48 protein-coding genes, 1 tRNA gene, 2 pseudogenes and 1 riboswitch are annotated in these 53,448 nt (G+C 69.2%); of the genes and pseudogenes, 29 read left to right on the forward strand and 22 right to left on the reverse strand.

What is annotated here, in order from left to right; translation table 11 throughout:
• Window positions 1-37: 37 nt before the first annotated feature.
• Window positions 38-1,231 carry a Vgb family protein gene (locus CXP56_RS05545; RefSeq protein WP_156899293.1) on the reverse strand — a complete coding sequence of 398 codons (1,194 nt, stop codon included), beginning with the start codon at window positions 1,229-1,231 and terminating at the stop codon, window positions 38-40.
• Window positions 1,232-1,414: 183 nt separating this feature from the next.
• Between CXP56_RS05545 and CXP56_RS05550 the strand changes: the two genes are divergently transcribed.
• From CXP56_RS05550 to CXP56_RS05560, 3 genes and pseudogenes are all read left to right on the forward strand, one after another.
• The gene (locus CXP56_RS05550) at window positions 1,415-2,176 is read left to right on the forward strand and encodes a Clp protease N-terminal domain-containing protein (protein ID WP_051310332.1); all 762 of its coding nucleotides are present in this window, start codon (window positions 1,415-1,417) and stop codon (window positions 2,174-2,176) included.
• A gap of 141 nt (window positions 2,177-2,317) precedes the next feature.
• Window positions 2,318-3,403 (forward strand): annotated as a pseudogene (locus CXP56_RS05555) (aminotransferase class V-fold PLP-dependent enzyme); the annotation flags it as partial.
• Between the two features lie 62 nt (window positions 3,404-3,465).
• Window positions 3,466-3,528, forward strand: a riboswitch (guanidine-III (ykkC-III) riboswitch).
• A gap of 10 nt (window positions 3,529-3,538) precedes the next feature.
• On the forward strand, window positions 3,539-3,853 hold the full coding sequence (locus CXP56_RS05560) for a DMT family transporter (RefSeq protein ID WP_028848381.1): 315 nt from the start codon (window positions 3,539-3,541) through the stop codon (window positions 3,851-3,853).
• A 4-nt stretch (window positions 3,854-3,857) separates the two neighbouring features.
• On the opposite strand, the gene CXP56_RS05565 is transcribed toward CXP56_RS05560, so the two are convergent.
• Window positions 3,858-5,033, reverse strand: a complete 1,176-nt coding sequence (locus tag CXP56_RS05565) for a TetR/AcrR family transcriptional regulator (RefSeq protein WP_286900198.1) — start codon at window positions 5,031-5,033, stop codon at window positions 3,858-3,860.
• A 208-nt stretch (window positions 5,034-5,241) separates the two neighbouring features.
• On the opposite strand from CXP56_RS05565, the gene CXP56_RS05570 reads away from it, so the two are divergent.
• The 3 genes from CXP56_RS05570 (at window position 5,242) to CXP56_RS05580 (ending at window position 9,687) form a co-directional block, all read left to right on the forward strand.
• Window positions 5,242-6,180, forward strand: a complete 939-nt coding sequence (locus CXP56_RS05570) for an NAD(P)H-dependent flavin oxidoreductase (protein WP_028848382.1) — start codon at window positions 5,242-5,244, stop codon at window positions 6,178-6,180.
• A gap of 35 nt (window positions 6,181-6,215) precedes the next feature.
• Entirely contained in the window at window positions 6,216-7,787 is a 1,572-nt protein-coding gene (locus CXP56_RS05575) for an acyl-CoA synthetase (protein ID WP_286900202.1), read from the forward strand.
• Between the two features lie 79 nt (window positions 7,788-7,866).
• Entirely contained in the window at window positions 7,867-9,687 is a 1,821-nt protein-coding gene (locus CXP56_RS05580; protein WP_286900203.1) for a CocE/NonD family hydrolase, read from the forward strand.
• A gap of 785 nt (window positions 9,688-10,472) precedes the next feature.
• Here CXP56_RS05580 and CXP56_RS05585 read toward each other — a convergent pair.
• Together CXP56_RS05585 and CXP56_RS05590 are read right to left on the reverse strand one after the other, a co-directional pair.
• Window positions 10,473-10,895 carry an SsgA family sporulation/cell division regulator gene (locus CXP56_RS05585; protein WP_286900205.1) on the reverse strand — a complete coding sequence of 141 codons (423 nt, stop codon included), beginning with the start codon at window positions 10,893-10,895 and terminating at the stop codon, window positions 10,473-10,475.
• A 347-nt stretch (window positions 10,896-11,242) separates the two neighbouring features.
• The gene (locus CXP56_RS05590) at window positions 11,243-12,397 is read right to left on the reverse strand and encodes a methyltransferase domain-containing protein (RefSeq protein WP_156899295.1); all 1,155 of its coding nucleotides are present in this window, start codon (window positions 12,395-12,397) and stop codon (window positions 11,243-11,245) included.
• A gap of 398 nt (window positions 12,398-12,795) precedes the next feature.
• Between CXP56_RS05590 and CXP56_RS05595 the strand changes: the two genes are divergently transcribed.
• Both CXP56_RS05595 and CXP56_RS05600 read left to right on the forward strand, forming a co-directional pair.
• Window positions 12,796-12,885, forward strand: a tRNA-Ser gene (locus CXP56_RS05595).
• Window positions 12,886-13,503, forward strand: coding sequence for a GNAT family N-acetyltransferase (locus CXP56_RS05600; protein ID WP_286900208.1), 618 nt, complete (start codon window positions 12,886-12,888; stop codon window positions 13,501-13,503).
• A 142-nt stretch (window positions 13,504-13,645) separates the two neighbouring features.
• Here the strand turns inward: CXP56_RS05600 and CXP56_RS05605 are convergent, their stop codons facing one another.
• The 4 genes from CXP56_RS05605 to ilvD form a co-directional block, all read right to left on the reverse strand.
• Window positions 13,646-14,224, reverse strand: a complete 579-nt coding sequence (locus CXP56_RS05605) for a snapalysin family zinc-dependent metalloprotease (RefSeq protein ID WP_028848385.1) — start codon at window positions 14,222-14,224, stop codon at window positions 13,646-13,648.
• 227 nt (window positions 14,225-14,451) lie between these two features.
• A complete protein-coding gene (locus CXP56_RS05610; protein WP_156899297.1) occupies window positions 14,452-14,619 on the reverse strand; it encodes a hypothetical protein in 168 nt (55 codons plus the stop codon).
• 41 nt (window positions 14,620-14,660) lie between these two features.
• Window positions 14,661-16,514, reverse strand: coding sequence for a DUF8508 domain-containing protein (locus CXP56_RS05615; RefSeq protein WP_286900210.1), 1,854 nt, complete (start codon window positions 16,512-16,514; stop codon window positions 14,661-14,663).
• A gap of 320 nt (window positions 16,515-16,834) precedes the next feature.
• A complete protein-coding gene (gene ilvD / locus CXP56_RS05620) occupies window positions 16,835-18,529 on the reverse strand; it encodes a dihydroxy-acid dehydratase (RefSeq protein WP_028848387.1) in 1,695 nt (564 codons plus the stop codon).
• A gap of 210 nt (window positions 18,530-18,739) precedes the next feature.
• On the opposite strand from ilvD, the pseudogene CXP56_RS05625 reads away from it, so the two are divergent.
• Window positions 18,740-19,237, forward strand: a pseudogene (locus CXP56_RS05625) (GNAT family N-acetyltransferase); the annotation flags it as partial.
• Between the two features lie 51 nt (window positions 19,238-19,288).
• Here the strand turns inward: CXP56_RS05625 and CXP56_RS05630 are convergent.
• Both CXP56_RS05630 and mftR read right to left on the reverse strand, forming a co-directional pair.
• Window positions 19,289-20,008 carry a siderophore-interacting protein gene (locus CXP56_RS05630; protein WP_286900212.1) on the reverse strand — a complete coding sequence of 240 codons (720 nt, stop codon included), beginning with the start codon at window positions 20,006-20,008 and terminating at the stop codon, window positions 19,289-19,291.
• A 41-nt stretch (window positions 20,009-20,049) separates the two neighbouring features.
• Window positions 20,050-20,679: a mycofactocin system transcriptional regulator MftR gene (gene mftR / locus CXP56_RS05635; RefSeq protein ID WP_286900215.1), complete on the reverse strand. Its 630-nt coding sequence runs from the start codon at window positions 20,677-20,679 to the stop codon at window positions 20,050-20,052.
• 65 nt (window positions 20,680-20,744) lie between these two features.
• Here mftR and CXP56_RS05640 point away from each other — a divergent pair, with 65 nt between their 5' ends.
• Both CXP56_RS05640 and mftE read left to right on the forward strand, forming a co-directional pair.
• Entirely contained in the window at window positions 20,745-21,548 is an 804-nt protein-coding gene (locus tag CXP56_RS05640) for a mycofactocin-coupled SDR family oxidoreductase (RefSeq protein ID WP_286900217.1), read from the forward strand.
• On the forward strand, window positions 21,545-22,225 hold the full coding sequence (gene mftE / locus CXP56_RS05645) for a mycofactocin biosynthesis peptidyl-dipeptidase MftE (RefSeq protein ID WP_028848390.1): 681 nt from the start codon (window positions 21,545-21,547) through the stop codon (window positions 22,223-22,225). Before CXP56_RS05640 ends, mftE begins: the two co-directional genes overlap by 4 nt.
• A 162-nt stretch (window positions 22,226-22,387) precedes the next feature.
• Here the strand turns inward: mftE and mftF are convergent, their stop codons facing one another.
• The 8 genes from mftF to CXP56_RS05685 all read right to left on the reverse strand — a co-directional run bounded on the left by mftF (window position 22,388) and on the right by CXP56_RS05685 (window position 30,605).
• Window positions 22,388-23,740 (reverse strand): mycofactocin biosynthesis glycosyltransferase MftF, encoded by a 1,353-nt coding sequence (gene mftF / locus CXP56_RS05650; RefSeq protein ID WP_051310338.1) that lies wholly within the window; start codon window positions 23,738-23,740, stop codon window positions 22,388-22,390.
• Window positions 23,740-24,912, reverse strand: coding sequence for a pre-mycofactocin synthase MftD (mftD, locus tag CXP56_RS05655; protein ID WP_028848391.1), 1,173 nt, complete (start codon window positions 24,910-24,912; stop codon window positions 23,740-23,742). The genes mftF and mftD overlap by 1 nt, the downstream gene beginning before the upstream one ends.
• Window positions 24,912-26,129: a mycofactocin radical SAM maturase gene (gene mftC / locus CXP56_RS05660; protein ID WP_028848392.1), complete on the reverse strand. Its 1,218-nt coding sequence runs from the start codon at window positions 26,127-26,129 to the stop codon at window positions 24,912-24,914. Before mftC ends, mftD begins: the two co-directional genes overlap by 1 nt.
• On the reverse strand, window positions 26,126-26,419 hold the full coding sequence (gene mftB / locus CXP56_RS05665) for a mycofactocin biosynthesis chaperone MftB (protein WP_028848393.1): 294 nt from the start codon (window positions 26,417-26,419) through the stop codon (window positions 26,126-26,128). Before mftB ends, mftC begins: the two co-directional genes overlap by 4 nt.
• Window positions 26,409-26,543, reverse strand: a complete 135-nt coding sequence (mftA, locus tag CXP56_RS05670; RefSeq protein WP_084609313.1) for a mycofactocin precursor MftA — start codon at window positions 26,541-26,543, stop codon at window positions 26,409-26,411. The genes mftB and mftA overlap by 11 nt, the downstream gene beginning before the upstream one ends.
• 716 nt (window positions 26,544-27,259) lie before the next feature.
• On the reverse strand, window positions 27,260-27,583 hold the full coding sequence (gene fdxA, locus CXP56_RS05675) for a ferredoxin (RefSeq protein WP_028848395.1): 324 nt from the start codon (window positions 27,581-27,583) through the stop codon (window positions 27,260-27,262).
• Window positions 27,580-28,674, reverse strand: coding sequence for a 2-oxoacid:ferredoxin oxidoreductase subunit beta (locus CXP56_RS05680; protein ID WP_028848396.1), 1,095 nt, complete (start codon window positions 28,672-28,674; stop codon window positions 27,580-27,582). Before CXP56_RS05680 ends, fdxA begins: the two co-directional genes overlap by 4 nt.
• Window positions 28,671-30,605, reverse strand: a complete 1,935-nt coding sequence (locus CXP56_RS05685; protein WP_028848397.1) for a 2-oxoacid:acceptor oxidoreductase subunit alpha — start codon at window positions 30,603-30,605, stop codon at window positions 28,671-28,673. Before CXP56_RS05685 ends, CXP56_RS05680 begins: the two co-directional genes overlap by 4 nt.
• A 117-nt stretch (window positions 30,606-30,722) precedes the next feature.
• On the opposite strand from CXP56_RS05685, the gene CXP56_RS05690 reads away from it, so the two are divergent.
• The 3 genes from CXP56_RS05690 to CXP56_RS05700 all read left to right on the forward strand — a co-directional run bounded on the left by CXP56_RS05690 (window position 30,723) and on the right by CXP56_RS05700 (window position 34,270).
• Entirely contained in the window at window positions 30,723-32,300 is a 1,578-nt protein-coding gene (locus CXP56_RS05690; RefSeq protein ID WP_211227615.1) for an aldehyde dehydrogenase family protein, read from the forward strand.
• 36 nt (window positions 32,301-32,336) lie between these two features.
• Window positions 32,337-33,164 (forward strand): SDR family oxidoreductase, encoded by an 828-nt coding sequence (locus tag CXP56_RS05695; protein WP_028848399.1) that lies wholly within the window; start codon window positions 32,337-32,339, stop codon window positions 33,162-33,164.
• A gap of 62 nt (window positions 33,165-33,226) precedes the next feature.
• Window positions 33,227-34,270 carry an LLM class flavin-dependent oxidoreductase gene (locus tag CXP56_RS05700; protein ID WP_286900226.1) on the forward strand — a complete coding sequence of 348 codons (1,044 nt, stop codon included), beginning with the start codon at window positions 33,227-33,229 and terminating at the stop codon, window positions 34,268-34,270.
• A 75-nt stretch (window positions 34,271-34,345) separates the two neighbouring features.
• Here CXP56_RS05700 and CXP56_RS05705 read toward each other — a convergent pair whose 3' ends face one another.
• The 4 genes from CXP56_RS05705 to CXP56_RS05720 form a co-directional block, all read right to left on the reverse strand.
• The gene (locus CXP56_RS05705; RefSeq protein ID WP_028848401.1) at window positions 34,346-34,810 is read right to left on the reverse strand and encodes a MaoC family dehydratase; all 465 of its coding nucleotides are present in this window, start codon (window positions 34,808-34,810) and stop codon (window positions 34,346-34,348) included.
• A gap of 71 nt (window positions 34,811-34,881) precedes the next feature.
• Window positions 34,882-36,147: an MFS transporter gene (locus CXP56_RS05710; protein ID WP_156899299.1), complete on the reverse strand. Its 1,266-nt coding sequence runs from the start codon at window positions 36,145-36,147 to the stop codon at window positions 34,882-34,884.
• 5 nt (window positions 36,148-36,152) lie between these two features.
• A complete protein-coding gene (locus CXP56_RS05715) occupies window positions 36,153-37,325 on the reverse strand; it encodes an NAD(P)/FAD-dependent oxidoreductase (RefSeq protein ID WP_051310339.1) in 1,173 nt (390 codons plus the stop codon).
• Complete coding sequence (locus tag CXP56_RS05720; protein WP_028848403.1) at window positions 37,322-38,596, reverse strand: cytochrome P450; 1,275 nt, start codon at window positions 38,594-38,596, stop codon at window positions 37,322-37,324. The genes CXP56_RS05715 and CXP56_RS05720 overlap by 4 nt, the downstream gene beginning before the upstream one ends.
• Before the next feature lie 161 nt (window positions 38,597-38,757).
• Here CXP56_RS05720 and CXP56_RS05725 point away from each other — a divergent pair, with 161 nt between their 5' ends.
• From CXP56_RS05725 to CXP56_RS05795, 15 genes are all read left to right on the forward strand, one after another.
• A complete protein-coding gene (locus CXP56_RS05725; RefSeq protein WP_084609314.1) occupies window positions 38,758-38,955 on the forward strand; it encodes a ferredoxin in 198 nt (65 codons plus the stop codon).
• A gap of 129 nt (window positions 38,956-39,084) precedes the next feature.
• On the forward strand, window positions 39,085-40,260 hold the full coding sequence (locus CXP56_RS05730) for an MFS transporter (protein WP_028848404.1): 1,176 nt from the start codon (window positions 39,085-39,087) through the stop codon (window positions 40,258-40,260).
• Window positions 40,261-40,322: 62 nt separating this feature from the next.
• On the forward strand, window positions 40,323-41,483 hold the full coding sequence (locus tag CXP56_RS05735) for an acyl-CoA dehydrogenase family protein (RefSeq protein WP_028848405.1): 1,161 nt from the start codon (window positions 40,323-40,325) through the stop codon (window positions 41,481-41,483).
• 9 nt (window positions 41,484-41,492) lie between these two features.
• Window positions 41,493-42,005, forward strand: coding sequence for a nuclear transport factor 2 family protein (locus CXP56_RS05740; protein ID WP_286900233.1), 513 nt, complete (start codon window positions 41,493-41,495; stop codon window positions 42,003-42,005).
• Window positions 42,002-42,568: a nuclear transport factor 2 family protein gene (locus CXP56_RS05745; protein WP_028848407.1), complete on the forward strand. Its 567-nt coding sequence runs from the start codon at window positions 42,002-42,004 to the stop codon at window positions 42,566-42,568. Before CXP56_RS05740 ends, CXP56_RS05745 begins: the two co-directional genes overlap by 4 nt.
• A gap of 401 nt (window positions 42,569-42,969) precedes the next feature.
• Complete coding sequence (locus CXP56_RS05750) at window positions 42,970-44,721, forward strand: flavin-containing monooxygenase (RefSeq protein ID WP_038045449.1); 1,752 nt, start codon at window positions 42,970-42,972, stop codon at window positions 44,719-44,721.
• Between the two features lie 16 nt (window positions 44,722-44,737).
• A complete protein-coding gene (locus CXP56_RS05755) occupies window positions 44,738-45,589 on the forward strand; it encodes a mycofactocin-coupled SDR family oxidoreductase (RefSeq protein WP_038045451.1) in 852 nt (283 codons plus the stop codon).
• A gap of 175 nt (window positions 45,590-45,764) precedes the next feature.
• Window positions 45,765-46,169, forward strand: a complete 405-nt coding sequence (locus CXP56_RS05760; RefSeq protein ID WP_028848410.1) for a nuclear transport factor 2 family protein — start codon at window positions 45,765-45,767, stop codon at window positions 46,167-46,169.
• 46 nt (window positions 46,170-46,215) lie between these two features.
• Complete coding sequence (locus CXP56_RS05765) at window positions 46,216-47,769, forward strand: AMP-binding protein (RefSeq protein ID WP_028848411.1); 1,554 nt, start codon at window positions 46,216-46,218, stop codon at window positions 47,767-47,769.
• A complete protein-coding gene (locus CXP56_RS05770) occupies window positions 47,762-48,196 on the forward strand; it encodes a hypothetical protein (RefSeq protein WP_286900239.1) in 435 nt (144 codons plus the stop codon). The genes CXP56_RS05765 and CXP56_RS05770 overlap by 8 nt, the downstream gene beginning before the upstream one ends.
• Window positions 48,193-48,627, forward strand: coding sequence for a MaoC family dehydratase (locus tag CXP56_RS05775; protein WP_245566699.1), 435 nt, complete (start codon window positions 48,193-48,195; stop codon window positions 48,625-48,627). Before CXP56_RS05770 ends, CXP56_RS05775 begins: the two co-directional genes overlap by 4 nt.
• Window positions 48,628-48,632: 5 nt before the next feature.
• Window positions 48,633-49,079 (forward strand): acyl-CoA thioesterase, encoded by a 447-nt coding sequence (locus CXP56_RS05780; protein ID WP_051310440.1) that lies wholly within the window; start codon window positions 48,633-48,635, stop codon window positions 49,077-49,079.
• A gap of 4 nt (window positions 49,080-49,083) precedes the next feature.
• Window positions 49,084-49,590: a nuclear transport factor 2 family protein gene (locus CXP56_RS05785; RefSeq protein ID WP_051310340.1), complete on the forward strand. Its 507-nt coding sequence runs from the start codon at window positions 49,084-49,086 to the stop codon at window positions 49,588-49,590.
• 887 nt (window positions 49,591-50,477) lie between these two features.
• On the forward strand, window positions 50,478-52,214 hold the full coding sequence (locus CXP56_RS05790; protein WP_084609316.1) for an FAD-dependent oxidoreductase: 1,737 nt from the start codon (window positions 50,478-50,480) through the stop codon (window positions 52,212-52,214).
• Between the two features lie 55 nt (window positions 52,215-52,269).
• Entirely contained in the window at window positions 52,270-53,433 is a 1,164-nt protein-coding gene (locus CXP56_RS05795) for an ABC transporter substrate-binding protein (RefSeq protein WP_038045453.1), read from the forward strand.
• The last annotated feature ends 15 nt before the right edge of the window (window positions 53,434-53,448 follow it).

Here is a 53,448-nt window from a genome sequence, read left to right on the forward strand (position 1 = left end):
GGGGGGGGGCGGGCCCGGCGGTTCGGGGGACAGGTGACTACTGCGCTTCCGACGGGGCGGGCACGTCGATTCGTCCGATCTTCTGGGAGACGAGCTCGCCGAACCACAGCGTGCCGTCCTTGCCCGGGTTGATGTCGCACGGGTAGGAGACCGGGCTCGGCGTCGGCCACATGGTGGCTTCCCCGGTCCTCGGGTCGAACTTCAGCACCTGGTTGCCCAGCAGGGCCGGGCTGGCGAAGGCGACCATCGCGTAGATGTTGCCGTCACGGCCCTCGACGACCGGGCCGAGCATCGGCAGCGGGTTGCCGATGCTGCCGATCTCCAGGTTCTTCATCACGCTGGTGAGCAGCCCGTCCGGCCCGAGCAGCGGGTACTCCTTGACCTTGCCGGTCTCCGGGAACACCTGGGCCAAGTTCATGCCGAGGCCCTGGCCGACCCAGATCGTGCCGTCGCGAGCGGTGCGGATGCCGGTCGGCCAGGACAGCGGGGTCGGCATCGTGTACTGCTTGATCTCCTTGGTGTCCACGTCGATGGTGCCGATCTTGTTCATCTGCGGCATGTTGAACACCACGGTGCGGCCGGGACCCGGCTTGATGATGCCGAACAACGAATGCACCTGGCCGCCGATCTCGCCGGGAACCTTGTACCGGGAGAAGGTCTCGGTCTCCGGGTCGAAACGGCCGATCGAGTTCAGCCCGCCCGCGGTGAACCACACGGCGCCGTCCGGGCCGATGGCCACGTCGTTGGACAGCACGGTGCCGACGTTCACCGGAGTCTTGCCGATGGTGGTGCTGAACGCGTTGTTCCACGGCAACGGGAACTGCTTGTACGTGCCCGTGTCGGTGCTGAACCTGATCAAGCTGTTGTTGGTGACGCCGGGCATCCAGTAGTTGCCCTTGTCGTCGATGTCCATCCCGCCGGGCACGGACAGCGGCTGCGGTGTCGGGAACGACTCGTACTCCCCGGTGGCGAGGTCGTACGACGTGATTTCGCTGCTGAGGTACTGCTCGATCCACAACTTGCCGTTGTGGTACTCCACCTCGCACACGCCACCGATCGGCAGGCTGGCGGGCACCGGGCCATACTCCACGATGGGGTTGTCGCCGGCCTGGGGTGCGGCTTCGGCGGCGGGCATGGCCGCCGCGGTGATCGCGCCGACCGCGGCCAGCGCCAGCACGCTCCGACGTGGCTTGGTCAGCAGGCGCTGCTTCGATCTCGTCCTCGAGCTCACAGCGGTTCCTCTCTGCGGTCCTTCCGGTGGCTGGTGCCACACTGGATTGGACCGGAACTCTAATACTAGATATTCGAATGAAGTGATATCGCGGACTGGAGTAATACCCGATCGGGCGAGGCGTGGGGCGAGAGGGTCAACCTGGAGTTGACGGCTGAATGTTCGTCAACTTACGGTTGACGAATGTCGGAAGGATTCCATGGACAACGACCGCACTCCGCGCAAGCGGGTGCCCCGATCGAACTCGACGACCTCGTCGAGCACATCGCGAACGAGCACGACGATCCGCTCGACCGGCTCGCTGCCGCTACCAGGATCTCGAAGGACCTGGAGGATCTCGGCGAACGCGTGGTCACGCACTTCCTGATCGAGGCCCGGCGCGCCGGGGCGTCGTGGCTGCGAATCGGCAAGGCCTTCGGAGTCTCCAAGCAGGCCGTGCAGAAGCGCTTCAAGGCGAAGCTGGCCTTGCAGGAAGCCAAGGCCGATCCGGAAGAGGAGTTCGAGGCGTTCACCCAGCGTGCCTGCAACGTGGTGGCCGCGAGCCGGAAGGCGGCGCGTCAGGCCGGTCATCGCGAGGTCGGCCTCCTGCACCTGGTCCTCGGCATGCTCGCCGAGCCCAAGGGACTGGCCGCGCAGTCCATCACCACCCAGGGCTTCGCGCTCGAGGCGGCCCGGCAGGCCGTGCAAGCCGCGTTGCCTGCGCCCCAGGCCGCCCAGCCACCGGAGCCGGTCCCGTTCTCCGAGCCGGTGCGAAAGATCCTGAAGCAGGCCGTGGAGCTGGCCGCGCCGGAAGCCGGCCTCGGCTATGTCGGGACCGAACACATCATGCTGGCGATGATCGAGCACGCGGCGGGTCAGCGCGTGCTGGTCGAGCTGGGCATCGACCCGCAGGCCGCGAAGACGTTCATCATCGACTACCACAACACCCCGGCGACGCCGAGCTGAGCGGCGGCCGGGCGTTGGAGGTCACAGGGTCCGAATCCGGCGAGCCGTGCCGTGGCGAGCGCTCAGGGTGGCCGGGAGGCGGCCGGGCGGCATGGGGCATTCGTCACCGGACCTCGGCGTCGCGGGGCCTATCGTGGCCGTGTGGCGATCTCACCGGAGTATCTGAACCAGTTCACCGAGCCCGTCGGATATTTGGACCACGCCAGGGTCGGGCCGCTGTCGAAGGCCGTCCGGACCACGGCGGCCAGCTTGCTGGAAGAGCTGGCCAAGCCGGGGCCCGGGACCGTGACCACCCTGCTGAACCGCGAGGCGTCGCGCGCGAAGCAAGCCGTGGCGCGAGCCTGCCGCACCGACGCCGACCACGTCGTGCTGGAGCCCAACACGAGCACCGCGCTGTTCCAGACGGCCTTCAACCTCGCGCGCGGCGAAGTGCTGGTCTCGACCGGTGAGTTCCCGGCGAATCTGTATCCGTGGGTGCGGGCGGAGCAGCTGGGGCTGGCCCGGGTGCGCTGGATGCCGCCCGGACCCGTCACACCGGAGCGGGTCCGGGCGGCCATCACGCCCGAGACGTCGGTGGTGTCGGTGAGCGCGGTCAGCTTCCGCACCGGTTACCGAGCGGATCTGGCGGCTCTGCGTGACGTGGTGGGCGACCGGCTGCTGGTGGTCGACGCCATCCAGGGTTTCGGGGTCGTCGACGAGCCGTGGGAGGTGGCGGACGTCCTGGTCAGCGGCGGGCAGAAGTGGCTGCGGGCCGGTCACGGCACCGGGTTCGCGGTGTTGTCCGACCGAGCGCTGGAGCGGATGCAGCCGGTGTTGTCCGGCTGGACCGGCGCGCGTGACGCCGACGTGTTCGACGACCGGGTGCACGAGCCGCTGCCGACGGCGCAGGCGTGGTCGTTGACCTACCTCAGCCCGGTGTCCGCGGGGATGCTGGCGACCGCTCTGGAGCTGGTCGAGCTCGCCGGGGTAGGCGCCATCGCGGCCCGAATCGAGGAGCGCTTGCGGGAGTTCGACAGTGTGCTCGAGGGCGCGGGAGCGCGCATCGTGTCGGAGCGAGAACGGCGCGCCGGGATCCTGGTGTTCGAGGTGCCTGGCCGTCCGGCACCGAAAGTCGCCGACGCGTTGGCGGCCGAGGGCATCACGGTGTCGGTACGTGGACCCCACGTCCGGTTGTCCGCGCACGCTTCGACCTCACCGGAGGCGGTGAAGATGGTCGAAGCGGCACTGAGCCGCGCCCGCTGAGATCGGGCCACCGCGTTCGGTGCGCCGTGGTCGTCGCTACCGTTGACGTACGGCCACGTCGTGGCCGCCGGACGAGGGAGCCGTACCCGGAGAGCGACAAGACGGCCGGTAGGAGCAGTCGTGGCGTGGTTGGTCCTCGTGCTGTCCGGCGCGCTGGAGTCCGTCTGGGCGGTCGCACTCGGCAAGTCCGCCGGGTTCAGCCGCTTGTGGCCGTCGGTGATCTTCGTCGTCGCACTGGCCGCCAGCATGGCGGGGCTCGCCTACGCGATGCGGTCGATCCCGACCGGAACGGCCTACGCCGTCTGGGTCTCCATCGGGGCGGCGCTGACCGTGATCTTCGGGATGATCACCGGGGACGAAAGCATCAGCTGGCTGCGGATCCTGCTGCTGTGCGGCCTGATCGGCTGCGTCGTCGGGCTCAAGCTCACCCACTGAACGTTCACGACCGCAGCATGACGGCGAGGGCCAGTTCCGGCAGCGCTCGGTCGATGTTCGACAGACCCCGCAGGTGGCTGGTGCGCGACACGTCGTTGACCGTGGTCAGTCCGCCGTGCACGAAGAACCGTGCCTCCGTCTCCGTCAGATCGGACCTGACCTGTTGCAGCAGCCGCACCCACTCGGCAACGTAGTCGCGCTGCAACCGGCGGATCTCGTGTCGCTGCTCGTCGGGGAGGTTCATCACCTCGGTCACCAGGGCGCCGAACAGCTCGTGGTGGCTGAGCGCGAGGTCCACGTAGGAACGCATCGCCAGGCGCATCGCCTCCTCGGCGTCGCCCGCCTGGGCGAGCGCGTGCGACATGCCGAGCTGCAACGTGCTCGCACCCCGGACGAGCGCGGCGACCAGCAGGTCCGACTTGACCGCGAAGTGGTTGTAGACGCTCGCGCTGGCGATCCCGACCGCGGCGCCGATGTCCTCGATGCTGACGTCGTGATAGCCGCGCTCGTGGAACAACCGGATGGCGGCGGCGAGCAGGGACTCCCGGCGGGAACCCGCCGCCAGTCCCGGCGCGGCCGGTGGCGCCGTGCCGACGTGTTCGTCCAGATCTGCCGCCGGGGTGTGGTCGACGACGGTGGTGGCCATGCGGTGCAGCAGCAGGCGGATTCGTTCCGGCTTGGCCGCCGTGGTGTGGTAGGAGAAGCTGGTCAGGACCGCCAGGGTGGCCCAGGCGAGCAGTTCGGCGGCCTGGGCGGACAGCTCCGGCCGGTCCTGCCGCAGCAGGGCGACCAGTCGCCGGATGACCGCGAAGCAGCGTTCGCGGATGGCGGCCCGTTGCTCGTCGCCGACGTGGCGGGATTCCCGTGTCCACAGCACGCCTGCGGGCCGTCGTTCCGTCCCGCTGCGGGCCAGCCGGGCGACGGCGTCCTCGATCGACTCGGCCTCGCCGACGTCGGCGGTGGCACGGTCGAAGACGTCGATGATCGCCGCCGCCAGCAGATCCTGCTTGCTGCGGAAGTGGCGATACAACGCCCCGGCCGTGATGCCCACGGCTGACGCTATCTGTGCTGTGCCGGCCCGGTGGAAGCCTTCCCGGTAGAAGACGTCGGCCGCGGCGGCGACGATCTGCGCCTTCCGGTTCCGGGGCCGCCGGCGGACGCCTTGGTGAGCCCTCGTCACATCTCGCCCCCTCCGACTTCAGCCGCCCGCGGCGTCCGGCGCGGCTGTCGACGTCGACGAGTCTGCCAGATCGACCGGAGATCACCCGAATGGTCGATCTGTTGTCCACGTCATACGACTCGTGATTTACTTATGACTCATCCTAGCACGTAAAAGTGATCGACTCGCTCCATTGAAGACGACCGACAAGTAGCTTGAGGAGTCGGGAATGGCGTTGCCGGCGGTGTTGCGGTCGGGGCTCGAGGTGCCGGTGATCGCCGCGCCCATGACCCGGGTGTCGGGTCCGGAACTGGTCGTCGCGGCCTGTCGAGCCGGCGTCATCGGTGCGTTCCCCACCCACAACGCGCGCGACGCCGACGAGCTGGACGCCTGGTTGCACCGGATCCGGCACGACGTGGCCGAGGGGTCGGGTGCCGCGGCTGCGTTCGCCGCCAACCTCGTGGTGCACCGCAGCAACCATCGCCTGGACGAAGACATGGCGTGCCTGATCCGCCACCGAGTGCCGGTGGTCATCACCAGCGTCGGCTCCCCGGTCCCGGTCGTGGGCCCGCTGCACGACGCCGGTTGCCTGGTGCTCGCCGACGTGGCGACCATGCGGCACGTCGAACGCGCGCTTGCGGCCGGTGTGGACGGACTGGTGCTGCTGACGGCCGGGGCGGGTGGACAGACGGGGTGGTTGAACCCGCTGGCGTTCGTGCGGGCGGTCCGGCGCGAGTTCGCCGGCCCGGTGGTGCTGGCCGGTGGGGTGACCGACGGTGCCACCGTGTTCGCGGCCGAGGTGCTGGGGGCGGACCTGTGTTACATGGGGACCGCCTTCATCGCGACCACCGAGAGCCGGGCGAGCGACGCGTATCGCAATGCCGTGGTCGCGGCAGGCATGGACGACGTCGTGCAGACCACGGCCGCCACCGGCCTGCCGGCCAACCTGCTGCGCTCGTGGTGGGAGCGCCACACGGACCATCTCGGCCGCAGCGACGGGGCGTCCGGCACCTTCACCTTTTCCTCCCTGCTCGGCGACCGCGAACCGTGGGCCGCCGGTCACAGCGTGGCCGGGGTCGACCGGGTGCGCCCGGTCGCCGCACTGGTGGAGAGCGTTCGCAAGGAATATCAGTCGGCCAGAGCCGCCGCGTTCGGCACGATGCCGTGACGCAGGCGGCTCCTCAACGGTGAGGAGTGGTTGTCGTGTCGACATGGGGCAACTTGACCCGGGTGTTCGATCGAGCGTGCGCGTACTACCCGGACCGGACGGCGGTCGTCGAAGGCGACCGGCGCATCACCTACCGGGAAATGAGGGACTGGACCAACCGCATCGCTCACGGACTCGCCGCGCTCGGGGTGGCGCACGGGGAACGGGTGGGCATGCTGCTGCCCAACTCGCTCGAGCTCGTCCCGACGCTGTTCGGCATCTGGCGCCGAGGGGCGACGTTGGTGCAGATGCCGGCTCGCTCCGGAATCGACGACTGGCGCTATTTCCTGCGCGAGTCGCACGCGTCCACGCTGATCTACCACGCCCAGTTCGACTACGCCATCAGCAAGATCAGGGCGGACCTACCCGAGTTGAAGCACCTCGTCCGGCTCGGTTCCCCGGAAGGCGACTCTGCCGTCGAGGCAGCCGACTACGACGACGTTTTCAGCAACCAGCCGACGGACGACTTCTCGGCCATGATCACCCCGGACGACATCGCGTACGTGGCATTCACGTCGGGCACGACCGGGGTGCCGAAAGGAATCATCCAATCGCACCGTTCCTGGTCGCATTACGTCATCACCGCCGGGTTGGAGATCGGCGACACCCGGCCGGGTGAAGTGTTCGCGCACGTCGCTCCGCTGACGCATTTCACTCAGATATTCCTGGTGCCCACGTTCATGCGCGGCGGCACGAACGTCGTCCTACCCGGTTTCGACATCGAGAAGTTCCTCACCACGATCCAGCAGGAAAAGGTCACGGCCACTGCGGTGGTGCCCACGATCCTGTACATGCTGCTGGACTACCCGCGGCTCGGCGACTTCGACCTGAGCTCGTTGCGAACTGTCGTCTACGCCGGCTCGCCCATGGCGCCCGAGCGGCTGCAGCAGGCGCTGGAGGTGTTCGGACCGATCTTCGTGCAGACCTACGCAGGCAGCGAACCGGGGTTCACCACGTGCCTGCGCAAGGAGGAGCACCGGGTCGACAGCGACGAGTGGATCAAGCGGCTCAGCTCCGCGGGCCGGCCGATGTTCCACGTGGACGTGTCGATCCAGGACGAACACGACAACATCCTGCCGCCGGGGGAGATCGGTGAGATCTGCGCGCGGCAGGAAGGCCAGATGGTCAGCTACCTGGACCCGGAGAAGAACGCGGAGGCGATGCGCGGTGGTTGGGTCCACTCCGGCGACATCGGCTACGTCGACGAGGACGGCTACGTCTACATCGTCGACCGCAAGAAGGACATGATCGTCACGGGTGGCATGAACGTCTTCCCCCGGCAGATCGAGGACATCCTGCAGGAGCACCCGGCGGTGGCTCAGTGCGCGGTGATCGGGGTGCCGCACGAGCAGTGGGGCGAAGCGGTCACCGCGTTCGTGGTCCGGCGCGACGGGGCCACGGTGACTGCTGACGAACTCGTCGCGATGGTGAAAGAACGCAAGGGCGGCGCCTGGGCGCCGAAGACCGTGAACTTCGTCGACCAGCTTCCACTCAACGCCTCCGGGAAGGTCGACAAGAAGAAATTGCGCGAGCCGTACTGGGTCGGCCGGACCAGGCAGGTTTCCTGACCGGTAAACCATTCTTTCGGTTCGATTGGCTCGTCATTTCATTTACCCACGGGGGGTATTTGTGTCCATTTTTCGTCGTATGAAACGGTTGGCAACGGCGGTTGCCATCGCCGTTCTCGCATGTGCCGGCACGGTGGCCGCGGTCCATCCTGCGGAAGCCGGTGTGGCGACCGAGGAATACGCCGGCGTCGCTCAATTCGAAACGGTGATCACCGACCGGGAGGGTGACAAACTCAAGGCCTACATCCTGCGGCCGGCGGACGCCCACGGAAAACCGGTCGACGGCAAGTTCCCGGTGATCATGCACTACACGTACTTCCCGGCGATCACCTGGGAACGCACCACCGCCCCGGTCATGCAGCCATTGTGGACGGTGCTCGGGTTCAACCTGGCCGAACGGTTCGACGAGTTCGTTCGCCGCGGTTACGTCGTGGCCCACGTGAGCATGCCCGGTGCTGGCGGTTCGCAGGGGCACTTCACCTGGGACAAGAAGCGGCTCGGCCGATCCGGATACGACGCCGTGGAATGGCTGGCCAAGCAGCCCTGGTCGACCGGGAAGGTCGGCATGTTCGGCGGTTCCGGCAACGGGATCGCCCAGCTGTGGACCGCGGCGGAGAAGCCGCCGCACCTGACCACGATCATCCCGGCGGTCGCGTTCCAGGACTTCTACCGCGACACGATGTACCGGGGAGGTATGCCGGCCGCCGGGGAGGCCGCCCTGATCGCCGGGCTCGCCGCAGGGATCTGGGCGTGGCAGGGCAACGGGATCCCCGACGACGTCGACGAGGCGAACTACCTGCTGGAGACCATGCTCAAGCGGGTCACCGAGCTCAAGGCGCCGCCGCCGTTCCTGCTCGAGTGGTACAGCCACCCCACCAAGGACTCCTACTGGGACAACTTCGTCTACGAGGTGAAGGACATCACCATCCCGGTGTGGTCGTGGGGCAACTGGGACGACCACTTCGTCCTGGGCAACGTGCGCCTGTTCCAGGAGGTCGGCTCGAAGCACAAGATGCTGACGCTGGGCGCCAACGGGCACAGCACCCAGCCCGGCTTCGACCCGATTCACCAGGCACTGCGCTGGTACGACTACTGGCTGAAGGGCAAGCGCGACAACGGCATCGCCGAGGAGATGGCCAACGCGCCGGTCCGCTACTACGTCCGCGGTGCCAACGAATGGCGGACCGCCACCAGCTGGCCGCCGTCCGACGTGGACGTCAAGCGGCTCTACGCCGACGGCGGTGCGCCGCTGAAGCCGGCCACCGGGCGCCTGTCGGAACGGCCGCCGCAAGGCAACGGCGGGTCGGACAGCTACCTCTACACACCGGTGAGCAGCCGGCTCGGTGCGCAGAACGGGTTCCTCAACCAGCGGGTGCCGCTGCTGATGCCACGCAAGCCGATCACCGACGACACGTCCACGCTGCTGGCGTTCAACAATCCGACCGGTCAGATCGATCAGCGGTTGAACGCGGCCGACTCGGTCACCTACGTGGGTCCGGTTCTGGATCGGGACGTCGAGGTCACGGGCGAACCCAAGGTGACCCTGCGGGCGTCCAGCACGGCCACCGACACCGACTGGGTGGTGCGCTTGGTGGACGTCTACCCGGACGGGTCGGTGGTTCCGCAGCCGGGGTACTGGAACCTCGTCGAGACCGGCTGGTTGAAGGGCACGCACCGCAACGGACACCGCAATCCGGTTCCGATTCCCCCGGGCAAGACGGTGACGTATGAGATCGACGTCTGGCCGACGTCCTATCTGTTCAAGAAGGGGCACCGGATCGGCCTGCAGATCGCGTCCGCGGATCCGCGCACACTGCCGAACCTGACCCCCGCGCTCAACACCGTGCATCGCTCCGGCGCGTCGCCCACGTTCGTGGAGGTGCCGGTGCGGCCGCACTAGCCGGAGCGGTTGCCCGCCCTTCGACGGGTGGCGGTGCCGGCAAGGCGTTCGGTGCCCAGGGGTGCGGAAGGTCGCCCAGCCGGGGCCGGGTCGTCGGTGCGCGTCGACCCGGCCACCGGGCGGGTCGTGGTGCGGTCCGGTACGCCGGGCCACCCGCACTCGGGCGCCGAGCGCCTCGATCCGGACGACCGCCGACGCCGTCGGTCCGACGCGTCGACGGTGTCGGCGGTCGTGGTCCTGTTGCTAACGGCCGTGGTGTTGCGGGCCGGGGTGTCCGGGTGGTGTGTACGCCCGTCGACGGCGCCCGGGTCGGCATCACCTGCGGGGCGGGCAGGGCTTTCGTGGTCTGCCGTGGTGTTGCGGGCCGGAGTGTCCGGGTGGTGGTGCACGCTCGTCGTCTGCCGCGGCACCACGAACCGGGGCGACCGGCGTGCCCTTTGTCGGTGATGCCGAACGGGTGGCCCCACCGGTCGCCGTGCCGGTCGTTCCGCCGGGCGCCCGACTGGACGTCCATCGGCCGCGGCTCGGGAGCCGCTGATGGAGCCGAGCGCTGCCGACGTGGCGCACCCGGCTCGCCTGATGCTCGGGTTCGCCGGTGAGGCGGTGCCCCGTGGTGCCGTGAGCAAGGGTCAGCCCGGGCCTTGGCTGAGGGAGCGAACCAGGCCCGGGCTGGGGTCGAAGGATCATCACGAGCCTCGCGGAGCACGCGCGCGGGAGGGAGCGCTGTCGGGGGAAGTCGGTGGTGGAGGCTGCGGTCGTTGGGGCTGGGGCGTTCAGCCGGCTACCTAGCGCTGCGGCGTCCAGTCGGCCGAGGCCGACGAGGCGAAGATCTTGGCGAGAACGGCGTCCAGGTCGAGGTAGTCCGTCTCGGCGCCACGCGGGACCAAGGCGGTGCTACCGGCGGCGAAGGCCGCGACCTCGCTGCGGGGGAAGCGGATCTGCGCCCGGCCGTCGGGCGAGCTGATGTGGACGCACAGCTTGTCGTCCTCGCTGTGGATGTGGACGTCGCCTTTGCCGGACGGGACACCGTCCAAGGCGTCCAGCAGCAAGTCCCGCGCGAAGCACCACGTCTGGGTGGGGAACACCATCCACAGTGCGTACGGGTCTTCCGGGCTGTACCGGAACTGGACGTCCATGGGCCGCGGCGTGGACCCGTTGACCGTGACCTGCGCGTCGAGGGTTTTGCGGATGTCGTGCTCGAAGATCATTGGTGGCTCCGGACGAAGTCGTTGTCGGCGGCAGGGGTGCCGCACAAGACAAAGTTCGCGGATCGTTGTCAAGAAATCAGGCGTGCTGGCCCTTCGACTTCGCGTGCCATCCCGCTTGATGTGCGCGGGACTTCCCTCGGCCGCATGAGGGGATCCCCACCGGCGGAGGGTTTGCCCGGGTGCTCGGTACGGGTGTCGGAAGATCCTCCGTCGCAAGACTTTCCCCAGCTCAGCGGCCGTCGGTTGGGCGGACGGGAGTAGCTGATCGATCGGCGGGCTCGCCGGTAGGGATGTCCCCCGACGACCGATCGTTGGCCGTCGGCAGGCAGTGGAGGGCCGTGCTCGGGTCAGCTGTCGTCACGCTGGATCATGGGCGCCGTATGACGCGGCGCTGACGAACTCGGCAGCACCCATTGCTGCGGCGAAGCGGGGTCGTCGAGCCAGATCTTGTGAGTGCCGTCCGGTTCGACGGTGATGCCGTATCGCTCCGCGGCGGGGCGTCCTTTTCCTTCCCACCACCGGTAGGCATCGTCGACCTCGTCCCACAAGCGTCGCGGTCCGAACTGCTGCACACGCCACGGATGATGGTCGCGAAGCATCGTGACCCGCGCCCACGACCGTGTGCGGACATCGTGGAGCTCGATGTGCCGGCGGTTTGTGGAGACGTCTTCGACGGTGTAGTAGCAGTGGGGCACCCGCAGCCCGATAGTGAACGCTGCGTGCGTGAACTCCACCATCTCGAACAGCTCACGTGCCGTCCGTTCGGTCGACGACACGTGGGCGGAGGCCAGCTCTTCTTCGCTCGGGTCCACGAAATCGCGGCGTTGGCTGCGCACCCGCATGAAGGTCAGGTTGCGACCGCATCGGCCAACGGCTGACCCGTCGTCGCGCGTCGTCAGTCGGGTCAGGGCGTCGTCGCCGAAGTCGGTTCCCCATGGCGTGACGATGACGCCGCCCGGTCGTGTTTGCTGGATCCACATACGCGGGATCCGCGCCACGGAGGCGGTGCTGATGATGCGGTCGTACGGTGTCCCAGGCGAATAGCCGAGGGTTCCGTCGCCGACGATCACCTGCACCCGGTGGCCCGTTCTTCCGAGAGCTTGACAAGCGTGGTCAGCTACCGCAGGGTCGATCTCAATCGACGTGACTTTCCCGCGCTCGCCCACGCGTTCGGCCAAGAGCGCGGCGTTCCATCCGGTCCCGGTGCCGATCTCCAGCACGCGGTGGCCGGGGCGAACATCCAGCGCCTCAAGCATGGCGGCGACGATGGACGGCTGGCTGCACGAACTCGTCGGCCGCAATCCGACCTGCTCGGCTGTGGTCGCGCCGTCGTCCACCTGCGTGACGATGGGCACGTCGGAGTCGACCAGCGCTCGCCACTCAGACTCTGACTTTTCGCGCGCGATCGCAACGAATCCGTCGCTGCGGGGATCATCCACCCACACGAGCGACGGGACAAAAGCGTCACGCGGAACCGTAAGAACGTCGCGCCAGTCGCGCATCAGTCCCACCTACTTGTCGTTGGTGGACTCGTCGCCATTCTCATGCTTGTTCTGGTCGCATTTGTCGCCCCAATTCTCCCAGCGATCAGGCTGCGGGACACCGTGACCGTCACGGTCTTTGTCGTGTTTTCCCAACGACTTGTCTCCCCTCCAGTCGTCGAACACCGCGGGACGACCGTGTCGGCACCGCGGTCAGGTGGATCACCGGCGATGTGGCTTCGGCACTGAGTGAGACGCCGTCCGTAAGGAAACCAGCGGCCTGACGGCAGCCAGGTGTGAGTGCGAGGGCGGGTAGCCCGAGGGTGACGAGAGGAAGCAGTGCGGCCAGTCGGGACGGCCATCGTGCCGCCTCGGCCCCGGTGCGTCCCCAGATCCGCTGGTCAGGTACCCTCGTGCGCGGAGGATTGGCCGAGCGGCCTAAGGCGCACGATTGGAAATCGTGTTGGGTGTAACAGCCCTCACGGGTTCGAATCCCGTATCCTCCGCCAGTGGCCAGCACGAACGCCGGACAGCCCGGACGCGGGCGGTCCGGCGTTCGGCTTTCCGGGCTTGGCGCGACGCCAGCAGTCGTCGTTCGTCCCCGCAGGGACGATGACATCGGTCCGCTCGCAGACATCCTCGTCCGCGTACATGAACGGGATGGGTATCCGGTCGAAGGCGTCGATGATCCGATCGCGTGGTTGCGCGCCCCGAACGAGCTGGGCAGCTGGACGGCCGAGTGGGATGGTGTGCCGGTCGGGCACGTGATGCTCCTGCGCGCCATGGCGTCCGACGATGTGGTGCGATCGTGGCGCGGACGAACCGGTCGGGACATTTCCCGGCTGGCCATCCTGGCGCGGCTGTTCGTGGACCCGGCCGCCCGCAGGCTCGGTGCGGGCAGGCGGCTGGTGACTGACGCGCTGAGCCATGCGTCCGGGCTCGGTTGTTCCGTGGCGCTGGACGTCATGATGAAGGACCAAGCCGCAATCCGGCTCTACGAGAGTCTTGGTGCACAGCACTTGGGCGGCGTCTGCCACCACTACGGCGAGGGGCAGGCCGAGCCCGCTGCCGTCTACGCATGGCTGGACGGCGTACCGGGGAACCGGGCGCAGGCACGCCGCCCATGACGAAATGGCCCGTGCGTGCAGGGGCCGTCGGGGCGACACCCGATCTGCGGTCACCGGCGCCGCAAACGGCCCCTGCGTGCAGAGGCCGCCGGGGCGGGCTGTGTTCCCTGGCAGGCTGGGCTGGTAGCTCGACCGCGCAGGGTCAGCGGTCGACCAGGATCTTGCCCTTGTCGGCGTACCGGCGCTGCGCCGCGGAGGCGTAGTTCTCCTCGACCAGGGCGATCTCCTCGGCGTTCGGCACGGCGTTGGTGCAGTCGACACCGGCCGTGCTTCCGGACATCAGGCTCGAGCACGGGCCCGGCTTCATGTCCGGTAGGCCGAGGCTGTGGCCGAATTCGTGCGCTGCGATGCGGACGACGTGGTGCCCCTGGTCGACGGCTTCCTTGCCCATCCAGACCGTCAGGTGCTCGCCGGGCATCGCCGGGCCCAACTCGGCGCGCGGCCAGCCCGGGTCGGCAACGAACGTGACTTCCGCGTCGTCGCCCGGGTCCGCCTCGTCGATCTGCACGTTCTCCAGGTGTTCGTTCCAGATCGCGATGGCCCGGGTGATGGCGTCGTAGTACTCGGGGGCCCGGCTGGCGTCGTAGGTGATGGTGATCGGCGCGCGGGGGGTTGGCGCCTGGCCGGCCGGCGCGGCGGTGGCCGTGGGCGCGGTGGCCAGCAGCGGCAGGATCATGGCTGCCGCGGCGACGAGCGTGCGTATCGATGTGCGAGCGACCATGCCTTCCTCGCTTTCCCGGTGAGACGACTAGGCACGACAACCGACGGCAACCATCTCCTCCGGGGTAGCACCCGCACGATGCCGCCGACCACGTTCTTTCGTCGGGCAGTCCGCCCTGGCCGGTACGCATTGCGACATCAACCGCTCACGCGGGCAGCAACCGACTTCCGCCGGAAACGACGAAGCCGGAGCCCGCATGGTGCGAGCCCCGGCTTCGTCGTGACGCTCTACTCGTCGTCCGGCAGCGCGTGGTCGGCCTTTCCGGGGTTCGGGTCCCGGCTCAGGTCGATCAGCGGGTGGCGCTCCGCGCCTTCGGGCAGCGCGTGGTCCGCCACCCCGGGCGTGGGGTCACGGGTCAGATCGATGTGCTCGCGCCCGGTCGGCTTGTCGCTCATGAGCTCCCTCCAGTTCCGTCGACCACGGCAACCCTAGCCGCCTACTTCCTCCCGCCCGGCTTGAGGCGCACCACCGCCGGGTCGTGGTCGCTGGTCTGGTCGTGGAACTCGGCGTTGATGTGCACGATGTCGAACGCCACCGACTTGAACCCGCGCGAGGTCAGGATGTGGTCCAGCACCTGCGACTTGCCGTCGAAGACGTACGTGTAGCGCTCCTCCGGCGGCAGGATCTCCACCAGGTCGGTGAGGGCCCGGTCCTTGGTGAGCACCCGCAGGGTCGGCGAGAACGAGAAGTCGTTCAGATCGCCGGCGACCACGATGCTGGCGAACGGGTCACGCCGCTGGATCTCGTCCACGAATGCCCGCACCGCCTTCGCCTGCTCGATGCGCTGCTCTTCGGACACCCGCGCAGGTGGCTGGAAGCGTCCGTGCACCGGCTGGTCGCCGCCCTTGGAGGCGAAGTGATTGGCCACCACGAACACGGTCTTGCCCCGGAACCGGAACTCCCCGGCCAGCGGCTTGCGGCTGTCGGTGAACGCGGGGTTGTTCGGGTCGATCCGGCCGGGCGAGATCGACAGCCGTGGCTTCTTCCCGCCGACCACCCGCACCGGCGTGGTGGCGTCACCGCCGGGCCGGTCGACGAACGTGACCCGCTTCGGGTTGAACAGGAACGCCACCCGGATGTTGCCGCCGGGCTCACCGCCGTCGGCCAGGTCCACCGGATCGATCTGCCGCCATGCGTACCGCGGGCCGCCTGCCGCCACGATGGCGTCGACGAACTTGTTCAACGTCTGGTCCGCGGCGACGACTCCGTCACCGACCCCCTGGGGACCGTTGTTGTCCTGGACTTCTTCCAGCGTCACGATGTCCGGCTCGGCCAGGTTCTCCACGATCCCCTTCGCCAGCGCGTCGAACTTGGCCTGGTCGTCGGACGGATCCAGGTTCTCCACGTTGTAGCTGGCCACCGCCAGCTCGTTGGGTCGCTGTTTGCGGGTGACTTCCCGCTGCAGGCCGCCCGGCTCGACCTCGCCCAGCTCGGTCGCCATCAGCGTGTAGCCGCCGAACTGGTCGTACTCGATCACCCCCGAGGTCTCCCCGGCGAGTGTGTCGCCGGTGTCGGCCTCGGGGAACGGCCGCTCGGCGAACGGGATCAGCGACTCGATCTTCAGCACCCCGGTCGGGTCGGCGTCGTAGCCGGTGTACCGGACCCCGCCGCGGGCGCTCCGGTACTTGTCGGGTTCGGTGGTGACGAACAACTCGTTGTACGCCGTGGTCGGCCCGACGATCGGCACGTCGAACACAGCGACCCGCATGCCCTCCCGGCTCTCCCAGAAGTCCAGGGCGTAGCGGTCGGGTCGCAGTGCGAACGGCTCGATCGAACCGCCCGGCTTCGCGGTCAGCGTGGCGGGCACGGTGCCCGGGGTGATCTTCTCCGCCTCCGGCAGGTCGTTGCCGGACGACGTGACCGTCCAGCTGGCGTCGACCAACTCGGTGGTCGACTGGAACGGCGAATCGCTCGGGTTCGTGGGATAGAACTCCTTCACTGTGCCGGACACCGTCACCGCGTCGCCGACTCGCACGTTCGGCGTGGCACTGCCGGTGAACACGAACAAGCCCTCGGACGTGCGGGGGTCGCCGTCGCCCGTGGGGTCCTGGAACCAGAATCCGCGTGCCGACCCGAACGAACGGATCGCGGTGACGATGCCGCTGACGCCGGTGACCTGTTTGCCGTCGAAGGGCGAAACCCGGGTGATGCCCTGGATCTCCGCGATCGTGGCCTGGGTCGGCTGGGTAGCCGCCGTCGCGGGTACGGCCACCCCGATCGCGGTCAGGGCGACGAGCGAGGCGGCGGACAGCGCCACGATCCGTGCGCGCCTACGTCCGGTGAGAGTCACGGTGATCCCCTGTTCGTCATGCCGATGTGACGGCGTGATCGTCCCCCAAAAGGTTGATCAAGGGAAGACCGTGACGCCCTCGCGCGGGGGATCGGCCAGCACGCAGCGGCCCACCCGGATCGGCGCGCAGGCGGCTGGCTGCCCGGGATTGGCTCGCAGGTGGCCGGTTATCCGGGGATTGGCTCGCGGGTGGCTGGCTGCCCGGGGCCAGCTCCCGGTGGCTGGTTATCCGGGATCAGTCCGCAGGCCGTCGGCCGCCCGGGGTCAGCCCGCACACCGCCGACCCACGGCGGGTCCCGCGAAGGATCGACTCCCGATGGTCAGCCGCAGACGGCGCCGTCGGCGGCCGAGCCGACCAGCTTGGCGTACTTGGCCAGCACGCCGGAGGTGTAGCGCGGCTTGCGCGGCTGCCAGTTCGCCTTGCGGCGGGCCAGCTCCTCCTCGTCCACCAGCACGTCCAGCGTGCGGGCGTCGAGGTCCAGCCGGATCCGGTCGCCGTCCTGCACCAGCGCGATCGGGCCGCCGTGCGCGGCTTCCGGGGCGACGTGGCCGATGCACGGGCCGTGCGTGGCGCCGGAGAACCGGCCGTCGGTGATCAACAGCACGTCCGCGCCCAGGCCGGCGCCCTTGATGGCCGCGGTGACCGCAAGCATCTCGCGCATGCCGGGCCCGCCCGCCGGGCCCTCGTAGCGGATGACCACCGCGTCGCCCGGCTTGATCTGGCCGGCTTCCAACGCGGGCATCACGTCGGCTTCGTCGTCGAACACGCGCGCGGTGCCTTCCATGACCCGCGCGGGCAGCGACGCGCTCTTCACGACCGCGCCCTCCGGGGCGAGCGAGCCGCGCAGGATGGTCAGGCCGCCCGTGCTGGCCAGCGGCTTCGACATGGCCGCGATGATCTTGCCGTCCGGGTCCGGCGGGTCGATGTCGGCCAGGTTCTCGGCCATCGTCTTGCCGGTCACGGTCAGCGTGTCGCCGTGCAGCAGGCCGGCGTCCAGCAGCGCCTTCATCACCACCGGCAGGCCGCCGATCTTGTCGATGTCGCTCATCACGTACCGGCCGAACGGCTTGACGTCGGCCAGCAACGGGGTGCGCTCACCGATCCGGTTGAAGTCGTCGATGGACAGGTCGACCTCGGCCTCGCGGGCGATGGCGAGCAGGTGCAGCACGGCGTTGGTCGACCCGCCGAGCGCGGTGACCACGGTGATGGCGTTCTCGAACGCCTCGCGGGTCAGGATCTGCCGCGCGGTGATGCCCTTGCGGAGCATGCCCACGACCGCTTCACCGCTGCGCTTGGCGTATTCGTCGCGGCGCCGGTCCACCGCGGGCGGCGCCGCGCTGCCGGGCAGCGACATGCCCAGCGCCTCGGCCGCGGAAGCCATGGTGTTGGCGGTGAACATGCCACCGCAGGCGCCCTCGCCCGGGCAGGCGTGGCGCTCGATCTCGTCGAGCTCTTCCCGGGTGATCCGGCCGAGCGCGCACGCGCCGACGCCTTCGAAGGCGTCCTGGATGGTGATGTCGTTGCCGTTGAGGTTGCCGGGCAGGATCGATCCCGCGTACAGGAACACCGAAGCCAGGTCGAGCCGCGCGGCGGCCATCAGCATGCCGGGCAGCGACTTGTCGCAGCCGGCCAGCAGCACCGAGCCGTCCAGCCGTTCCGCGTGCATCACGCACTCCACCGAGTCGGCGATGATCTCCCGGCTGACCAGCGACGAGCGCATGCCCTCGTGGCCCATCGAGATGCCGTCGGAAACCGAGATGGTGCCGAACTCCAGCGGGAAGCCGCCCGCCGCGCGCACGCCTTCCTTGGCGCCCTTGGCGAGCCGCTGCAGGGACAGGTTGCACGGGGTGATCTCGTTCCACGAGGACGCGATGCCGATCTGCGGCTTGTCCCAGTCCTCGTCGGTCATGCCAACGGCGCGGAGCATGGCGCGCGCCGGCGCCCGCTCGTATCCGCTGGTGACCTCGTGGCTGCGTGGCTTGATGTTCACCTCTGGCTGGCCCTGCTCACCCATGCAGGTCATGGTCGCAAATCGGTCAGCAGCCGTGACAGCCAGGTCTGGCGAACATGGGCAGGCAGGCCCGTGGGGCCGGACGGTCACGCCGTCCCGGCAACCGCCCGGTCGCGCACGTCACCCGCTGCGCCGATTCTTGTCTGCCCGGCGATCGTCGACAATCCGACCATGGCGACGAACGTTCCCGCGCCGCGACGAGGTCGTGCCGCCGATCTGCCCGTGGACATACAGGTGCGCGGCCTGCGGGACGAGGACTGGCCCGCCGTGCTTCGCATCTACGGAGAAGGCATCGCCACGGGGATCGCGACGTTCGACACCGTGGTGCCCAGCAGGGCTTCGTTCGACGCACGCTGGCTTCCCGGGCACCGGTGGGTGGCCGAGATCGACGGCGAGGTCGCCGGCTGGGCCGTGTTGAGCCCGGTGTCGAGCCGCGAGTGCTACGCCGGTGTCGCCGAGAGCTCCGTCTACGTCGCCGAGGCTCACCGCGGGCGCGGGGTCGGCAAGACACTGATCGGACACCAGATGGCCGAGGCCGACCGGGCGGGCCTGTGGACGCTGCAGGCCGCCATCATGGCGGCGAACAAGGCCAGCATCGCGCTGTACCACTCGGCGGGCTATCGAACCGTCGGCGTCCGGGAACGGATTGCGCAGCTGAACGGCGTCTGGCACGACACCGTGCTGCTGGAACGCCGATCCGGCGTCGTCTAGGTCAGCGGCGCGCAAGCACCTCGCGATCGTCCGGCAAGCCCGGATGAGCGGTCACGGGCGCCAGTAGCCCATGGCCGTGATGGCCTTGCGGTCCAGCTGGTACCGATCCCGCAGCACGCCGACCAGGCGGCGGGTGGTCTTGGTGTCGCAGGCGACCCAGGCGTGTCTGCCCCGCGCGCAGAAGGCTGCTTCCTCGACGGTCTTCACCAGCCCGGCACCGGCGTCGGTTCGCTGCACCCAGGTGACCTCGGTGCCCGGTGCGGCCGACACCGGCAGCTTCTGGTCGTCCTCGTGCTGCCATTCCAGCCAGACCCGCGCCGGAATCCCGTTCAGCTCCGCCAGCAGGCTGTTGATCGCGGGCAGGGACGCGGTGTCCCCGACGATCAGGTAACCGGACGGGTCGGGCCGGGGCCACGTGAACCTGGTGCCGAGCACCGTCGCGTCGATGGTGTCCCCCGGTTCGGCGGCCCTGGCCCACTCGGTGGCGGGACTGCCGTCGTGCAACGCGAACTCGATGTCCGTGGTGCGGGCGCGCGGATCGGGATCGACCAGGGTGAAGGCACGTTGCTGCAATTTCCTGCCGTTCGGGATCCACAAGCGCACCCACATCGTGGGGTGCACCGGCAGGTGGTCGAGCAGCTCGCCGGTGTCGAACGACAGCCGTAGGCAGTGGTCGGTGACGTACCGGCTGTCGCGCACGGTCAGCCGGTAGTCGCGGCCGCGCCAGGCCTTGACGACGAGGCCGTCGAATCCGCGGGAAGGCTTGGGCATGCAAGGAAGGTTAGGCTAACCTCACTTGTCCTGCCAAGGGGTCATCGTTCGGGCGTGGATGCTGCCACGCTCGCACCGAACCCCGCGGCCAGCTCGGCAAGCATGCGGCTCAGGACGTCGCAGAGGTCGGTGTCCGGATGCAACAGCCAGTGCTCGTAGGCGGCGATGCACACCCCGAGCGTCGCGTGGGAAATGGCCCTGGGCAGCAGCGCGTCCTGCTCCGTCCCGAGCCGCTGGGCCACGAACTCGGCGACGACGGCCCGCCAATCCGCGTAGCGGAGCGTCGAATGCGCCTGCAGCGCCGGGACCTTCAGGATCAGCTCCATGCGCCGCCGATGCCACGGCACGACCTGCGGGTCGAAGCGATTGAAGTCCACCACGACGTCCCGGATGGCCTCCATCAGCGGCTGATCGGGTGGGCAGGAGGCGAACCGGCTGCGCATCGACGCCAGTTGTTCGGTGAAGTTGCCCCAGACGACGTCGTTCTTCGAGTCGAAGTAGCGGAAGAACGTCCTGCGGCCGATGTTCGCGGCGGCGGCGATGTCGTCGATTGTGGTCGCGTCGAAGCCGCGCTCGGCGAACAGCTCGAACGCGACCCGCTCCAGCTCCGCGCGACTGGTGGCCGGGCGACGGCCGCGTCGTGCTCCGTTCCCGGACGTTCTTCGACCCATACTGCTTTCCTGTGGCACTCGTTGTCGCGAGCATCGTATTCCCGGCGGAGTGAGGGGCGACCGACGTGACCGACCAGCCAACGAGCGGCGAGCGGCGGGTTGCCGTCGTCACGGGTGCCGCACGCGGTATCGGAGCCGCCACCGTCCGGCGGCTGGCCGGCAGCGGCTGGCGGGTGGTTGCGGTGGATCGCTGCGCGGACGACCCGCGGGTGCCGTATCCCTTGGCAACCCGCGCGGAGCTGGCAGCGCTTGCGGCCGAGTACCCGGACGCCGTCCTCGATGTCGTCGCCGATGTGCAGGACTTGGACGCGCTGCGTGACGCCGTCACGCTCGCCGAACAACGATTCGGCGGTGTCCACGCCGCGGTGGCGGCAGCCGGGGTCATCGTGGGCGGCCGCCCGCTGTGGGAGGCGCCCGAACACGAGTGGGACGCGCTGTTCGGGATCTGCGTCACCGGTGTGGCGAACTTGGCCCGCGCGGCGGTTCCTGCGCTTCTTCGGCAACCGGAACCGCGCAGCGGCCGGTTCGTGGCCATCGCCTCGAGCGCGGCGCATCGCGGACTGCTGCATCTGGCCGGCTACAACGCCGCGAAACATGCCGTCGTCGGCCTGGTGAAGGGGCTCGCCCACGACCTGGCAGGCACCGGGGTCTGTGTGACCGCCGTTTCTCCAGGCTCCACCCGCACGGCGATGCTGGACGCCTCCGCTTGGATCTACGACCTGCCCACGGTCGACGAGTTCGCCACCCATCAGCTCAACGGCTTGCTCGATCCCGACCAGGTGGCCGCCGCGGTGTGCTGGCTGTGTTCGCCGGACTCGTCGGCGCTCACCGGGACGGTGGTGCACGCGGACGGGGGCTTCACGGCATGAACCTCGGTGACCTCCGGTCGCCGCAACTGGTGGAACAGGCGGCGCGCACGCTGCTTGCCGTGCCGCTGGGCGCCACCGAGCAGCACGGCCCGCACCTGCCGTTGAGCACCGACACCGTGATCGCCGTCGAGCTGTGCCGACGGCTGGCCGAGCGGGTGCCGGACGTGGTGGTGGCACCGCCGGTTCCCTACGGCTCCAGCGGCGAACACGCGGGGTTCGCCGGGACCTTGTCCATCGGCCGGGCGATGCTGACCGGGCTGGTCGTCGAGCTGGTCCGCTCGGCCGACGACTTCGCCGGAGTGGTGCTGGTCAACGGGCACGGCGGCAACGCGGAGCCGTTGCGTGACGCCGTCCGGACTCTGCGGGCCGAGGGCCGGAACGTCCTGGCGTGGTCGCCGACCGGGCGCGCGGACGACACTCATGCCGGTCACATCGAGACCTCGGTGCTCCTCAGCCTCGCGCACCCTGGGGTCGACCTCGCCGCTGCGGAGCCGGGCGTGACCCTGCCGTTGCCTGACATCATCGACGACCTTCGTCGCGGCGGCCTGGCGGCGGTGAGCCCGAACGGCGTGTTGGGCGATCCGACACACGCGAACGCCGACGATGGCGCCGCGGTGCTCGACCGCTGGACGGACACGCTGGTCGCGGCCGTCACGGAGTGGGCCAGGCGGGATTAGCACGCTGGGGCTAGTGGCTGCCGGCGTCACCGGCGTGCAGGTGGAGGAGTGCGGACGGCGCAGGAAGGGATGGAGGGTTTCGGCATCGCAGGCGGCCAGCCCGAACGCTCTCTTGTGCTCGACCTGCTTGGTCGCGGCGGCCACCGAGTGGGCAGTGCGGGATCAGAACGTGCGGGGTGAGAAGCGGTACCGCCGGGGCAGGAGCGGATCGGGAGTCCGGTACCGCAGGCATCCGACCCACACCCCAACGCCGTAGGCAATATCGTCCGCGATGCGCAACGCTGCCCATCGGACGGACTTGGGGTGTTTCGCGGCTTCGAGCAGGCACGGCAGCAGGCTCGCCAGCAGAACGCGCCTGCCGCGCCGGGTCACCACGGCAAGGGGCCACCAGCCGCGCCGGACCGCCGCGGCCAGCATGCCCCCCGTGGCGGCGGATCCGCCGAGGACCAGCCTCCACGACTCGTCGCCGGGTATCCCGCGCCGACGCAGCCGAGCCGCGGTGCGCGTGGCATCGACCAGCGCGACCGCCGCCGCGGCCGGGGCGAATCCACTGGCAGCCAAACCCCATTCCAATGCGCTGGACAGCGTCAATTGCGCGCAGGTGAGCCGTCCCGGGTGCCGTTGCGCCAGTGGAGCGGCGGAGGTTCCGTAGTCGAACCGCTGGCGCAACCATGACCGCACATCCGGTCGCGGCAGGTGTGCCACGGTTGACGCCGGTTCGTAGCGAACGGTGTAGCCGGCGTCGATCAGCCGCCACACGAAATCGACATCTTCTCCGTAGCGGAGGTCCTCGTCGAACCCGCCGACGGCGGCCAGCGCAGACCGCCGGACGACCAAGGCCGCTGACGGGACATACCCGATCCGGCTCAGCGGCTGGACGCGCCCCGGCTCGGCGCCCATGTCCAGGCTGGAACGGTCCTCTTCATAGCGGGCGATCCCACCCTCACCCGGGAGGCTGCGCACGCGCGGCGCCACCGCGGCGACGCACGGGTCATCGAAATGCGGCAGCACTGCGTCGAGCCAATCCGCCGCCGGACGCGTGTCCGCATCCAAGAAGGCCACCAGTTCGGTGCGCGCGAGCCGCCAGCCCGCGTTACGCGCTGCCGCCGGTCCGCGCGGGCGCTCGTGCCGCACCGCGGCGGAGGGCAAGGGAACGGCCGAACCGTCGTCGACAACGATCCGGTCGGCGACGTTGCCGACGGCGTTCACGACTGCTGCCGCGCCCTCGGCGTCGTCCTTCACCGGGACCACGAGCGTGACGTCGGTGGCGGAGTAACGCCCGCCGACCGGCCGTGGGTGTGCCAGGCCGGCGTCGATCAGCCGCCTGGCCAGCCGCTGCTCACCCTGGTCGTCCCCGACTGGCTTGCCGGCCAGCCAGCCCCGGAGGTAGCCCGCGCCTGCCGGGCTGAGCCGGAGCAGACGCAGCGGTGCGCCGCCGAGCAGGATGCGGTCCCCGTGGAAGCGGCGTACCTGGGCATCCAGGATGAGCCTGGTGCCGGGCCGAACCGGCTGCACTACATGCCCCGAGTGAACCCGTCCGGCATGAGCACGTCGTCCGGCGTCAGGTCGTGCACGGACGCCTTACCGAGTCCGTACAGGGTGGAGTCGATGCCCTGGCGCAGGATCTCCAGCACGTTGTGCACCCCGCGTTCCCCGTTGGCTGCCATGCCCCACAGGTACGCCCGGCCGATCATCACGGCGCGGGCACCGAGCGCGAGCGCCTTCACCACGTCGCTGCCGCGGCGGATCCCGCCGTCCAGCAGGATCTCGATCTGCCCGCCGACGGCTTTGGCGACGCTCGGCAAGGCGCGGATCGACGCCGGTGTGGTGTCCAGGTTGTTGCCGCCGTGGTTGGACACCGAGATGGCCGTGGCACCGATGTCGACGGCGCGCCGGGCGTCGTCCGGCCGATGCACGCCCTTGATCATGAACGGGCCGTCCCACTGCTCGCGCAACCACTGCAGGTCTGCCCAGGTCGGGGGAGGGGTTTGCATCCAGTCGCCGTAGGCGCCGAAGAACGTCGGGCCCTTCTGCCCCGGCTCGGCCAGGTTCGGTGTGGTCAGGTCCGGCAACCGGCGCGCGCGCAGGTAGCGCAGCAGCCAGCCGGGCCGCACCGACACCTGCGGGGCGAACGACAGCATCGTCTTGAAATCGAGCTTCTCCGGCAGCGGTGGGCTGCCCCAGTCGCGCTGGGTGGCGAACACCCAGTCCAACGTCACGATCAGGCCGACCGCGCCTGCCGACTTGGCCCGGTCCAGGCGTCGCAGGATGCTGTCCCGGTCGCCCTGCCAGTAGATCTGGAAGAACGTCTTCGGATTCGCCGCGACGACCTCCTCGATCGGCTTCGACGCGAACGAGGACAGCCCGATGGCGGTGCCGGACGTGGCGGCCGCTCTGGCCACGGCGACCTCGCCGTCCGGATGCACGGCCTGCACCCCGGTCGGCGAGCAGATCACCGGCAGCGAGATCTCCTGGCCGAGCACCGTGGTCGACAGCTCACGGGTGGCGGGCTGGTCGGCGATGTGCGGCCGCAGCCCGAGTTCGGCGAACGCCGCGGTGTTGTCCGACAGCGTCACGCCCGCTTCCGAGCCCGCCAGCAGCGCCAGGTAGACCGACTTGGGCAGCCGCTTCTTGGCGCGCTGCTGGGCTTCCGCGACGGTTTCGAACCAGTGCCTGGTGCTGGCCATCATGTCCTCCGAGGGTCGGGTAGCCGGAAGCCGGCGAGCGGGCTGGTGTCACACGCGCGATCGGGGATCCGGTCCTCCGGCGGGCCCCAGCCGATGGACACCGGCACGGCGGAACGACGACGTGGTGCGGTGCGGCGCGAGTGGTCCTTGTCCGGCTTCGGCGCCGCGCCCGCCCCGACCAGTTCCAGCGCCCGCTCGGCATTGCCTTTGACGCACTCCGGGTCCGGGCCGTCCAGCGGCAGCCCGGTGAAGAACTTCGCCGCCATGCACCCGCCGCGGCAGGAGTCGTAGGCGGAGCACGACGTGCACGCGCCACCGGTCTGCGGCTGCCGCAACTTCGCGAACAGCGGGGAGGTCCGCCACACCTCGGTGAAGCCGCCCGGGTCGCGGACGTTGCCCGCCAGGAATTCGTCGTGAATGGCGAACGGGCAGGCGTAGACGTCGCCGACCGGGTCGATCAGGCACACCACACGGCCCGCGCCGCACAGGTTGAGCCCGGGCAGCGCGGTCGAGCCCAGCGCGTTGAGGTGGAAGAACGAGTCGCCGGTCAGCACGTTCTCGCCGTGGGCCAGCAGCCACTCGTAGAGCTGGCGCTGCTGCTCCTGGGTCGGGTGCAGTTCGTCCCACACGTCCGCGCCGCGCCCGGACGGCCGCAGTCGGGTGATGCGCAGCTGGGCGCCGAAGTGGTCGGCGATCCGCTTGAATTCGTCGAGCTGGTCGACGTTGTGCCGGGTCATCACCACGCTGATCTTGAAGCCGGTGAACCCGGCAGCGGCGAGGTTCTCCATCGCCCGCCACGCGGTGTGGAACGAGCCGGGACCGCGCACCGCGTCGTTGACCTCCGGCGTGGCCCCGTCCAACGACACCTGGATGTCCACGTAATCCATGGCAGCCAGCTGTCGCGCGCGTTCCGGGGTGATGCGCACGCCGTTGGTGGAGAACTTCACCCCGACCTGGTGGTCGATGGCGTACTCCAGCAGCTCCCAGAAGTCCGATCGGACGGTGGGCTCGCCACCGCCGATGTTGACGTAGAAGACCTGCATGCGCTGCAGCTCGTCGATGACGCGCTTGCACTCCTCGGTGGACAGTTCGCGCGGGTCACGTCGTCCGGAAGACGACAGGCAGTGCGTGCACGCCAGATTGCAGGCGTAGGTGAGCTCCCACGTCAGGCAGATCGGCGCGTCCAGGCCGTACTGGAAGTGATCGACCAGTTTCATCGCGATCCCTCGTCTTCGGGCAGTGGGCGGATGGTGCCCGCCGCGAGCAGCTGGTCCAACGCCTTGACGTACTTGTCGTGCTCGGCGGCGGGCACTCCGGCGGCGGCCAGTGCGGTGTCGACGTCCGGATGCTTGTCCAGTTCCCGCACGACCCGCGTGAGTGCCGGTGTCTTCAGAAAGGACAGGCGGCGCGTGGCGAAGTCGTAGACCAGCGCGCCGAACGGCTCCGGGCGGATCGACACCGTCGGGCTGAGCCGATAAGGCCGCCGGGGATCCAGGTCAGTAGACACCGCACATGCCGTCGATCGACACGTCCTCGACCAGGACGTCTTCCTCGACCTCGGCGGTGTCCTCGACGACGACGGCGGTCTGCGTGTCCTCGTTGCTCATGGCGTCCTCCTCGACGTCGGTCACGTGCCTCCGAGAATATTGACACTTGGTGTCAAATGGAATACTGAATCGATAAGCGCCGCCTGGTGCTGCTCCATCTCCGCTGGTCACGGCGGGTTTCGGCGGGCGGCCAAGGCGAGCGGTCAGAAGCGTCGGCCGGCCAATGGCGCATGCCGGGAAGGGCCCGGGTGGCCGATGGGCAAGCCGCAGGTAGGGATCGGTGACGCAGCAGTGGTCGGCTTGCAGACGCCGGCGAGAAGACAGTTGTGGATGGCTTGGGTACCAGCCAACACGGCAGCGCCGCGCGCCAGCTGGGGGTGGGGTTCGCGTCGGTGAGCGTGGGCTGTGGCTCGTGCTGGCTGGGGGGTTCGCGCTGGTGAGCGTGGGTCGTGGCTCGTGCGACAGCACGAGTGGCGCAATCTGCCGTGTCACGGTGCCTGCGGCCGTTCTGTCGTGGTGTGCGCGGCCCGGCCTGTCATGGTGTGCGCGGCCGTTCTGTCGTGGTGTGCGCTTGCCTGTCCGTCGCGGTGGTGCTGCCTGTCGGTCATGGTGCAAACGGCCTGTGTCGTCACGGCGTCCGCGCTGGTGAGCCGGTCGCCGTCCCGTTGCGCGATGGGACAAGGGGCCAGCCTCCCTGGACAACCATCGGGCCCCGCGGCACAGGGCCAGTCGTGTCTCTGCGACGCGAGACCAGTCGTGCTCCTGCGGCGCAAGGTCAATCGTGTCTCCGCGGCGGGAGATCAGTCGTGCTCCTGCGGCGGCAGGTCCTTGATCCACTGCGGGTCGTCGGCCACCTTGCCCACCTTCGTCGCACCGCCCGGCGAGCCCAGCTTGGCGAAGAAGTCCGCGTTGGCCTGGGTGTAGTCGGCCCATTCGTCGGGCACGTCGTCTTCGAAGAAGATCGCCTCGGCCGGGCACACGGGCTCGCACGCACCGCAGTCGACGCATTCGTCCGGGTGGATGTAGAGCATCCGCTCGCCCTCGTAGATGCAGTCCACCGGGCATTCGTCGACACAGGTGCGGTCTTTCAGGTCGACGCAAGGTTGCGCGATCACGTAGGTCATCGGTCTTCCTCCACGGTCCACACGTCGCCGCCGTCGATCAGTGCCTGCAGGTCGTCCAGATCGCGCCGTGTCGACGCTTGTGCCCGCACCTGGTCGTCGTACGTCGGGCGGACCACCTGGCGGAAGATCCCGATGGGCGTCTGGTCGAGAGAGCCGGTGTCGGTGAGCCTGCTGATGGCGAACGCCGTGGTCGGGTCGGGGTTGTGGGCGTCGTGGACGAGGATCGCCTCGTCCGGCACGTCGGCGGCAAATGCCGCGCGCACTCCGCCGGTGACCTCGTCGCGGACCAACACCTTGGTGCCGCGGCCGTCTTCGCCCGGCGGGCCGAAGCGGATCTGCTCGCCGTGCTCCAGCGGAATGACGGCGTCCGCCTTGCGATCGTTGTCCTTGAGCGCGTCGAAGGCGCCGTCGTTGAAGATAGGGCAGTTCTGGTAGATCTCCACCAGTGACGTGCCGCGATGTGCCGCGGCGGCGGACAGCACCCGGGTGAGGTGCTTGCGGTCGGAGTCGATGGTGCGCGCCACGAACGTCGCCTCCGCGCCCAGGGCCAGCGAGACCGGATTCACCGGCTGGTCCACCGAGCCCAGCGGTGTGGACTTGGTGACCTTGCCGGTCTCCGAGGTGGGGGAGTACTGGCCCTTGGTGAGCCCGTAGATCCGGTTGTTGAACAGCAGAATCGTCATGTTGACGTTCCGCCGCAGCGCGTGGACGAGGTGGTTCCCGCCGATCGACAAGGCGTCGCCGTCGCCGGTGACCACCCACACCAACAGGTCCTCGCGCGCCGTGGCGATGCCGGTGGCGATGGCGGGTGCCCTGCCGTGGATGGAGTGCATCCCGTACGTGTCGAGGTAGTACGGGAACCGGCTGGAGCAGCCGATGCCGCTGACGAAGACGATGTTCTCCCGGCGCAGCCCGAGCTGGGGAAGGAACCCCTGGACGGCCTTGAGTACGGCGTAGTCGCCGCAGCCGGGGCACCACCGCACCTCCTGGTCGCTGGTGAAGTCCTTGCCGGTGAGTACCTGCCCGTCCGGGAGGGTGGGCACGCCCGCGGTGCCCGGCGTGGGCAGCCCCAGGTCGATCCGGCTGGTCATCGCAGTGCCTCCTCGGTGACACGGGTGTCGGTCGAGCGATGGGACGTCTCGGCCACGCCGAGGTCGGCGAGCGCGTCGAGCAGGATGCCTTCCATCTCCTCGGCGCCGAACGGTGTGCCGCGAACACGGGTGCGTGACTCGGCGTCGACGAGGTACTTGGCGCGCAACAGCAGCGCGAGCTGGCCGAGGTTCATCTCGGGCACCACGACCTTGTCGTAGCGGGCGAGGATCTCGCCCAGGTTCCGCGGGAACGGGTTGAGATGCCGCAGGTGAACTTGCGCGACGTCCAACCCACGCTTGCGCACTCGCCGGACACCCGCGCCGATCGGCCCGTACGTCGAACCCCAGCCGATCACCAGCAACCGTGCGCGTCCGGAGGGGTCGTCGACGGTCACCTCGGGCAGGGTCTCGGCGATGCGATCCACCTTCGCCTGGCGGGTGCGGACCATGTGCTCGTGGTTGGCGGGGTCGTAGGAGATGTTGCCGCGGCCGTCGCTCTTCTCCAGACCGCCGATGCGGTGCTCCAGGCCGGGCGTTCCCGGCGGCGCCCACGGACGCGCCAGCGTCTCGGCGTCGCGCAGGTAGGGCCAGAATTCTTCGGCGCCGTCCGCCGTCGTGTGGTTCGGGCCGGTGGCGAAGTTCGGGTCGATCTTCGGCAGCGACTTGACGTCCGGCAGCCGCCACGGTTCGGAGCCGTTGGCCAAGTAGCCGTCGGAGAGCAAGACCACGGGCGTGCGGAACGTGACGGCGATCCGCACGGCCTCGATCGCCGCGTCGAAGCAATCGGCCGGGGACTGCGGTGCGATGACGGGGAGCGGGGCTTCCCCGTTGCGGCCGAACATCGCCTGCAGCAGATCGGCCTGCTCCGTCTTGGTCGGCAGACCCGTGGACGGGCCGCCGCGCTGGACGTCGACCACGACGAGGGGCAGCTCGAGCATGACCGCCAGGCCCAGGGCCTCCGATTTCAGCGTCATGCCCGGGCCGGACGTGCTGGTCACGCCGAGGTGGCCTGCATACGACGCGCCCAGGGCCGCCCCGATCGCGGCGATCTCGTCTTCGGCCTGGAACGTGGTGACGCCGAAGTCCTTGTGCTTGCTCAGCTCGTGCAGGATGTCCGAGGCCGGAGTGATCGGGTAGGCGCCGAGGAACACCGGCAGGTCCGCCAGCCGGCCCGCGGTGAGCAGGCCGTAGGACAGCGCGAGGTTGCCGGTGATGTTGCGGTAACGGCCCTTGGGCGCCGGGGCGGGCTTCACCTCGTAGGAGACCGCGAACACCTCGGTCGTCTCACCGAAGTGGTAGCCCGCCTTGAACGCCGCGACGTTGGCGTCGCGCAGGTTCGGCTTGGCAGCGAACTTCCTGGTGAGGTGGTCGATCGTGCTCTCGATGGGCCTGCCGTACAGCCACGACACCAGGCCGAGGGCGAACATGTTCTTCGACCGGCTGGCCTCTTTGCGGGTCAGGCCGAAGTCCTTGACCGCCTCGATGGTCATGCCCGTCAGGTCGACCGGGTGCACCTGGAAGCGGGCCAGCGAGTCGTCCTCGAGGGGGTTGCTCGCGTAGCCGGCCTTGCTCAGGTTGCGGGCGGTGAACTCGTGGCTGTCCACGATGATCACCGCGCCGGGCCGCAGATCGGCCACGTTGGCCTTGAGCGCGGCGGGATTCATCGCCACCAGCACGTCCGGGTGGTCACCGGGGGTGAGGATGTCGTGGCTGGCGAAATGCACCTGAAAGGACGACACCCCGGGGATCGTTCCCTGCGGGGAGCGGATCTCGGCCGGGAAGCTCGGGAACGTCGCGAGGTCGTTGCCGAAGACGGCGGTCTGCTGCGTGAACCGGTCTCCGGTGAGCTGCATGCCGTCGCCGGAATCCCCGGCGAACCGGATGATCACGCGATCGACCTGCTTGATCGGCTTCTCGGGTGTGACGGTCATGGCGCTCCGATGCTCGGTGGGAAGTCCCCGCGGTAATTCGCTGCTATTGGTGATAATCAATCCTAGGAAAGGTGGGGAGATCGTCAAGCTCGAGGGTTCGCCGAACCCTTCTCAACCATGAACATCATTGCTATGGTCAGGGTGGCGCAGAGCGTGCTCCCCGGGGTAGCGCGAGGAGGCGAGGGAGTGGCCACCATGGCAGTGGAGAAGCGGGCGGCAAGCACCTACATCGACGGAGCCTGGGTCGACGGCGCTTCCGGCGAGTCGTACGTGTCGGTGAGCCCGTCCACCGAGCAGGTCCTCGGCGAGACGGTGACCAGCTCCACCGAGCAGGTCGATCAGGCCGTCGCCGCGGCGCGGAAAGCGTTCGCCGAATCGTCGGAGTGGCGGTCGTGGACGCCGCAGATGCGGGCGGACGCGCTGAACCGGTTCGCCGACATCCTCGAGCGCGAGCGCGAACCGCTGTCCCGGCTGATCGCCTCGGAAGTCGGCACGCCGATCGCCGCGTGCCGGTCGATGCAGGTCGGCGGGCCCATCGAGGTGCTGCGCTGGTACGCCCAGATGGCCGTGAAGGGGCCTCGGGGCGGCTACGAGCAGGCCCTTCCGCACTACCACAACCCGGTCGCCTCCGGCAGTCTGCTGTGCTACGAGCCGGTCGGCGTGGTCGCCTGCCTGCCCGCGTACAACTACCCGCTGAACCTGCTGGTGTGGAAGCTCGGCGGGGCCATCGCCGCCGGGTGCACCACCGTCGTGCTGCCCTCTCCGCAGGGTGCGTGGACCACGCTGCGGGTCTTCGAGCTGCTCGACGAGGTCGGATTGCCGCCCGGCGTGGTGAACCTGGTCGTGGGCGGCCCGGACATCGGCATTCACCTGACCAGCCACCCGGACGTGAACATGGTGTCGTTCACCGGGTCCGACGCCGTCGGCGCCCGGGTGATGTCGCAGGGCGCGCTCGGCTCCATCAGCAAGGCCGTGCTCGAACTCGGCGGGAAGAGCCCCAACATCATCCTGCCCAGCGCGGACCTGCCCGCCACAGTCGCCGCCTCGATCCTGCGGTTCGCCCGCAACGCCGGGCAGGGATGTGCGGCGTGGAGCCGGATCCTGGTGCCCGAGGATCGGATCGACGAGTTCTGCCGCCTGGCCGACGACTTCATCAAGACGATCAAGGTCGGCGATCCGCTGGAGGAGGACACGGTCGTCGGACCGGTCATCTCCGCGGCGCACCGGGCCAAGGTCGAGGGCTGGGTCGACGAGCTGCTCGGCCGTGGCGCGCGCTGGGGTGCGGGCGGCGGCCGACCGGAGGGCCTGACCACCGGGCACTACCTGCGCCCCGGCCTGCTGCGCGACGTCGACCCGGACGATCCGCTGGCGGACACCGAGTTCTTCGCGCCGATCGGCATGATCTTCGGCTACCGCGACGTCGACCACGCGGTCGAGCTTGCGAACAACACCCGCTACGGCCTGGCAGGCAATGTCTTCGGCCCGCTGGACGAGGCGATCGCGGTCGCTCGCCGGGTGCGGGCAGGCACGGTCACCGTCAACGGCGGGTCGGGCATGCGTCCCGACGCCCCGTGGGGCGGTCCCGGCCGGAGCGGCGTCGGCCGTGAGCTGGGTGAGGACGGCTTCGCCGAGTTCTTCGAGGTCAAGCACATCCAGTACGCCCTCGCCGGCATCACCCGCCCGCCGGGGACCTGAGCCAGTCGAAGGGCAGCAGCACAAGTGGGAGAAACCATGCGACGTTTCGAGGGCAAGACGGCCATCATCAGCGGCGGCGCCAGGGGGCAGGGCCGATCGCACGCGCTGCGCCTGGCGAAGGAGGGCGCGAACGTCGCGATCCTGGACATCGCGGATCAGATCGACACCGTCGTCTACCCCATGTCGACGCTCGAGGACCTGTCCAGGACCGAGCAGGAGCTGAAGGAACTCGGCGCCGAGGTCCTGGCGATCCAGTGCGACGTCCGGGACCAGGCGGCCGTCGAGGCGGCCGTGGCCGCGACCGAGGAGCGCTTCGGCGGTATCGACATCGTGCTCGCCAACGCGGGCATCATGGCCAGCTACGGCGAGCGCAAGCACGACATCCAGGCGTGGCACGACACCGTCGCGACCATGTTGAGCGGCGTCTACTACCTGCTCCGCGCGGTGACTCCCGGGCTCATCGAGCGCGGGCGCGGCGGCGCCATCTGCATCACCGGCTCCACCTCCAGCTTCCGCGGGGTCGCCTACAAGCCGGAGATGCTCAATCCCGGGCAGATGGGCTACGGCGCGGCCAAGCACGGCGTGCTCGCGCTGATGCGGAACTTCGCGATGGCGCTCGGCAAGTACGGCGTGCGGGTCAACACCGTCATCCCCGCCGGTGTGCGCACCAAGATGATCGACAACGAGTTCTTCGGCGCCGACCTGGCCGACGACGCGCCGGGTGGCTGGATGGCCAATGTCATGGACCATGGTCCGGTCGAGCCCGAGGACATCACCAACGCGGTGCTGTGGCTGTGCTCCGACGAGGCGCGCTTCGTGACCGGGCAGGCGCTCGCCGTGGACATGGGGACACTGCTGGTCTGACCGGGTGCAGTGAGCAGGCCCGCCCGTCCGGCCCGGTCGGGCGGGCCGGAAAGAGACGACAGATGGAATTCGGCATCCTGATGGGGGACCAGCCGGTCTCCACGCCTCCGGAGGAACACCTCGACCTGATGCTGCGCAAGGTGGAGGCCGCACAGAAGGCCGGCTTCACCTACCTGACCATCGGCCAGCACTTTCTCTACGACGGGTTTCGCTGGTTCCAGCCGGTGCCGCTGCTGGCGCGGCTGGCGGCGGAGCTGGACGACCACGTCAAGATCGGCACGACCGTGCTGATCGGCCCGCTGCACCACCCGGTGCAGCTGGCCGAGGACCTGGCCACCCTGGACGTGGTGACCCGCGGCAAGCTCGTGGTCGGCATCGGCACCGGCTACCTCGAGCACGAGTACGAGGTCTTCGGCAAGCCCTTCAAGCGGCGCTACGCGCTGCTGGAGGAACTCATCGAGGTGATGACGAAGGTCTGGACGCAGGACCGGGTCACCCACCACGGCACGTTCTTCCACATCGAGGACCGGCCGACCCACCTGCACCCGGTCCAGAAGCCGCGCCCGCCCATCTGGCTGGGGGCGATGAAGGAGACGGGAGTGCGCCGGGCCGCCCGGCACGGCGACGTCTGGACGATCACCCCGCAGCAGACGATCGATCAGGTCGAGGACCTGATCGGCGCGTACATCGACGAGCGCACGAAGTACGGCCTGCCGCTGACGAAGTTCCCGCTGCGCCGGGAGCTGCAGCTGGGCACCGACCCGGAGGACGCCCTGCACAAGTTCGCCGAGGTGGCGCGGGTCAAGTACGTTTCGTATGCGGGCCAGGGCATGCAGCTGCTGGACAAAGAACGGGTCGAGCGGGACTTCCTGGCGAACGTGCGGGAACACGTGCTGTTGGGCAACGGCGAGCAAGTCCGCGCGCAGATCAGGGAGATCGCCGGTCGGCTGCCGATCGGGCCGCTGCTGGTCCGCCCGCACTGGCCGGGAATGGACGCCGAGCAGACCGCCGCCTACCTGGAGGAGGTCGGCCGCGAGGTGGTCGAGCCGCTGAAGGACCTGCAGAGCATCGGGTTCGAGGAGCTGGCGGCGAAACAGCCTGCCTGATCTCGCTTCCCTCCGTGGTCAGGCACCACATGAGGGGCCCCAGGCCGATTCGGTGACCTGGGGCCCCTCGTGGTGTCAGGACTTCGCGTCGGTGGGGCGCTTGAGCATCAACCCGGCCCGGTGGGCGATGTGCACCAGCTCGTCGCGCTGGTTGTAGCCGCGGTGCTCGAAGTACACGATGCCGGCGTCGCTGCGGCTCTTCGACTCCCGCTTGCCCAGGATGGTGGTCTCGGCGCGCAGCGTGTCGCCGTGGAAGACCGGGTTGGGGAAGTCGAACTTGGTGTAGCCGAGGTTGCCCAGCGTCGTGCCCATGGTCAGGTCGTAGACGATCATCCCGCCGATCAGGCCCGCGGTGAACAGGCTGTTCACCAGCCGCTGGCCGTACGGCTGGGTCGCCATGTACTCGGCGTCCAGGTGGATCGGGGCCGGGTTCATGGTGAGCGAGGTGAACAGGATGTTGTCCGCCTCGGTCACCGTGCGGCGCCAGGGGTGCTTGAACTCCTGCCCCTCCTCGAACTCTTCGAACCACATGCCGGGCATGGCTGCTCCTCTCGTGCTCGTCCGCTGTCGCAGGAGACACCGCAATTTTAGGACAATGATGAATATTGTTTCTAGGAGAAGCTCGTGGTGGAGTGCGTTCGGCGTTCCGCGGGATGCATCCCGACGAGCAGCAGGATCCCGGCGGCGCTGACCGCGAAACACAGCCAGAAGCTCGGCCCGAGGCCGCCGGTCAGGTCGGAGAGCGCGCCCATCAGGAACGGGCTGGCGGCACCCGCGGTGAACGACAACAGCATGGACATCGCGCTGAGCCGGGTGGCGTCCTCCGGCGAGGTCGCCTCGTCCTGCACCGTGACCAGGGCCAGGCTGCTGGCTCCGCCGATACCGAACCCGGCCAGCAGGGCGCCGGGCAGGGCCCACGCGTGCGGTTGCAGGCTGAGCAGCAGCAGGCCGAGCGTGGCGGCGAGCATCACGGTCGCGAAGACCCCGCGGCGCTTGGGGGTGCGGTCGGTCAGCGGCGTGAGGGTCAGCATCGACACCAGCTGGACGCCCTGGAACAGCACGAGGTAGAACGCGGCGAGCCCGGAGCCGATGCCGTGCTCCATGAAGAGGCTGGGCAGCCAGGCGATCACCCCGAAGCCGAGGAACATCGGCACGCAGTAGACGGCCGAGACGAACCAGGCGCGCTTCTCTCGGAGCGGGAGCGAGACCCGGCGGCGCCTGCCGTCGGCGCGCGGCATCCCCCGTCCCGTGGCTCGCACCCCGATCATGGCTGCCACCAGGGCCAAGGCCGCCACGCCCCACACCGACAGCGCGACCCGCCAACCACCGAGGTGGTCGGTGACCGGTTGTGCCGTCCCGGCGGCCAGCCCGACGCCGAGCGCCATGGAGGTGGAGTAGATGCCGGTGGCCATGCCGCGCAGCCGGGGCAGGTAGTGCGCGATGAACGCGGGCACCAGGGTGGAGGTCGCGCCCAGCACCCCGCCGATGAGGCCGGCCGAGACGATCAGCGGCACCACCGCGTCCATCATCAGGCGGGAGAGTTCGGCGACGCCGAGCAAGGCGAGCAGGGCGATCATCGCGCGATCCGTGCCGAGCCGGGAGGTGAGCGCGTGCCCGAGGGGAGCGCAGACCGCCATGGCGAGGATCGGCACGGAGGTCAGCAAGCTCGCCTCGGTCGCACTGAGCGACAGCTCGTCGCTGATCACCGGCACCAGCGGCGGTGTCACGCCGAAGATGGCACGCAGGTTCACCCCGGTCGCGACGACCAGCGCCAGCGCCAGCCACGTCGACAGGCGCCGGGCCGGCTGGCGGACGGGGTGGGCCGGGGCGCCTGCCACGGTGGGGTCGGTGGCCATGCCTGCCTCGGGCCCACCCACCCGGATCACGCCAAGGCGGAGACCGGGCCGCCCACCGCGGTGCGGGCCTTGACCAGGTCCTTGCTGAGGTCGACCCCGAGCCAGGCGGTGAGCACCCCGTCCCGGCTCCACACCGCCCGCAGCAGCGAGCCGTCGTCGGCGGTGTCGACGGTCAGGTCGTCATTTGGGCCGTGGACGCCGACGTACTGCAGTTTGCGCCCGAACTGATCGGACCAGAAATAGGGGACCGGATCGTGCTCGGGGCCCTGCTCCCAGTCGAGCAAGCTGGCCGCTGCCGCGGTGGCGGCCGTGCTCGCTTCGTCCCAGTGCTCGACCAGTCGGTGGGTACCGGTGTGCGCGGTCCAGCGCTGCGCCACGTCACCGAGCGCAACCACACCCGGGACGGAGGTGCGGCAGCGGGTGTCGGTCAGGATCCCGCGATCGGTGGCGATGCCGGAATCGGCCAGCCAGCCCAGGTCGGGCCGCACACCGATGCCGGTGACGACGACGTCGGCCGCCAGGACGGTGCCGTCGGCGAGGTGCACGCCGTCCGCTTCGACCGACTGCACGGCGGTGGACGTGCGCAGATCGATGCCGTCCCACCACGGGCGCGTCGCCGCGCCGACCTCCTCGCCGAGCGCTCCGCCCAACGGCTGCGCACCGAGCTCGAGGCAGGTCACGTGGCAGCCGGCGGCCTTGGCGGCGGTGGCCACCTCGGCGCCGATCCAGCAAGCCCCGACGATCACCACACGCGCACCGGGCACCAGCTCCTTGCGCAGGGCGAGTGCGTCGCCGAGGGTGCGCAGGGTCCGTTGGGGTCCGTCGCCGGGCAACCGCAGCGGCGTCGCGCCGGTCGCGATCGCCAGCGCGTCGTAGGGCATCTCACCGGCCTCGGTGTGGACCGTGCGGGCGGTGGTGTCCAGCCCGACGGCCCGAGTGCCCAGGCGCAGGCCGACGCCCAGCTTCTCGGTGTCGAAGGGCAGTGGGGCGTCGTCGCGTTCGCCGGCCAGGACGGCCTTGGACAGCGGCGGCCGGTCGTACGGCGGAACCTCTTCGGCGCTGAGCACGGTGATGCGGCCGGTGAACTTCTTGCGGCGCAGGGCGGCGCAGAGCCGCGCGGCGGCCAGGCCGCCGCCGACCACCACGACGTTTCCGTTCTCCGGATCGAGTACCGCCTGGCCGTTGGCTCCGCCGCTCACTTGCCTGACCTGGTGTAGTGGTCGGGGAACAGCGGCTTGTCGCCGAGCAGCCGCTTGCCGGGCGTGAACGTCACCGGGATGCGGTGGTAGCCCGCGTTGGTTCCCTGGTCGGGGTAGGTGACGAGGTTGTCCATGTCGACGACGTAGTCACCCATGCGAGCCAGCACCTGGCGGATCATCTCCCGCGCCATGGCTTTGCCGAGGTGGGAGCCTGCGCAGCGGTGGATGCCGATCCCGAAGGCGACGTGCCGGTTCGGCCACCGGGTGATGTCGACCTTGTCGGGGTCCTTGAACTGCGCGGCGTCCCGGTTCGCCGACGCCCAGGACAGCAGCACGCGGTCGCCCTTGCGCATCGGGCAGCCGTGGAACTCGACGTCCTTCATGACCGTGCGGGCCAGCGCCTGGGTCGGGGAGAAGACCCGGAGGAATTCCTCGACCGCGATGTCGATCATCGACGGGTCGTCGATCAGGCGCTGCCGCTCGCCGGGGTTCTGGTACAGCCACACCAGCGCCTGGGTCACCAGCGACGCGGTGGTGCCGACCCCGCCGGAGATGACCAGCTCGAGGATCGAGTAGATCTCGTCGTCGGTCATCTTGCGGCCGTTGACCTCGGCGTTGATGAAGTGCGTGGTGGCGTCGTCCGCGGGGTGCTTGCGGCGGTAGGCGATGTGCTCGCGAACCGTCTTGTTCACCCACGGGACCGCCACCTCGGCGGCGTGCTGGTACTCCGGCGACCCGGGGGCGGCCGAGACCAGCGTGTGCATCGCGTCGACGTACTGCTGGTACTGCGCGGGATCCAAGCCCAGCCAGTCGATGGTCACCGCCGCGGGCACGCCTGCCACGACGGCCAGGTCGGCCTCGCCCTTCTCGATGATGGTGTCGATGAAGCCCGTGACGTAGTGCTTGATGGTGTCGTGCAGCTTCTCCACCGCGGCGGGCGCGGTGACCTGGTTGACCACCTTGCGGTACGGGCGGAACTCCGGCGGGTCGAGCTCGATCGGGATGTGGAACGCGGTGGGCGCCTTGGGAATGGTCACCGACAGGCCTGGGCCGCCGTACTCGTCGTGCCGCCCCGAGGAGAACGTGTCGTCGTCGCGTGAAGCCTCGAAGACCGCCTGGTAACTGGAGAGAACCCAAAAGCCGCCGTGGGCCTCGGTCCAGGCGACCGGGGTTTCCTCCCGGAGCTTGCGGTAGATGGCCACGTGGTCCTTGGCGTGTTCGGCCGAGTGGTGGTCGAACTGGACGACAGGGCAACGCTGCTGGTCGGACATCGAATCCATCCTTCTCGAGGCCAAGGGGTTCCCTGTGACGGGAACTACCATGATAATGGTTATACGCAGCCCGGCGTCAAGCGAAAGAGTAACGGCGACACGGCGTTGCTCCCGGGCGGTACGGACCGGCACCGTGGTGTGACGAGTCAGGAGGACCATTCATGAGAGTTATCGCCGACCTGGACAAATGTCAGGGTCACGGCCTGTGCCGGATGTCGGCGCCGGAGGTCTACGGCGTCACCGAGGACGAGGGACAGGTCATCGTCAAGTACGACGGCGACATCCCCGAGGATCTGGAGGACAAGGCCGCGCTCGGTGTCGAATCCTGTCCGGAGCTTGCGCTGCGTATCGAGGACTGACGGCGTCGGCCGTCGGTCGGCATGATCCGGCAGAGCTCCCGGGCACGGCGCCTGGGAGGCTCCGCCACGGCCCGTGGCCCTGGCCCTCGGGGGTCCCGGGGGTGGGCGGCGGGCCTGCTCGCGTTCGGGGTGCTCGCCACGGCGATCGCGGTCCCGACGTGTCTTGGTGTCCTGGCCGTCGACGTCACCGTCGACCTGAACCTGGGCGACGCCGGCTTGGGCCTGGTCGTCTCGGCCTTCTGGGCCGTGACGGCCGTGGCGGCGCCGGTGGCCGGAAGGTGGGTCGACCGGGTCGGCTGGCCGGCAGGCGTCCGGGTGGGTGCGCTGGTGACGGCGGCCTGTCTGGCGAGCTGTGCGCTGGTCGTCGACTCCTGGGTCGCCTTGCTGGTCGTGTTCGCGATCAGCGGTGTCGGCTACGGCCTCTGCTCGCCGACCAGCAACCTGGTCGTGGTCGAGCTCGTGCCGCCCGCGCGTCATGCCTCGGTGCTGGGGATGAAGCAGACGGCTCCGCCGCTGCTGATGGCCGCGGCCGGGGTCACGCTGCCCTGGCTGGCTCACCTGCTCGGCTGGCGCGCGGCCATGGCGGCCGTCCTGGTGCTGCCGGCTGTCGTGTTGCTGCTGGCGTGGCGCGGCGCTCGGGGGCACCGGGCCCGCTCGCGCTCCGTCTCCCGTTCGTCCCCGGTCGTCCGGCGCGCTGAGCGAAGTGTCATCGCGCCCATGGCCGTCGCCGCCGGGCTGGGTACCTTCTCGGTGGCGACGATCACCGGTTTCGCCGTCCTCACGCTGGTTTCCGCCGGACTGTCACCGGTCGTGGCGGCGGGTGTGGTGTCCGGCGGAAGCCTGCTCGCCGTCGTCGTCCGGGTGGCCGCCGGGCGGTTTCTCGACACGCGCCCGGCCTCCGACGTGACGCCGTTGCTGGCCGTGATGGCGCTCGCCGGGATCACGCTGGGGCTGGTGGCTGTCGGCGTCACCGGTCTCGATGCCGGCGAAGGGGCAGGTGCTCCGTGGCGGGCGGTGGTGGTCGCAGGCGTCGTACTCGCGCTCGTTGCCGCCTGGACATGGCCCGCCCTGCTGCTCATCACCGTGGTGCGCACGGTGTCCGCTCCCGGCGCGGCCAGCGGCACGGTCCAGCTGGGCAGCGGTATCGGATCCGCGGTGGGGCCGAGCGCCTTCGGTGCCTTGTCGGACGCCGGTGGCCGGGGCTGGGCGTGGGCGGCGATGGCCGTGGCCACGGTGGCCGCCATGGTCCTCGTCCGCCGGGGAGGGCGCCGTGCCGCCGCGCCGCGGTCGTCGCTCAGGGGGTGACGCGACCGCCACTTAGTGATAATAGTGATAATGAAATTCGGCTGGCGAGAGCGGGAGACGCCATGGACTTCGGCGTGAACGAGACCCACGAATCCATCCGGGAGGCGGTGCGAGCCATGTGTGCTCGCTTCGACGACGACTACTGGATGGAGAAGGACGTCAAGCACGAGTTCCCGTGGGAGTTCTACCAAGCGGTCGCGGATGCCGGCTGGCTCGGCCTGACCATCCCGGAGGAGTACGGCGGCGGTGGCCTCGGGGTCAGCGAGGCCGCGATCGTCGAGCGGGAGATCTCCGCGTCCGGAGCGGGCATGGCGGGCTGCTCCGCCGTGCACATCGGCATCTTCGGTTTCGAGCCGCTGATCAGGCACGGCAGCGAAGATCTCAAGAAGCGTTTCCTGCCCCGTGCGGCGGCCGGTGACCTGCACGTCTCGTTCGCCGTGACCGAGCCGGATGCGGGCACCGACACGCTCAACCTGACCACCCAGGCGCGCAAGGTCGACGGCGGCTGGCTGGTGTCGGGCAAGAAGGTGTGGATCACCAAGGCGCAGGAGGCGGAGCGGATGTTCCTGCTGGTCCGCACCTCGCCGCGGGAGGGCAAGGGGCATCGCGGCCTCACCCTGATGTTCGCGCCCATGGATCGGGAACGCGTCACCATTCGCGAGATCCCGAAGATGGGCAGGCACGCGGTGGACACCAACGAGCTGTTCATCGACGACCTGTTCGTCCCCGACGAGGACGTCATCGGCGAGGTCGGTGAGGGCTTCAAGGTGATCCTGAGCGGGCTGAACGCCGAGCGGGTGATCTCCGCCAATGCCGCGCTCGGCCTCGGCGAAGCGGCGTTGCGCCGGGCCGTGGCCTATGCCAACGAACGGGTCGTCTTCGGCCGTCCGATCGGCAAGAACCAGCTCATCTCCGGCCAGCTCGCGGAGGCCAGGATCCGGCTGGACGCCGCGACCGCCATCTGCGACAAGGCCGCCTGGATGATCGACAACGACATTCCGTGCGGGCGCGAGGCCAACGAAGCCAAGTTCCTGGCCAGCGAGGCGGGCTTCCACGCGGCCGACGTGGCGATCAACGTGCACGGCGGATACGGCTACGCCCGCGAGTACCACGTCGAGCGCTACTTCCGCGAGGCGCGGCTCAACCGCATCGCCCCGATCAGCCAGGAGATGGTGCTCAACTACATCGCCGAGCACGTGCTCGGGCTGCCGCGGAGCTACTAGGACGCCGGCATGGATCAGGCACTGCTGAAACGGCTCGAGGTGTTCCACGCCGCGGCCGAGTTGATGCACCGCTATCAGGCACTGGTCGACGCCAAGGACGTCGACGGGCTCGCCTGCCTGGTGACCGACGACGTGGAGCTGGTCAGGGTGCAGGGCAACCGGAAGGGGCGCGAGGCGTTCCTCGATCTCTACCGCGAGTTCGCGGCATCCGACGTCGAGCTCGCCCAGCACATGCTCACCAACCTGCAGGTCTCGCCGCTCGGTGGGGAGCGCTACCAGGTGGACGCGTGCTTCTGGGTGATCACCACACACCGCACGGGCGAGGCGCGCCAGGTGTGGGGCCGGTATCGCAACGACATCGTGCAAGCCGACGGCGAGTGGCGGATCGCGGCGAAGCGCATCTCGGTCACCGGCATCGCCATCGTGCCCGAGGACGCGTTGGTGCCCGCGGACGTCACTTCGTTCGGCCCGCTGCCGCGTCGCGTCACCACCACCGAGCACGGAGGGGAGCGAGTGCGATGAGCACGCAGCAGACCATCGAGCAGCGGCTGCGCCGGATCGAGGACCGGCTGGCCATTCACGACCTCGTGCACCTCTACGGGTTCGTGATGGACGAGCGCGACCTCACCGGGCTGGACAGCCTGTTCACCGAAGACGCTCACCTCGGCTCGGACGACGGCGTGTTCGACGCCACCGGCCTCGACGAGATCGCGCGGGTCTACCAGGCCAGGTTCGACGCGCTCGGTCCCACCCACCACTTCGTCCACTCGGTCATCCCGCGCTTCGACGACGGCGACCCCGATGTCGCGCGGGGTCTAGTCAGCGGGCACGCCGAGCTGGTCCGGCAGGGCGAAACCATGGTCGTGGCGCTCCGCTACCGCGACGTCTACCGGCGCACCGAGCGCGGCTGGCGGATCGCCGACCGGGTGATGGGCTACATGTACTACCTGCCCGTCACTCAGTACGCCGAGGTGTTGAAGACGGAGAACCGCAGCCTGGTCTACGGCGACCCGCGCCCGGCCGACTGGCCGTCCGTGCTGCACGGTCACGACCTGGACTGGCTGCGCGCGTTTTACACCGGCTAGGGGCAGCGGTGATCGCGCCGGGCGCAGCCCGGCGGGTTTCCTGTGTGGTTGGTCGTGGCCGTGGTTGTGTCCGGCGTCGTTGGGTGGCCGGGTGGTGTCCTGGGTCGTCGAGCGTGGTTTCGGCGGGTTTCCTGTGTGGTTGGTCGTGGCCCTGGTGGCGTCCGGCATCGTTGAGCGGCCCGGCGGTTTCCCGCGTCGTCGAGCGAGGTCCGGCGCCGTCCCGTGCCGCTGAGCGCGAGCGGGCCACTCGGCATCGTCGCAGGTCAGGCGCTTGCGCGCGAGTGACCTGTAGGTCAGCCGTCGCAGCTCGAGCGTCCGAACGGAGTCTTGCCAGTGTTGATCGTGATTTGCTTCACTGCCCTCAATATTCATGATTACCGATATCAGGATTGGGGTCGACGGTGACGCTCGATCAGCAGGTCGTTCCGGACCTTGACGCCACAGTGCGTACGTGGCTCGACCGGTTGCAGAGTGCACTGCGTGACGGCGCGGCCGGCGCGACGGCGGAGCTGTTCCACTCGGATGCCTGGTGGCGAGACCTGCTCGCCTTCACCTGGGACTTGCGTACGGCGCACGGGCACCAGGCGTTGGCGGCCAGGATCACCGAGGCGCCTCGCATGGGCGACGTGACCTTCACCCTGCTCGACCGTCCGACGCTGGTGGAGGCCGGTGCGGAGCCGTGGGTGCAAGCCCTCTTCGAGTTCCGTACCACCGTCGCGCGAGGACGCGGGGTCCTCCGGCTCGTGGAGCGGGACGGCGCCTGGCGCGCGTGGACGCTGCTCACCGCGATGGACGAGCTGATCGGGCATGAGGAGCGGGTCGGCACACGGCGGCCGTTCGACGGCGTCGACGGGCAAGCAAGGACCTGGCCCGAGGCCCGCGAACGGCAGCGGGAGTTCACCGACGGCGACCCGGAGGTGGTGATCGTCGGGGCGGGCCACTCCGGCCTCGGCCTGGCGGCGCGGCTGGGTTGCCTCGGCGTCCCGACGCTGGTGATCGAGCGCCATCAGCGCGTCGGGGACGGGTGGCGCAACCGCTACGACTCCCTCGTTCTGCACGACCCGGTGTGGTACGACCACCTGCCGTACCTCCCGTTCCCGCCGAACTGGCCGGTCTACACGCCCAAGGACAAGCTCGCCGACTGGCTCGAGTTCTACGCGCACGCGATGGAACTCAACGTCTGGACCGGCTCCGAACTCACCGAAGCGGTGCGGGAGGGCGACAGCTGGACGCTGATCGTGCGGCGCGCCGACGGCAGTCAGCGCACCGTTCGCCCGCGGCACCTGGTGCTGGCCACCGGGGTGAGCGGCACCGAGCCGAACATGCCCGAGCTGCCGGGCGCGGACGAGTATCGCGGGTTCGTCTGCCATTCCAGCCAGTTCCCGCACGGCGTCGACTTCTCCGGGAAGAAGGCGGTCGTCGTCGGCACCGGCAACAGCGGTCACGACCTCGCCCAGGAGCTGTTCGACGGCGGCGCCGAGGTGACCATGATCCAGCGGTCACCCACCTACGTGGTCAGCCTCGCCGGGTCGGCCATCGCGATGACCGGTCTGTACGAGGAGTCCGGCCCGCCGACCGACGTCGCTGACCTGCTCGGCGCGTCGTTCCCGTTCAAGTGCGCCCCGGAGATGCACCAGGCCACCACGGCGGCCATGGCCGAGCACGACAAGGAGCTGCTCGCCGACCTGGAGAAGGCGGGCTTTCTGCTCACCTCCGGGATCAACGGCACCGGCGCGCTTCAGCTGTTCCTGCAACGCGGCGGCGGCTACTACATCAACGTGGGCTGCTCGGAGCTCATCGCCGACGGCTCGATCGGCCTGCGTTCCGGGGTCGAGGCGGTCCGGTTCACCTCGACCGGGCTCGAGCTGTCGGACGGCAGCACGGTGGACGCCGACGTCGTCGTCTTCGCCACCGGCTACCTGGGCATGCGCGAGACCGCCCGGCGCTTGCTCGGCGACGAGGTCGCGGACCGGTGCGGGCCGGTCTGGGGGTTGGACGACGAGGGCGAGCTGCAGGGCGTGTGGCGACGCTCCGGACAGGACGGCCTGTGGTTCATGGGCGGGAACCTCGCGATGGCCCGCTTCTACGGCAAGTTCCTCGCACTGCAGATCAAGGCGCATCAGGTGGGGCTGCTCGAGTCCCGCACCAGGTGAAAGGAGGCAATCCAGCATGAGCGCACCGGGGGCACCGCTGGACGGAAAGGTCGCACTGATCACCGGAGCCGCGCGGGGGCAGGGGCGCAGCCACGCGTTGCGGCTCGCCCGGGACGGCGCGGCGATCATCGCCGTGGACATCTGCGCGCCCATCGGCAGCGTCGAGGGTTTCTACGACCTGGCCACGCCGGACGACCTCGCGGAGACGGTACGACTGGTCGAGCAGGCCGGCGGCCGGATCCACGCCGCCCAGGCCGACGTGCGGGACATCGAGGCGTTGACCGCAGCGGTGAACGCGGGCGTGGACAAGTTCGGCAGGCTGGACGTCGTGGTGGCCAACGCGGGCATCTTCACCTTCGGTGAAGCCACCCACGAGGTCAGTGAGGACGCCTGGCGCGAGCTGATGGACGTCAACGTGACGGGTGTGTGGCACACGTACAAGGCCGCGGCCCCGCACCTGCTGGCTGCCGGTCCCGGTGGCTCGGTGATCATCATCGCCTCGCTGGCGGGTTTCAAGGGCCTGGCCAACGTGGCGGCGTACACCACGACGAAGCACGCGATCGTCGGCCTGATGAAGGTGCTCGCCAACGAGCTGGGCCCGCACGGCATCCGGGTGAACACCATCCATCCCAACTCGATCGACACCCCGATGGTGAAGAACACCCGCACCTACAAGCTGTTCCGGCCCGATCTGGACGAACCCAAGGCCGAGGACGCCGAAGCGTCCTTCGCGAGCCTGAACCCGATGGGCAAGGCGTGGATCGAGCCGGAGCACGTGTCCAACGTCGTCGCCTGGCTCGCCGGGCCGGAGTCCTACTACGTCTCCGGGGGCCAGATCCCGGTCGACGGCGGTGCGTCGGTGCATTGATCGTGGTGCGGTCCATCCGCCGCCGGGAGCGCGACGCAGTCCTTCCGGCGTTCGCGGCGCCGTCGGCCGCATGGATGGGCAGCGGGGCATGACCAGGTGAAACGGCGCTTGCCTCGTGACAGAAACCATATGTATAGTTCTCAGCATTATCCCGTTTTGGATGTGAGGAGACGTCATGTCCGACCGCGCCGCCATCGAGAACCTGCTCAACCGCTACTCCCTGGCCTACGACCTGCCCGATCTGGACATGATGGAGTCGGTCTTCACCAAGGACGCGGTGTTCACCCTGGTGATCGCCGGCGGCGACCCGGTGACGTTCGAAGGGCGCGACGCGATCATGAAGCTGATGCGCGACTCGCTGGCGCAGCAGACCGATCAGCGTCGGCACAACAACAGCAACCTGATCATCGACGACTCCGACCCCGACGTCATCCGCACCACGCACTACCTCACCCTCCTGGCGACCGAGAACGGCGAGATCTCCCTGCTGTCGGCCGGGGTCTACCGCAACGAGATCGTCGAGGAGGAAGGGCAGCTCAAGATTCGCAAGCTGCACCTGGAACTGGACAAGTCCTACTGACCAGAGCACCAGCCCGACAAGCCGCGGCAACCCACGGAGACCAGCGATGAACCAAGGACTCATTCCTGCCAAGTGGGCACGCCTGACGCCGTCCCGGCAGGCGATCTACGACGCCCCCAACGACCGTCGCGTCACCTGGCGCGAGCTGGACGAGCTCGTGCGCCGCATGGCCAACGGCCTGCTGGACCTCGGCTTGTCCAAAGGCGACCGGGTGGCGATGCTGTCCCGCAACTGCGTGGAGTACCAGGCGCTCTACTTCGCCGCGGGCCGCGCCGGCCTGGTCACGCAGCCGCTGAACTGGCGGCTGGCCGCCCCCGAGCTGATCAAGGTGGTCAAGGACGCCGCGCCGAAGGTGCTCATCACGCAGAACGAATTCCTCCCGGTGGCCAAGGAGATCGAGCGCGAGGTCGACCTGACCGCTTCGTTGTCCTTCGGGGAGGGCTCCGACGGCAGTCTCGACGACCTGATCGCCCGCTCGTCGGACGCCGAGCCAGAGCCGAGCGCGCACGTGTCCGAGGACGACCCGTTCTTCGTGCTCTACACCGGCGGTACGACAGGTGAGTCGAAGGGCGCGGTGCACACCCACCGCAGCGCCGCGGCCGGGATGCTGAACCAGACCGTCGCGGAACGCATCGTGCCGTCGGACGTGTACATGCTGACCGGGCAGATGTACCACATCCCGATCGTGCTGGCGATGAACTACCTCAAGCACGGCTGCCCGCTGGTGCTGATGAACTTCGCCCCGAAGCTGGCGCTGGAGCTCATCGAGAGCGAGAAGGTCTCCGCCTTCCTCGGCGTGACCACCATGCTGAACTGGATGATGGCCGAGCCGAACTTCGCCAGCTACGACCTGTCCAGCCTGCGCAACATCCAGTACGGCGGCGGTCCGATGCCGTCGCACATCGTCCGGCAGGCGCTGGACGCGTTCCCGTGCACGCTGATCCAGGGTTACGGCCAGACCGAGGGCACGACGATGACGTTCCTCTCCCAGGAGGATCACATCGACGCGCTGAACGGCATCCACCCGGAGCGGCTGCGCTCGTGCGGCCGGGAAGGCTTCATCACCACCGTGCGGGTGGTGGACCCGGAGGGCAGGGACGTGCCCAAGGACGGCAAGACGCCCGGCGAGATCATCGTCAAGAGCCCGGCCAACATGATCGGCTACCTCAACCGTCCCGACCTCACCGCGAAGACGCTGCGCAACGGCTGGATGTGGACCGGCGACATCGCCACGTGGGACGAGGACAACTACGTGTTCATCGTCGACCGGGCCAAGGACATGATCATCTCCGGCGGCGAGAACATCTACTCGGTGCAGGTCGAGGAGGCCATCGCCACCCACCCCGCGGTGCTGGAGTGCGCGGTGATCGGCGTGCCGGACGACGAGTGGGGTGAGGTCGTCAAGGGCTTCGTGGTGCTCAAGCCCGGCCAGCAGGCCACCGAGCAGGAGATCATCGACCAGGCGAAGAAGCACCTGGCCAGCTACCAGAAGCCGCGCTCGGTCGAGTTCGTCAAGGAACTGCCCAAGGCGCCGACCGGCAAGATCCTCAAGCGCGAGCTGCGCGCTCCCTACTGGGAGGGCCGCGAGCGGAATGTCTGAGCCGGACGGCTACGCCGACCGGGTCGGGCGGGAGTTCCCCGGCGGTGAGTACACGCTCGCCCCGTGGCGTGCCTGGCTCACCGCGGACGCCTTGCTCGACGACCCGTACGACGAGGTACCCCACCCCGTACTCGCCTGGATGGCAGGTGTGTCGGGGTGGGGGCTGACGTGGGACGAGTTCTTCGCCTGGTTCGACGCCACCGCCGACGACGGTCCGATGTTCGGCGAGCACCGCACCACGTTGTACCGCCCGCTGCGGATGGGCGCCACCTACCGTGTGTCCGGGCGGGTGGTCTCGGTCGAGCGCAAGGTCGGCCGTAAGGCGGGCACGATGGACATCGTCGGATACGAGCTCGACCTGCACCTGGCCGGCGACCACGTGGCCCGGTGTTTCAACTCGATCATCTTCCCGCGGAGGTCGGCGTGAGTCAGCACATCAGCACCCAGGCCCGCGACGTCCAGGTCGGCACGGAGATTCCGCCGCTGGAGCTCACGGTCGACCCGGAGAAGATGAAGGTGATGACGGCGCTGCTCGCCGATCCGAATCCGATCCACTTCGACCCCCGCGCGCTGGCCGCGCTCGGCATGCCGGAGCGCACCGTCAACCAGGGCCCGTTGAACATGGGCTATCTGCAGACGATGCTGGCCAGATGGGCGGGCGGCCGGGACCGGCTGCTGTCGTTCCAGGTGCGCTTCCGGGGCAACGTGCTGGCGGGCGACCGGGTGCGCGCGCAGGGAACCGTCACCGCGATCGAGGACACCGAGCGCGGCCGGGTGGCCACGTGTGACATCAGCCTGGTGGTGGTGGGCGGCGCGGAAGTGCTCACCGGCACCGCCGACGTGATCATCGAGGAGTAGTGAGCATGGCCCTGGTCCACGAGCCGAGCGAGGGGCGGCTGGCCTTCCAGCTGGCCTACGGCGACACCGACACCGTCGGCATCGCCTACTTCGACATCTACTACCGCTGGATGGAGCGCTGCTACTCGACGTGGCTGTACTCGAAGGGCATCCGCAGTGGTCAGATGGTCGACGACCTCGGCATCGTCACCGTGGGGATCAGCTCGGGGTGCCGCTACCTGGACACCGTCAAGGTCTTCGACGAGATCGTCTGCCAGGCGGTGAGCGAGCACATCGGCACCAGCTCCTATGCCGTCGGCTTCGAGTTCACCAGGGGCGATCAGCTGGTGACCAAGGGACAGATGGTGTTCGCCGCCCGCAACCCGGACGACTTCAGCAAAGCGGCGATCCCCGAGCGGCTGCTGAAGGCGTTGCACTCCCTGCCGGAACCGCGGTTCGACGTGAAGGTGTGACGTCGTGGTCGACCAGGTGCAGCGGCTGCTGGATCGCGAGGCGCTGCGTGACCTCACGGCCCGGTACGCGTTCGCCGTGGACGACCACGATCTGGACGCGCTCGCCACGATGTTCCACCCGGACGCCGTGTTCGACCGGGACGGCGAGATCGCGCGCGGGTGGCCGGAGATCGCGGCCATGCTGGGCGCCTCGATGCGCGGGTTCCGGCGCATGATCCACACGCCTCATGCGGTGGTCGTCGACCTGACCGGGGACGACGAGGCGACCGGCATGTCGAGTGGGCACGCGGAGCTGGTCACTTCTCGTGGGGTGCTGCTGGCCGCCTACCGCTATGCCGACCGGTACGCGCGGCACGAGGGCCGCTGGGTGTTCACCCGCCGCGAGGTCCGCTTCCTCTACGCCACCTCGGCGACCGAGTACGCCGCGACCCTGCCGGACACCGACCGCGTGCGCTTCCCGGGCGAGCCGCCACGCGCCAGCGCAGTGACACCACTCGCCGCTGGCCACTGACCTGAGACGGGTGGCATCAGCCAACGGCCGGAAGGTCATGACCGCCACGGGGGCTGGCGCACTTGCGTCCCCTGGGCGCCCCGGATGTCGTGGGGCCGGGCCGGTAGCTCCATGTGCGCCACAGGCCTGACGTCGGAGTCATGGTTCCCCGGACGCCTTGGCTCCGCGGCGGTGTCGCTGGCTGCTGGACGCCCCGGCTCGGTGTCGGTCGGTCGCTGCTGGCTGCGTGAGTCTGGGGTTGGCGATCGAGCTTCCTGACGTCTGGGCACGGGGGAGTGGTTTTCCGGCCACGGCCGGAGCCCGTTGGCGGTCTCCGTCGTTCGGCGGCCGTCGAGGTGTGGGCTCGGTGTCCGTGCCTTTCGGACGCGTCGGTCACGTGGTGGTGTCGTGTCTGGTGGGCGCCTTGGTTGTGCTGGCGGTGTCCGTGGTCGTCTGGTCGTCGAGGTGCGGGTGGGTGTTCGGGGTTTCGGGGTGTCTTGGTCGTGGGGTGGTGTCGTGTCTGGTGGGCGCCTTGGTTGTGCTGGCGGCCTCCGTCGCCTTCCGGCCGCCGAGGCACCGGTGCTGGCCGTAGCTCGATGAGTGGCCCCGGCGCCGGTGCCCGTGGGTTCCCGGGACGCCGCGATCCGGCGTCGGTGTCCACTGCAGCCCCGGTCGCTTCGCCCCAGCGTCAGCGTCCGTTGGTCCCCGGTCCCTGCGGCGCCTTCGCCGAGCTCCTCCGGCCCGCGTCGGTGCCGGCGGATTCCCGGCCGCGCGGGCCACAGGTGACGTATCGGCACCAATGATGCGCAGGGATATTGACACAACGCTGATCATCATATTCACTCTTCAGGGCGACAGTGTGACATGCACCATGGCCCCCTCAAAGGCCCTCAAAGGAGAGAGCGAGCATGGCGAACAGGCCCGTCGAGCAGCGTGCGGCGACCTGGAGTACGGACCACGGGGAGCAGCGGCCGGTGCTGGTCGTGGGTGCCGGCCTGTCCGGTCTGGCAACGGCCCTGACGTGTGCGCTCAACGGTCGGCCTGCCGTCGTCCTGGAGGCGGCAGAGCTGGTCGGCGGCGCCGCTGCGTATTCCGGCGGACAGGTGTGGTGCGGAGCCAACCACGTCGCCGTCCGCGAGGGGATCACCGGCGATTCCAAGGAACTCACCGAGACCTACATCCGTGACGTCGCTTCCCACTTCGCGCCGGAGGTGCTCGACGAGCAGGCGCTGCTGCGCTGGATCGACATCGCACCGCAGGCGATGAAGTACTTCGAGGACAACGGTGCGATCCGGTGGACCGTGATCCCGGGGCTGGCCGACTACCACAACGAGGCCAAGGGCGCCCTGCCCGAGGGCCGCTACCTCACCAACGAGGTCATCGACGGCTCCGTGCTCGGCCCGTGGCGGGCAAAGCTCCGCTACAGCCCCTACTTCCCGGTCGGCAGGACCTACCGCGAACTGCTGGAGAAGGGGCGGCGCGCCACCTACGTCGACGACTCGGGCAAGGAAAGGTCGGCGACCAAGCAGTCGCATGCCGGCCTGCCCGCCTTCGGCCTCGCCGACGGCACCGCGTTCGAGCAGGCCGGTCACGACGACCCGCTCACGTACGGCACCGGTGTGGTCGCAAGCTTCCTCGCCCGCGTCGTCCGGCACGACCTGATCGACATCCGCACCGAGCACCGGGTCACCGAACTGATCCAGGAGGACGGCGAGGTGGTCGGCCTCCGGGCCCAGGCCCCGGACGGCACGGTCGAACTGCGCGGGCCGGTCGTGCTCGCCACCAGCACCTACGACTGGGACCCCGAGCTGGTGCGGGAAGTGCTCGGGCTGGACGAGGAGGACTGGGGGTCGGTGGCGCCGGAGACGCTGCGCGGGGACGGCATCAAGCTGGCCCGCCAGGTCGGCGGCCGGCTGGTCAAGATCCCGGCCAACGCCACGCCGATCCTGCCCGGCTGGCGCTCCCAGGTGGGCACCGGCTTCGGCTACGGGCCGGAGTACGCCATGCCGCACTCGATGATCGTCGACCGGCACGGCAAGCGGTACTGCAACGACTCGTACTGGGTCGACATCTGCCGGCGCACGCTCGACCCGGACGACAAGCACCTGCCGTTCTTCCTGATCTGGGACGACCAGCACCGCAGGAAGTACGGCCTGGCAGCCACCCCACCGGGTGGCGAGTATCCCGAGGGTTGGGTGGAATCCGCCGACACCCTCCAGGAACTCGGGGCGCGGCTCGGCATCGACGGCGAGCAGCTGGCTCGCACCGCCGAGCGGTTCAGCCACTTCGCCGAGCGCGGCGAGGACCCCGACTTCGGCCGCGGCACGGTGGACTACGTCAACAAGTTCGCCGGCGACCCGGAGCACGAACCCAACCCGGTGCTGGGGCCGATCGTGCAGCCGCCGTTCCACGGCCTCCGGCTGCGTTTCGTCGGCACCGGCATCGGCACGTCAGGTGTGCACATCGACGGTGACGGGCGCGTCCTCGACGAGTCCGCACGACCGATCCCCGGGCTCTACGCCGCGGGGTCGGTGGCGGCGCTGACGACCACCGGGACCGCCTACAACTCGGGCATCGCGCTGGGCCGCGGGCTCACGCTGGCCTACCTCATCGGCCATGAACTCGCCGGCGATCCCGTCGCCTGACCCCGTCCGCCGCGGTCGCGGCTGGACCTGCATACACGAACAAGTTGGAGGAGCTATGGGTAGTGCAGCGCGCAAGCGCAGGACACTGCTGGCAGGGCTGGCCGTCTCCGCGGTCGTGGCGACCGCGGCCTGTGGCGGCCCCGAAGCGGGGGGCAGCGGTGGCGGTGGCATCGAGAAGACCATCAAGATCGCCCAGGTCCAGGACCAGACCGGGCCGATCGCCTACGCCGGCCTCGGCGCGTCGGAAGGCGCCGAGCTGGCGATCGAGGAGATCGAGCAGCAGAACTTCCTCGGTGAGGGCGTCAAGATCGAGCTGCAGAAGCTGGACACCGCGGGCGAGATCGAACGCGCATCCAGCGAGATGAACAAGGCCATGGGCGACCGGGACGTCGACGCCATCATCGGCCCGGCCGCCACTCAGCAGGCCGCCGCCGTCGCGCCGCTGGTGGGCAGGCAGAAGGTGCCGACCGTGTTCACCCAGGCCGGTGGGCAGGGCGTGGTCATCAACGACTACACCTTCCGCGTCACCCCGCCGATGGAGTCCTACTACGAGCTGGCGGTGGACTACCTCGACAAGAAGGGCGTCAAGACCATCTCGGTGCTGTACAACGCCACGTTCCCGACCTTCGCCGAGCTCGGCGAGAAGCGGGTGCCGCAGATGGCCAAGGACCGCGGCATCGAGATCGTGCAGTCGCTGCCGGTGCAGATGACCACGCAGGACTTCGCCGGCCAGTCCCAGCAGATCGCCAGGAAGAACCCGGACGCGTTGGTCATGCTGCTCATCGCGCCGCAGTCGGTGACGGCGCTGCGCCAGCTGAAGGACGCCGGCTACGACAACCTGATCGTGGCCACGTCGGTGCAGGCGGCGGGCAACATCAAGGAGGCGGGTGACGCCGCCAACGGCCTGGTCTACCCGGTGCCGTTCTCCACCGCGATGGACGGCGAGTCCTCGGCGGCGTTCACCGAGGCGTTCCGGAAGAAGTTCAACAAGGACCCGGACCCGTACGCCGCCGACGGCTACGACGCGATGTGGTTCATCGCACGCGCGATCAAGGCATCGGGTGACTCGTCCCGGGAAGGCATCCGCAAAGGCCTGGCCCAGGTGGCGAAGGAAGGCTTCACCGGTGCCATGGGGAACCTGACCTTCGAGGGCAACGACGCCCGCATCGAGGGCGCGCTGGTCCAGTGGCAGGACGGCAAGGAGATCCTGGCGCAGTGAGCCGGTTCCGCGGGG

This window comes from Thermocrispum sp., assembly GCF_002919275.1.
In the GTDB taxonomy this organism is placed as follows: domain Bacteria; phylum Actinomycetota; class Actinomycetes; order Mycobacteriales; family Pseudonocardiaceae; genus Thermocrispum; species Thermocrispum agreste.

Bases quoted from the DNA above. Each gene is read 5' to 3' on its own strand.
- fdxA (WP_028848395.1), bottom strand. From the start codon at position 27,583: ATGACCTACGTGATCGCGCAACCTTGCGTCGACCTGAAAGACCGCACC.
- CXP56_RS05705 (WP_028848401.1), bottom strand. From the start codon at position 34,810: ATGCCCGGCATGTGGTTCGAAGAGTTCGAGGAGGGGCAGGAGTTCAAG.
- mftC (WP_028848392.1), bottom strand. From the start codon at position 26,129: ATGAAACTGGTCGATCACTTCCAGTACGGCCTGGACGCGCCGATCTGC.
- CXP56_RS05590 (WP_156899295.1), bottom strand. From the start codon at position 12,397: ATGCGCGACTGGCGCGACGTTCTTACGGTTCCGCGTGACGCTTTTGTC.
- ilvD (WP_028848387.1), bottom strand. From the start codon at position 18,529: ATGGGTGAGCAGGGCCAGCCAGAGGTGAACATCAAGCCACGCAGCCAC.
- CXP56_RS05585 (WP_286900205.1), bottom strand. From the start codon at position 10,895: ATGATCTTCGAGCACGACATCCGCAAAACCCTCGACGCGCAGGTCACG.
- CXP56_RS05720 (WP_028848403.1), bottom strand. From the start codon at position 38,596: ATGTCCGACCAGCAGCGTTGCCCTGTCGTCCAGTTCGACCACCACTCG.
- CXP56_RS05605 (WP_028848385.1), bottom strand. From the start codon at position 14,224: ATGGTCGCTCGCACATCGATACGCACGCTCGTCGCCGCGGCAGCCATG.
- CXP56_RS05795 (WP_038045453.1), top strand. From the start codon at position 52,270: ATGGGTAGTGCAGCGCGCAAGCGCAGGACACTGCTGGCAGGGCTGGCC.
- CXP56_RS05580 (WP_286900203.1), top strand. From the start codon at position 7,867: ATGAAACGGTTGGCAACGGCGGTTGCCATCGCCGTTCTCGCATGTGCC.
- CXP56_RS05610 (WP_156899297.1), bottom strand. From the start codon at position 14,619: ATGAGCGACAAGCCGACCGGGCGCGAGCACATCGATCTGACCCGTGAC.
- CXP56_RS05760 (WP_028848410.1), top strand. From the start codon at position 45,765: ATGTCCGACCGCGCCGCCATCGAGAACCTGCTCAACCGCTACTCCCTG.
- CXP56_RS05745 (WP_028848407.1), top strand. From the start codon at position 42,002: ATGAGCACGCAGCAGACCATCGAGCAGCGGCTGCGCCGGATCGAGGAC.
- CXP56_RS05740 (WP_286900233.1), top strand. From the start codon at position 41,493: ATGGATCAGGCACTGCTGAAACGGCTCGAGGTGTTCCACGCCGCGGCC.
- CXP56_RS05725 (WP_084609314.1), top strand. From the start codon at position 38,758: ATGAGAGTTATCGCCGACCTGGACAAATGTCAGGGTCACGGCCTGTGC.
- CXP56_RS05700 (WP_286900226.1), top strand. From the start codon at position 33,227: ATGGAATTCGGCATCCTGATGGGGGACCAGCCGGTCTCCACGCCTCCG.
- CXP56_RS05790 (WP_084609316.1), top strand. From the start codon at position 50,478: ATGGCGAACAGGCCCGTCGAGCAGCGTGCGGCGACCTGGAGTACGGAC.
- CXP56_RS05735 (WP_028848405.1), top strand. From the start codon at position 40,323: ATGGACTTCGGCGTGAACGAGACCCACGAATCCATCCGGGAGGCGGTG.
- CXP56_RS05685 (WP_028848397.1), bottom strand. From the start codon at position 30,605: ATGACCGTCACACCCGAGAAGCCGATCAAGCAGGTCGATCGCGTGATC.
- CXP56_RS05770 (WP_286900239.1), top strand. From the start codon at position 47,762: ATGTCTGAGCCGGACGGCTACGCCGACCGGGTCGGGCGGGAGTTCCCC.
- CXP56_RS05550 (WP_051310332.1), top strand. From the start codon at position 1,415: ATGTCGGAAGGATTCCATGGACAACGACCGCACTCCGCGCAAGCGGGT.
- mftR (WP_286900215.1), bottom strand. From the start codon at position 20,679: ATGGGTCGAAGAACGTCCGGGAACGGAGCACGACGCGGCCGTCGCCCG.
- CXP56_RS05690 (WP_211227615.1), top strand. From the start codon at position 30,723: ATGAACATCATTGCTATGGTCAGGGTGGCGCAGAGCGTGCTCCCCGGG.
- CXP56_RS05755 (WP_038045451.1), top strand. From the start codon at position 44,738: ATGAGCGCACCGGGGGCACCGCTGGACGGAAAGGTCGCACTGATCACC.
- mftE (WP_028848390.1), top strand. From the start codon at position 21,545: ATGAACCTCGGTGACCTCCGGTCGCCGCAACTGGTGGAACAGGCGGCG.
- CXP56_RS05570 (WP_028848382.1), top strand. From the start codon at position 5,242: ATGGCGTTGCCGGCGGTGTTGCGGTCGGGGCTCGAGGTGCCGGTGATC.
- CXP56_RS05765 (WP_028848411.1), top strand. From the start codon at position 46,216: ATGAACCAAGGACTCATTCCTGCCAAGTGGGCACGCCTGACGCCGTCC.
- CXP56_RS05630 (WP_286900212.1), bottom strand. From the start codon at position 20,008: ATGCCCAAGCCTTCCCGCGGATTCGACGGCCTCGTCGTCAAGGCCTGG.
- CXP56_RS05695 (WP_028848399.1), top strand. From the start codon at position 32,337: ATGCGACGTTTCGAGGGCAAGACGGCCATCATCAGCGGCGGCGCCAGG.
- CXP56_RS05680 (WP_028848396.1), bottom strand. From the start codon at position 28,674: ATGACCAGCCGGATCGACCTGGGGCTGCCCACGCCGGGCACCGCGGGC.
- mftD (WP_028848391.1), bottom strand. From the start codon at position 24,912: ATGGCCAGCACCAGGCACTGGTTCGAAACCGTCGCGGAAGCCCAGCAG.
- CXP56_RS05780 (WP_051310440.1), top strand. From the start codon at position 48,633: ATGGCCCTGGTCCACGAGCCGAGCGAGGGGCGGCTGGCCTTCCAGCTG.